Annotated in this window: 49 protein-coding genes, 2 tRNA genes, 2 pseudogenes and 1 other annotated feature (1 of these 54 running past the window's edge); of the genes and pseudogenes, 10 read left to right on the forward strand and 43 right to left on the reverse strand. The window is 32.9% G+C overall.

All coding sequences use genetic code 11. The features are described from left to right. On the reverse strand, positions 1-423 hold a 423-nt coding region (locus BJS11_RS07195), incomplete at its 3' end, for a YSIRK-type signal peptide-containing protein (protein ID WP_069995302.1). Between the two features lie 2,060 nt (positions 424-2,483). Next, positions 2,484-2,642: pseudogene (locus tag BJS11_RS13915) on the reverse strand (DUF5906 domain-containing protein); the annotation flags it as partial. Between the two features lie 83 nt (positions 2,643-2,725). Between BJS11_RS13915 and BJS11_RS13305 the strand changes: the two are divergent. Further along, positions 2,726-3,849, forward strand: a pseudogene (locus BJS11_RS13305) (IS3 family transposase). 67 nt (positions 3,850-3,916) lie between these two features. Here the strand turns inward: BJS11_RS13305 and BJS11_RS07205 are convergent. The 3 genes from BJS11_RS07205 to BJS11_RS07215 form a co-directional block, all read right to left on the reverse strand. Then, complete coding sequence (locus tag BJS11_RS07205) at positions 3,917-5,149, reverse strand: hypothetical protein (protein ID WP_069995303.1); 1,233 nt, start codon at positions 5,147-5,149, stop codon at positions 3,917-3,919. Continuing rightward, positions 5,149-6,009, reverse strand: coding sequence for an abortive infection system antitoxin AbiGi family protein (locus tag BJS11_RS07210; protein ID WP_069995304.1), 861 nt, complete (start codon positions 6,007-6,009; stop codon positions 5,149-5,151). The genes BJS11_RS07205 and BJS11_RS07210 overlap by 1 nt, the downstream gene beginning before the upstream one ends. Positions 6,010-6,331: 322 nt before the next feature. After that, complete coding sequence (locus BJS11_RS07215; protein WP_258953784.1) at positions 6,332-7,735, reverse strand: aminotransferase-like domain-containing protein; 1,404 nt, start codon at positions 7,733-7,735, stop codon at positions 6,332-6,334. 112 nt (positions 7,736-7,847) lie between these two features. Between BJS11_RS07215 and BJS11_RS07220 the strand changes: the two genes are divergently transcribed. From BJS11_RS07220 to BJS11_RS07230, 3 genes are all read left to right on the forward strand, one after another. Then, entirely contained in the window at positions 7,848-8,612 is a 765-nt protein-coding gene (locus tag BJS11_RS07220; protein WP_069995306.1) for a 2OG-Fe dioxygenase family protein, read from the forward strand. Beyond that, complete coding sequence (locus BJS11_RS07225; protein ID WP_069995307.1) at positions 8,605-9,498, forward strand: DMT family transporter; 894 nt, start codon at positions 8,605-8,607, stop codon at positions 9,496-9,498. The genes BJS11_RS07220 and BJS11_RS07225 overlap by 8 nt, the downstream gene beginning before the upstream one ends. 130 nt (positions 9,499-9,628) lie before the next feature. Then, on the forward strand, positions 9,629-9,820 hold the full coding sequence (locus tag BJS11_RS07230; protein ID WP_069995308.1) for a hypothetical protein: 192 nt from the start codon (positions 9,629-9,631) through the stop codon (positions 9,818-9,820). A 242-nt stretch (positions 9,821-10,062) separates the two neighbouring features. Here the strand turns inward: BJS11_RS07230 and BJS11_RS07235 are convergent, their stop codons facing one another. Both BJS11_RS07235 and BJS11_RS07240 read right to left on the reverse strand, forming a co-directional pair. Continuing rightward, the gene (locus BJS11_RS07235) at positions 10,063-11,040 is read right to left on the reverse strand and encodes a DUF1002 domain-containing protein (RefSeq protein WP_069995309.1); all 978 of its coding nucleotides are present in this window, start codon (positions 11,038-11,040) and stop codon (positions 10,063-10,065) included. 135 nt (positions 11,041-11,175) lie between these two features. Further along, complete coding sequence (locus BJS11_RS07240) at positions 11,176-12,267, reverse strand: hypothetical protein (RefSeq protein WP_069995310.1); 1,092 nt, start codon at positions 12,265-12,267, stop codon at positions 11,176-11,178. 257 nt (positions 12,268-12,524) lie between these two features. On the opposite strand from BJS11_RS07240, the gene BJS11_RS07245 reads away from it, so the two are divergent. The 3 genes from BJS11_RS07245 (at position 12,525) to BJS11_RS07255 (ending at position 18,182) form a co-directional block, all read left to right on the forward strand. Next, a complete protein-coding gene (locus tag BJS11_RS07245; protein ID WP_069995311.1) occupies positions 12,525-15,317 on the forward strand; it encodes a type I restriction endonuclease subunit R in 2,793 nt (930 codons plus the stop codon). Positions 15,318-15,433: 116 nt separating this feature from the next. Then, positions 15,434-16,990: a type I restriction-modification system subunit M gene (locus tag BJS11_RS07250; RefSeq protein WP_069995312.1), complete on the forward strand. Its 1,557-nt coding sequence runs from the start codon at positions 15,434-15,436 to the stop codon at positions 16,988-16,990. Then, positions 16,983-18,182 (forward strand): restriction endonuclease subunit S, encoded by a 1,200-nt coding sequence (locus BJS11_RS07255; RefSeq protein WP_081333079.1) that lies wholly within the window; start codon positions 16,983-16,985, stop codon positions 18,180-18,182. Before BJS11_RS07250 ends, BJS11_RS07255 begins: the two co-directional genes overlap by 8 nt. 146 nt (positions 18,183-18,328) lie before the next feature. Here BJS11_RS07255 and BJS11_RS07260 read toward each other — a convergent pair whose 3' ends face one another. The 15 genes from BJS11_RS07260 to BJS11_RS07330 all read right to left on the reverse strand — a co-directional run bounded on the left by BJS11_RS07260 (position 18,329) and on the right by BJS11_RS07330 (position 31,975). Next, positions 18,329-20,257: an Ig-like domain-containing protein gene (locus tag BJS11_RS07260; protein WP_069995313.1), complete on the reverse strand. Its 1,929-nt coding sequence runs from the start codon at positions 20,255-20,257 to the stop codon at positions 18,329-18,331. 21 nt (positions 20,258-20,278) lie between these two features. Continuing rightward, positions 20,279-20,815: a hypothetical protein gene (locus BJS11_RS13920; protein WP_245167104.1), complete on the reverse strand. Its 537-nt coding sequence runs from the start codon at positions 20,813-20,815 to the stop codon at positions 20,279-20,281. A 19-nt stretch (positions 20,816-20,834) separates the two neighbouring features. Continuing rightward, positions 20,835-21,419 carry a hypothetical protein gene (locus BJS11_RS07270; RefSeq protein ID WP_069995314.1) on the reverse strand — a complete coding sequence of 195 codons (585 nt, stop codon included), beginning with the start codon at positions 21,417-21,419 and terminating at the stop codon, positions 20,835-20,837. Positions 21,420-21,556: 137 nt separating this feature from the next. Then, positions 21,557-22,051 carry a hypothetical protein gene (locus BJS11_RS07275; RefSeq protein ID WP_069995315.1) on the reverse strand — a complete coding sequence of 165 codons (495 nt, stop codon included), beginning with the start codon at positions 22,049-22,051 and terminating at the stop codon, positions 21,557-21,559. A gap of 15 nt (positions 22,052-22,066) precedes the next feature. Then, positions 22,067-22,357 (reverse strand): hypothetical protein, encoded by a 291-nt coding sequence (locus tag BJS11_RS07280; protein ID WP_069995316.1) that lies wholly within the window; start codon positions 22,355-22,357, stop codon positions 22,067-22,069. 50 nt (positions 22,358-22,407) lie between these two features. Further along, on the reverse strand, positions 22,408-23,280 hold the full coding sequence (locus BJS11_RS07285; protein WP_069995317.1) for a WYL domain-containing transcriptional regulator: 873 nt from the start codon (positions 23,278-23,280) through the stop codon (positions 22,408-22,410). A gap of 170 nt (positions 23,281-23,450) precedes the next feature. Beyond that, the gene (locus BJS11_RS07290; RefSeq protein WP_069995318.1) at positions 23,451-23,897 is read right to left on the reverse strand and encodes a JAB domain-containing protein; all 447 of its coding nucleotides are present in this window, start codon (positions 23,895-23,897) and stop codon (positions 23,451-23,453) included. 20 nt (positions 23,898-23,917) lie between these two features. Beyond that, entirely contained in the window at positions 23,918-24,424 is a 507-nt protein-coding gene (locus BJS11_RS07295) for a DUF1643 domain-containing protein (protein WP_069995319.1), read from the reverse strand. Between the two features lie 15 nt (positions 24,425-24,439). Beyond that, positions 24,440-24,751, reverse strand: a complete 312-nt coding sequence (locus BJS11_RS07300) for a DUF960 family protein (RefSeq protein ID WP_069995320.1) — start codon at positions 24,749-24,751, stop codon at positions 24,440-24,442. Between the two features lie 95 nt (positions 24,752-24,846). Then, positions 24,847-25,185 (reverse strand): SAUGI family uracil-DNA glycosylase inhibitor, encoded by a 339-nt coding sequence (locus tag BJS11_RS07305; RefSeq protein WP_069995321.1) that lies wholly within the window; start codon positions 25,183-25,185, stop codon positions 24,847-24,849. A 104-nt stretch (positions 25,186-25,289) separates the two neighbouring features. After that, complete coding sequence (ccrC, locus tag BJS11_RS07310) at positions 25,290-26,966, reverse strand: cassette chromosome recombinase CcrC (protein WP_069995322.1); 1,677 nt, start codon at positions 26,964-26,966, stop codon at positions 25,290-25,292. A gap of 226 nt (positions 26,967-27,192) precedes the next feature. Next, on the reverse strand, positions 27,193-28,812 hold the full coding sequence (locus tag BJS11_RS07315; RefSeq protein ID WP_069995323.1) for a DUF5906 domain-containing protein: 1,620 nt from the start codon (positions 28,810-28,812) through the stop codon (positions 27,193-27,195). Continuing rightward, positions 28,812-29,180, reverse strand: a complete 369-nt coding sequence (locus tag BJS11_RS07320; RefSeq protein ID WP_069995407.1) for a hypothetical protein — start codon at positions 29,178-29,180, stop codon at positions 28,812-28,814. Before BJS11_RS07320 ends, BJS11_RS07315 begins: the two co-directional genes overlap by 1 nt. After that, a complete protein-coding gene (locus BJS11_RS07325) occupies positions 29,173-30,276 on the reverse strand; it encodes a DNA polymerase family A protein (protein WP_069995324.1) in 1,104 nt (367 codons plus the stop codon). Before BJS11_RS07325 ends, BJS11_RS07320 begins: the two co-directional genes overlap by 8 nt. A gap of 226 nt (positions 30,277-30,502) precedes the next feature. Continuing rightward, positions 30,503-31,975 carry a DUF6038 family protein gene (locus tag BJS11_RS07330; protein WP_069995325.1) on the reverse strand — a complete coding sequence of 491 codons (1,473 nt, stop codon included), beginning with the start codon at positions 31,973-31,975 and terminating at the stop codon, positions 30,503-30,505. Between the two features lie 482 nt (positions 31,976-32,457). Here BJS11_RS07330 and BJS11_RS07335 point away from each other — a divergent pair, with 482 nt between their 5' ends. Further along, positions 32,458-33,354 (forward strand): YdeJ family lipoprotein, encoded by an 897-nt coding sequence (locus BJS11_RS07335; protein ID WP_245167106.1) that lies wholly within the window; start codon positions 32,458-32,460, stop codon positions 33,352-33,354. A 46-nt stretch (positions 33,355-33,400) separates the two neighbouring features. Next, positions 33,401-34,264 (forward strand): trypsin-like serine peptidase, encoded by an 864-nt coding sequence (locus BJS11_RS07340; protein WP_069995326.1) that lies wholly within the window; start codon positions 33,401-33,403, stop codon positions 34,262-34,264. A 396-nt stretch (positions 34,265-34,660) separates the two neighbouring features. Here the strand turns inward: BJS11_RS07340 and BJS11_RS07345 are convergent, their stop codons facing one another. The 11 genes from BJS11_RS07345 to BJS11_RS07395 all read right to left on the reverse strand — a co-directional run bounded on the left by BJS11_RS07345 (position 34,661) and on the right by BJS11_RS07395 (position 44,029). Continuing rightward, a complete protein-coding gene (locus tag BJS11_RS07345; protein WP_069995327.1) occupies positions 34,661-35,194 on the reverse strand; it encodes a DUF3267 domain-containing protein in 534 nt (177 codons plus the stop codon). A gap of 526 nt (positions 35,195-35,720) precedes the next feature. Continuing rightward, positions 35,721-36,200, reverse strand: coding sequence for a 23S rRNA (pseudouridine(1915)-N(3))-methyltransferase RlmH (gene rlmH / locus BJS11_RS07350; RefSeq protein ID WP_069995328.1), 480 nt, complete (start codon positions 36,198-36,200; stop codon positions 35,721-35,723). Positions 36,201-36,793: 593 nt separating this feature from the next. After that, on the reverse strand, positions 36,794-37,594 hold the full coding sequence (locus tag BJS11_RS07355) for an MBL fold metallo-hydrolase (protein ID WP_142351572.1): 801 nt from the start codon (positions 37,592-37,594) through the stop codon (positions 36,794-36,796). 435 nt (positions 37,595-38,029) lie between these two features. Beyond that, the gene (locus tag BJS11_RS07365; protein WP_069995331.1) at positions 38,030-38,812 is read right to left on the reverse strand and encodes a two-component system regulatory protein YycI; all 783 of its coding nucleotides are present in this window, start codon (positions 38,810-38,812) and stop codon (positions 38,030-38,032) included. Beyond that, positions 38,813-40,153, reverse strand: coding sequence for a YycH family regulatory protein (locus tag BJS11_RS07370; protein WP_069995332.1), 1,341 nt, complete (start codon positions 40,151-40,153; stop codon positions 38,813-38,815). After that, on the reverse strand, positions 40,143-41,975 hold the full coding sequence (gene walK / locus BJS11_RS07375; protein ID WP_070014069.1) for a cell wall metabolism sensor histidine kinase WalK: 1,833 nt from the start codon (positions 41,973-41,975) through the stop codon (positions 40,143-40,145). The genes BJS11_RS07370 and walK overlap by 11 nt, the downstream gene beginning before the upstream one ends. Positions 41,976-41,987: 12 nt before the next feature. Further along, positions 41,988-42,689, reverse strand: coding sequence for a response regulator YycF (yycF, locus tag BJS11_RS07380; RefSeq protein WP_069995334.1), 702 nt, complete (start codon positions 42,687-42,689; stop codon positions 41,988-41,990). A gap of 320 nt (positions 42,690-43,009) precedes the next feature. Further along, positions 43,010-43,564 (reverse strand): MFS transporter, encoded by a 555-nt coding sequence (locus BJS11_RS07385; RefSeq protein WP_374699930.1) that lies wholly within the window; start codon positions 43,562-43,564, stop codon positions 43,010-43,012. Positions 43,565-43,593: 29 nt separating this feature from the next. Next, on the reverse strand, positions 43,594-43,734 hold the full coding sequence (locus BJS11_RS13700) for a hypothetical protein (protein WP_159427252.1): 141 nt from the start codon (positions 43,732-43,734) through the stop codon (positions 43,594-43,596). Positions 43,735-43,876: 142 nt separating this feature from the next. Continuing rightward, positions 43,877-43,949: transfer RNA gene (locus tag BJS11_RS07390), tRNA-Asp, on the reverse strand. A 5-nt stretch (positions 43,950-43,954) separates the two neighbouring features. Next, positions 43,955-44,029 (reverse strand) — tRNA-Glu (locus BJS11_RS07395). Positions 44,030-44,327: 298 nt separating this feature from the next. Here BJS11_RS07395 and BJS11_RS07400 point away from each other — a divergent pair. Beyond that, positions 44,328-45,536: a macrolide family glycosyltransferase gene (locus tag BJS11_RS07400; protein ID WP_069995335.1), complete on the forward strand. Its 1,209-nt coding sequence runs from the start codon at positions 44,328-44,330 to the stop codon at positions 45,534-45,536. Positions 45,537-45,633: 97 nt separating this feature from the next. Here BJS11_RS07400 and BJS11_RS07405 read toward each other — a convergent pair whose 3' ends face one another. From BJS11_RS07405 to hutH, 10 genes are all read right to left on the reverse strand, one after another. Further along, positions 45,634-46,917, reverse strand: a complete 1,284-nt coding sequence (locus tag BJS11_RS07405; RefSeq protein ID WP_069995336.1) for an adenylosuccinate synthase — start codon at positions 46,915-46,917, stop codon at positions 45,634-45,636. Positions 46,918-47,209: 292 nt separating this feature from the next. Then, the gene (gene dnaB / locus BJS11_RS07410) at positions 47,210-48,610 is read right to left on the reverse strand and encodes a replicative DNA helicase (RefSeq protein WP_069995337.1); all 1,401 of its coding nucleotides are present in this window, start codon (positions 48,608-48,610) and stop codon (positions 47,210-47,212) included. A 30-nt stretch (positions 48,611-48,640) separates the two neighbouring features. Beyond that, complete coding sequence (gene rplI, locus BJS11_RS07415) at positions 48,641-49,087, reverse strand: 50S ribosomal protein L9 (protein ID WP_069995338.1); 447 nt, start codon at positions 49,085-49,087, stop codon at positions 48,641-48,643. After that, on the reverse strand, positions 49,084-51,051 hold the full coding sequence (locus BJS11_RS07420) for a DHH family phosphoesterase (RefSeq protein WP_069995339.1): 1,968 nt from the start codon (positions 51,049-51,051) through the stop codon (positions 49,084-49,086). Before BJS11_RS07420 ends, rplI begins: the two co-directional genes overlap by 4 nt. Positions 51,052-51,065: 14 nt before the next feature. Next, positions 51,066-51,992 carry a YybS family protein gene (locus BJS11_RS07425; RefSeq protein ID WP_180365214.1) on the reverse strand — a complete coding sequence of 309 codons (927 nt, stop codon included), beginning with the start codon at positions 51,990-51,992 and terminating at the stop codon, positions 51,066-51,068. Positions 51,993-52,235: 243 nt separating this feature from the next. Further along, positions 52,236-53,204, reverse strand: a complete 969-nt coding sequence (gene metX, locus BJS11_RS07430) for a homoserine O-acetyltransferase MetX (RefSeq protein ID WP_069995341.1) — start codon at positions 53,202-53,204, stop codon at positions 52,236-52,238. Between the two features lie 117 nt (positions 53,205-53,321). After that, on the reverse strand, positions 53,322-53,651 hold the full coding sequence (locus tag BJS11_RS07435; protein WP_069995342.1) for a branched-chain amino acid transport AzlD family protein: 330 nt from the start codon (positions 53,649-53,651) through the stop codon (positions 53,322-53,324). Next, positions 53,648-54,349, reverse strand: coding sequence for an AzlC family ABC transporter permease (locus BJS11_RS07440; protein WP_069995343.1), 702 nt, complete (start codon positions 54,347-54,349; stop codon positions 53,648-53,650). The genes BJS11_RS07435 and BJS11_RS07440 overlap by 4 nt, the downstream gene beginning before the upstream one ends. Positions 54,350-54,664: 315 nt before the next feature. Continuing rightward, on the reverse strand, positions 54,665-55,948 hold the full coding sequence (serS, locus tag BJS11_RS07445; RefSeq protein WP_069995344.1) for a serine--tRNA ligase: 1,284 nt from the start codon (positions 55,946-55,948) through the stop codon (positions 54,665-54,667). A 66-nt stretch (positions 55,949-56,014) separates the two neighbouring features. Then, positions 56,015-56,208: a binding site (T-box leader), on the reverse strand. A gap of 66 nt (positions 56,209-56,274) precedes the next feature. Beyond that, positions 56,275-57,671, reverse strand: the 3' portion of a protein-coding gene (gene hutH / locus BJS11_RS07450; protein ID WP_069995345.1) for a histidine ammonia-lyase. The gene runs 112 nt beyond the window's last position; only the last 1,397 of its 1,509 coding nucleotides appear in the window; the start codon falls outside the window, past its right edge; its stop codon occupies positions 56,275-56,277.

Genomic DNA, 57,671 nt, shown 5'->3' on the forward strand with positions numbered 1-57,671 from the left:
TTCCTCAGTACTTGGTTGCTCTTCTTCTTTTGTTGCTTCCTCAGTACTTGGTTGCTCTTCTTCTTTTGTTGCTTCCTCAGTACTTGGTTGCTCTTCTTCTTTTGTTGCTTCCTCAGTACTTGATTGCTCTTCTTTTGTTGCTTCCTCAGTACTTGGTTGCTCTTCTTTTGTTACTTCCTCAGTACTTGTTGTATTTTCTAATTCAGTTGATTGCACAGAACTATCATATTTTGAATTATCTGAACTTTCTTCCCCTGAAGTTGCTTGACTATTCGTGTTTGACACTTCATCTGCCTTCGCTTCATTCCCAATGCCAAATACTAATGTAGCACCAATTAACAATGATGCTGTTCCAACTGTAAATTTACGTATTGAATACTTATTTTGCTTATTCGGCAAAAAATCTAACTTATTCTTTTTCATTTACATCCTCCTTATTTGCAAATCATAAAAAATGTGCACAATCAAGATACGCACAATTCAATTATATAATATTCGTAAGGTATGTCAATATAGTTATGTAACATTTAATTTACATTTACAAAACTTGTATAATTACTTAACAAAAAATAATTTTAAACATAAAAAATATTTTGACACTACCTAAATTGTTTGTTCTATTCTTTATAGAAGATTACGGTCCTTTTATTATCGAAATCACTATTTTTTGTTTCATATCAGCAAAAATTTACCATGGTATCAAGTGGAAGTTTTTAATTCTCACGTATATTTTCCACTTCATACTACTCTATGTTTTTTCACCATCAAACATTCTTTCTAATTACTTGATAACATTATTTTTATTAAATTTGTCTAAATAAAAAATATTTTTTCGATTTCGTATGCGGCATCGCTGGACCAATTAATAATATGGTTAAACGACACTTCATTTCTGAAATTAATGACTAATGAGATTGTTAACATACCTTTACTTCTAATCTTTCAATAATAAGTTTTAGTTATGAGATATCATGTATATTTCTTTAAGTTATATGATTATAAATAATAATGCATTTTTAACTACACATGTATATAGACTTTCAGTAATTTTTCTCGTTCACCTTATACATAGCAACCTGTTTTCTGAGTCAGTCGTACTAACCTTTTTAGTGTTGTATACCACATTAATTTTATTTAAGTCTCAAATTATGAATCAGGACTTAAATTGTATATTATTCCCTTTCCATCCTAAATCTGATTTCATGGATACTCTTACATTCCAAGAATGCTATTAAATTGGTTTTTATGCGCACATTTCTATAAATTCCATCTCATACCCTTGCCCTTATTATCAAAATTACGCCCTTTTTTCCTTAAATATCACAATGATTTTGATTTTATTTCATCACGTAATGTAATTAATTTATTAAAAATTAAAAAACCGCATCATTTAAGATACGGTAAAATGTAAATTTTAAATTGGGGTTGCTATGAAAGGGACTCTTTCATAATTGATGATGTTTAGTTACACGCATTTTATACGTGCATATTAATATGTAACATATAACTAGATTGTTTTGCAATGCAATTATTCATCCAGTAACATACTAGGTGACGGAAATGAGTATCAAGTGATTTTAATTACAAAGAAGAGTACGCATGTAATATAAGTCATATCATCCATTGAAATGAAAATAACAAAAGCACCTCATTAAGAGGTGCTTTAATTTGGATTTAAACGTTAGGTTTGCTAAGGAAAATAAACGTTAAAAGTTTGATTTCTAGTGCCACGCTTGGAAATTGTTACGTTAATGTTAAATTTTCACGAAAAGGAGTTAGTAAGCACGTATTTTCATTATATGTTTTGTTGTGTATGTAATTCAAGTTATATAAAAACACCTCGCTTAAGGTGCTTAAAGTGTATGTATAAGAACGGTGTCATGAATCTAAAAATGCATAGGAATAATAGTACCGTATGTTCATATTAAAATATTATTTTAATTTTTTCAACACTTTCTTGGGCACTTTTTAATACATTTGTACACTTTTATAAAATACAAAAAGCAACCACTGTAGTGGCTGCCTATTGGAACTGATAAGAAGACACTAAGGTACATTCTGAGCAATCCTAATCAAACTACATTTATAAGGATAAAATATACTATTTAATAATTCAATAATTTTGCTATAAAAAGGGGTGCAAAAATACCTACTCTTGAGCAATATGTTATAAATAGCTATTACATCTTAGAATAGCGACAATACGTGGTATGTTGACCACAATTATATATTTTTATTGTAAAAATAGCCACCCATAAAGGTGGCTTCAAAAGGTGTGAAGTTCTGGAGGAACTTCATGAATACAATTATATTACACACTATTAGATTGTTCAACACTATTTACGATATCTTAAAATTACCACTTGATTTAGCTTTACTGATTTTCTGAATAAATTAATCCACACACTTTTTTACAGATTATTGAAATTCATTCATCAAAAAAGACGACCAACATTTATTGGCTCTTTGTCAAAAAGCCTTTTTTTCAAAGTGCTCAGTGAAAGCTTATAATCTACGAACAATACTTGTATCATTTTAGATATCATGTCTTACAATTCATCTCTCTTTTGCCAACCTTTATTTTTGAAAATAAATAGTTCTAAATTAATGTGTTTGATATGAAAAAACACTATCATCATTTCTGAACTGACCCAAATAATGGGAATAAAATAAAAACACTTCCGTTGAATTCATTTAAAATGAAAAATACGGAGGTGTTTTTTCTATGAAAAGAGTGTCGTATTCATTAGAAACAAATTATAAAACTATTGAAATGAAAAGGCTGGTTATACTGTAAAAGAAATTATGAAAGCCTTAAATATCAAAAGCAGAACACAGGTAAAAACTTGATGGAGACGGTATCCAAATGGGGAAACTTACAGATTTTCTCAACAAGTCGGCAAGCAGTATACTTATGGTGAAGGGCTGGAAGAGCTCTCAGAAGTAGAACAATTAAAATTAGAGAATAAAAGAAAAGATATTGAATTAGATATTTTAAAAAGTACAAAGAGTTGGAAAGGAAGTGGTACCAACATTAATCGTAGAATTAGTTAATCAACTAAAGCATAGGTATTCAGTCAAAATGATACTTGATGTTTTAGAAATACCTAAATCGACATACTATAGATAGAAACACAAAAATGATAACTTGACACAAAAAGTCATTCAATTGTGTAAAGACAATCAATATACCTACGGTTATCGAAAAATTACAGCTTTAATTAATTGTCTTTAGTACCAGTTAATCATAAAAGAATTCAGAGAATCATGCAGGAGAATAATCTAAATTGTCGAGTTAGACCTACAAAGTCAAAAAGTATTGGTAAACCTTATTATAAAACAGATAATTTATTACAAAGACAATTTAAAGCAAGTCAACCAATGGAAATATTAACAACAGATATTACTTATTTACCTTTCGGTAACTCTATGTTGTACTTATCTTCAATTTTGGATGTTTATAACGGAGAAATTGTTGCGTATAAAATAGATAACAAGCAGGATCAAAGCTTAGTAAATGATACATTGAATCAAATTTCTATACTTAAAAATTGCATACTACATAGTGATCAAGTAAGTGTTTATACATCCTATGCTTACTATCAATTATGCGAAGAAAAAGGCATTATCAGAAGTATGTCCCGAAAGGGAACACCAGCTGATAACACCCCGATAGAAAGTTTCCATTCCTCGCTAAAGTGTGAAACTTTCTACATAAATAATGAGCTCAATAGCTCTAATCAAATTGTAATAGATATTGTCGAAAATTACATTAAAAACTATAATAATCTAATTCAACAAAAACTAGGCTACTTATCCCCTATAAAATTCAGAGAATTAGCAGCCTAGAACATAGTGTTTTTATTAAGTTCCACCTTACGGGTTAAGTACATTTTCAGTTAGTTTTTTCTATAATTTATCCAATTTCATTAGGAGTATATTTATCGATCAAAGTATTTAGTGTTTCTGCTTCTTCAAACGCAATTTCTTCTAAATTAAGTGGTTGAGTAGGATGATTATAAGATGCCTTATTGATAACTGTGATTGAATCCTCAGAGTTCAACTTTAATCTGATATCTGTTTCATTTAGTTGTTCATAGCTTGAAAAATTTATTTGATAATAACATTGATACAGAGTATATGAAATTTTTTGATTGAATATAGATGTTTCTAAATTTTCTTCTTGAATTAAAGAGAATTTTTTATCTTCTATATCTTTACCGTTGAAACTATCTGTTTTGATGAACAGTCCTTCTAAATGTTTTTCTTCTAAAATTAATTTTTGCTTATGCAATAGAAAATAGAGTTTAACACATTCTAAAATTGTTTCTAAGTTAAAAGGTGTAGATATTTCAAATTGCTTTATAAGAACTTTCTGGAAGTCATATATAATTTCAAATAACTTTAAATCTTTTTTTAAAGAAGTAACAATACTTTTATTTTTACTTGTTGAATCACTACTCAACTTATTCTTACTTGTTGTATAAATTTCACCACTCGCTAAAGCAATTAACATCCTATAAGTATTAATTACCGCTAGTATGTCAACCTGTTTTTTTGATTCATTAAAAAGATGTTTAAAACTCCATTTCATGTATTTAACTTCTTTTTCTACTAGCACTGAGACTTTTATAAAATCTCCTTCGAACAAATACTTCATTTCTTTTTTACTATCATTTGCTATCCTACTTAATTTTAATGGTTTAAATTCCTTTTCCACTTTTATCATTATATGTAGTTTATCGTTTTCACTAAATGGAGCAGCTTTCATTATAATTGAAGTTTCAGGCTTATCTTCATTTAAAAATGTTTTATAAACATCTGATTCTTCTAAAGGTATATCTTTAAACATTTGTTCGCTTTCATAATTTTCTATCTCAATTGGCTTCTGACTATTTTTTAAGTAAAACAAAAATTCTATAGAATCTTTGTAATCATCGATTTTAAACCTTATTTTACTATTTAATTCATTGCTAATTACTGCTGAATGTTTATTAAGAGGCTCATATTGAAGCTCATCAATTAATTCTTTTTTATTTGGATATCGTTCTTTTAACTTCTCTTGTAATTGACTACTTAATTCATCTACAACTAATGAGGGCATAGTATCATGTCTTAAGGTTTTTTTAATTTGTTCTTTTCTCAACATTACATAAAATCCTCTCTTAAATAATCTAAAACACTTATTTTTGAAATAAGTATGCTTTTTTCCTCTTCATTATAATTAGATTTATTAATATCTTTTATTAATTTGATTACGTCCTCTTCGTTTTTCACAATTAAATATCTAATATCTTCACACTTAAACTCTAATCTGTTATCATTTAGTTTTGTTAAAGCGTCATTGTAAATTACTTTTTTATAACCACTATCTTCATTAATATAAAAGTTTTCAAATGTTTCTATATCTTGGTCAAAAAATTTTATACTTCTCCATTCTTGTTCATCCATAAAAATTTTTTCTTCTAATTTATCAGTTTTTTCACAATATTGTTGTCCTTTAAAATGTTTCAAATAAAATAATGAATTAAATATAAATTCAAATGTTTCATCTTCAACATTTTGTTTACTAATTATATTATTAAATATATTTTGATACATTTTAATATAATCGCTAGTATTTATAACATAGTGCAAAGGTTGCAACTTTTTATCAATTCCCCATGACTTTTTCATACATATTGCATAGTCACCGTACCATTTATTATGATCGTTCAATTGATTTAACGGAATGTCGCAAAAGCATAGCATTGGAAATGTAATACTTTGAATAGATGTACCCTCATCACTAGCACTATATTCTTTTAAATTTAAATATCCTATTTCTTCAGTGACATATCTATATTGAAAATAACCGTTTACTATTATATCTTTTAACCAGTCATATTCTTTTACACACTTAATAAAGACATTAGCATTTTGAGCACTTAAAGGAGTTTCTCTTACCTCTTGAGTTTTATAATTTTCCATTTTCTCACCTACTACAGAAGAGCGTGGAACATTTTCCACGCTCTTACTCATAAATATTCATATTGTATATATTTATTATACACAGTGTTAAAAATGACAACAGTATCTACAATAACCGCAGTCATCACATAAATATGAAGATTGATCTCCACATTTATAACACCATCCACCTCTGAATCTCATGTCATACTTTTTTAACTTAAATTTTTTCATTAAAAATCCCTCCGCTTTTATATAATTAACTATATACTACTCGATATTTTTATAATTAGCTACTTAATTTTACTTACATAATATAGTAAACAACTTTCTAACCTAGAACTCTACATTAAAACCTTATACAATTTAATCTTAAACATTGTTATTCCTCTTTATTTAAGGCGTATTGAAGAATTTTTTCCAAAGCATACTTAATATTCTCTCTGCTTTCAAATGCATATGAGAGGCGTATCGTGTTTTCCTCACTTCCATAAATAAAGCCAGGATTTATTAATATTTTTTCTTTATCAATCAACTCTGAAAAGAGCTTTTTAACGTTTATATCTTCATTGATGCTAAGCCATATGAAAAACCCGCCTTCAGGTATTTCCCATTGGGCAATTTCTGAAAATCCTTCATCTAAAATTCTTAACATATAGTCCCGTTTTTCTTTTAATACATTTCTAAGTTTGGTCACATGTCTATCGTAGTCACCACTCTTCAATAATTCATAAACCACCATTTGAGAAAGTATGCTCGAACCATAGTCAATTTGCATTCTTATATCAGCTAATTGTTCAATCACTTTTTCAGAAGCGATAGCCCAACCAATTCTAATAGCGGGCGCAATTGATTTCGAAAAACTACTTATATGGATTACATTATTGTTTGCATCTAATGACTTAAGTGGTCTTATTGGTTGTTCATCAAACCATATATCCCTATAAATATCGTCTTCTATAATTGGCATATTATGCATTCTACTATAATCAACCATATCTTCTCTAATTTGTTCTGAAATTGATTGTCCAGTTGGATTATTGAATGAAGGTTCTATGTATAAAGCTTTTTCTTTATTACTGGTCAGCTTATTAATAATATTTTGAAAATCGTTCAGTTCATTATATGGAATCTTCACTTTTTTCATATTTAAGTAATCAAACACATGTGTAGAATCTATGTAAGATGGCGTATTTGAAAATATGACCGTATTCTGACTTAGAAACCCAGTCACGAGAAGTTGGATCGCATGTAAGGCTCCAGATGTTATTAATACATTTTCTTTATTAATGTTTATACCTTCTTTATTTAAACGCTCAGCTATTAGTTCTCTCAATTTTGTGTAGCCATACCCATTATTATATCCAAACGATAAATCCCCAATATAGTTTGAGACATTAGTCATTGCATTTTTTAATTCTAGATGTGGGATTAAGTCTTTACCTAGCTCTCCTTTACTTATATGTATATAGGTTGAATCTGTTTCTATTTTGTTAATAAGTTGTACAGTATACTGATTTCTCATTCTAAATGACCAATCCATCATCTCAGACCATTTATTTAAAATATAATCCTCATTTAAATAATCATTTACGTATGTTCCGCTTCCTTTTTTTGTATAGATAAAACCTTCTGATTCTAATAATTCTATACTTTTAATAATAGTAACTCTATTGACATTAAATTGGTTAGCTAATTTTCTATGAGAAGGAATTCTCATACCATAAAACCAATCTCCATCTATCACTTTATCTCTAATGTATGAAGCAATTTCTTTATATTTAATAAAAAATCATCCTTTTTTAAATTGGTTGGGTAAATTATCTGACAATTGGTTGTACTCATTATAAATCATATTACTTAATATGAAAATATAATATTAAAGGAGATGTTTTATAGTGAGTAGAATTAGAAAAAATGGTTATGCAAAATATGATTTGATGGAAGACTTAAATTATGAAGGCATACAACATGATTATCAAGAATTATTAGAATACTTTAGCAATTTACCGGAAGATGATTATGCACCAAACTTGAATAGATATAGAAGATACTCAAGAGCAATTATTTTACCTGAAACAGAAGATATTTATTGGCTACCAACAATAAACAAAAATAATGTAGAATATTCAGCGTACTTCCAAGGTAAATTCAATCCCGAACACCCAGGAGCATATAGAGAGTTTCATTCGATAGAAAAAAATATACGAAATAACAAGTTATTAAATGAAATTATCAAAGCCAATTATAAAGAAACATTCTGGAATGAAGAAGACAAAATTTTACCTATCCATGTAGGTGTACATTTCGTAAAACTTTACGTAGAAAAAGATGGTGACAAAGCAATTTCATCACCTGATTGCTTGCATCAAGATGGTGAACCTTTCACATTTGCACATTTAATTGAAAGAACAAATGTGACAGGGGGAACAAATGCTATAGCAGTTCCAGAGGCAGCTGGTAATAAACCAGAAGAAATCGACAATAATGATTTAATAGAGGTATTTGAAATCACACAACCTTTAGAATCCTATGGTGTTTATGATCCAGATGTAAGTCATTACGTAAGTCCAGTTGAAAAAGGAAATGATGATAATATTGGTGTACGTTCGGTAATTCTGATTGACTACCAACAAACAGTGGTAGCAGATGTTGATGAATAATCATAAGTATAGTAAGTCAATTTACTTCGCATTTGGAATCACCATTTTCCTTTGGGCATCCGCTTTTCCAGTAATTAAAATAGCACTGAATGATTTTAAAGCAGAACATCTGTCTGCATTAAGATTACTCATAGCTGCGATACTATTATGCATATTAGGAATTATAAAAAAAATACCACTTCCTCAAATAAAAGACATACCTTTTATTTTATTATTAGGTTTTTGCGGTTTTACAGTTTATCACACTGCATTAAGTATTGGAGAGTACTATGTAAGTGCTGGTATAGCAAGTTTAATTGTTTCAACAACACCCATTTTTTCGGCATTACTTGCCACTTATTTTTTAAAAGAAAGATTTTCAAAATTAGCTTGGCTTGGTTCACTTGTTGCATTTTTAGGTGTGGCCTTAATCTCACTAGGTAATGGAGATAAACTTAATGTCTTTATAGTGGGTATCATACTAGTTTTATTAGCCTCCTTTGGTGAAAGCGTTTATTTTGCATTCCAGAAAAAGTATTTAAATAAATATGGCTTTATTCCATTAACGATTTACACAATTATTGCAGGCGCATTATTTATGTTTATATTTTTACCCGGAAGTTTTAATGAATTACAGACGGCAAATATGACATCGATATTATCTGTCATTTATTTAGGTGCATTTCCAACGGTTATACCTTACATTGCCTTAGCTTATACAATACAAAAAGTAGGAGTAGCAGATGCGACGATTTCATTATACTTAACACCAGCAGTTTCACTTGTATTAGCATACTTTATGTTAGGTGAAGTACCTACTTTAGTCGCAATCATTGGCGGTATTATTACATTAATAGGAGTAACTATTACATCTGCAAATGCTGAAGAAAGTGTAGACTTGAAGTAATAATATTTATATTAAAATAGGCTCAACTAATATTATAAGTGAATTTTCTACTGATACGTTTCATTTTATATAATTTGGGAGATAATATATTAAAGGATTTATTTAATATAATTTGAAGGAGTATTGCTAGATGGATAAGAGCAAACTTTATGTCTTTATAGTAGTCGGTATATGTTTAATAGCTATGGCGATTTGTTTACCATTTTTGATAAAAAATGGTAGTTATTCAGCTATATTTTCTGCTTCTATTCCTATAGTAGTTTTAGTATTTTATTTTATCTTTAATAAACGACACGACAATAATGATAATAATAAGGATTGAAACTATCTTTTGTTGATACTTTTTTAGCTTTTTGTGGTGAAAATATGTAAAAAACTTTAAGCTTTAATTTATTAATTTTAATAATTGGTTTTATGTTTTGATTTCTAATATTAAGAAATACAGTAAGAATAATTTTTACTATAACAAGTTTAAGGTTTTCTAAATAAGAAAAAATGACAATTTCTAGTATACTTTAATAGAAATTGTCATTTTTGAAATTACATGTATTTAGAATTTTGCTTTTATAATCTATTTAACAGATTAGAGAAAAATTGAATGATCGACTGAATAATTCCCACAATACCGTCCCATATGCGTTGAAGGAGATTTCTATTTTCTTCTGTATTCAAATCTTTGGCTTTATCCTTCGCTTTATTCAATAAATCATCTGAGTTTTTTTCAATATTTTTTAATACATCTTTGGCATTTTGTTTAAATGCTTTAGGATCGGAAGTTAAGGCATTAGAGTTTGCTACATTGATCATGTTATTATTAATCATTTGAATTTGATTATTTGATAATATCTCTGATAAACCACGTTCGTCGAGGACTTTATTAACAGTGTCTTCAACTTGTTGTTGTGTGATTTGTTTATCTTGATTTTGTTTAATATCTGCAAGTTGTTCTTTAATATCTGCTATCGAAGCATTTAAAGCTTCATCTGAATACCCATCTTTACCTTTATTTTCTTCTGAAATTGTACCTAAGTCATTCATTTCTTGATTTGAATTTTGAATATCTTTACTATTTAGATCGTTACCTTTTTCTTCATACGCTTTATAAATACCTGCTAAAGCTCCTTCGCCTGTTACTTGATCGACAGAAGCTATATGTATTTCGGCATTTTTAATTCCTGCCGTAATTGCGGCGTTTTGATATTGTTCGGCTGTTACTTTTGTAATGTTATCTGGTGTATCAATTTTCACATCAACACCTTTACCCCATTTTTTATGTTCAATTGTAGCACTTGAATAAATATAACTTAGATTACTACTATTAGGGATATAGTTACTCACATCATTGACGTTAACACTATAAGTTTCATAGTTATCATCAACACCTAGATCGTTCTCAGTTTGTTGTAAATCTTGGCCTTCTAAGTCAGCGCCTTTAATAAAAACAGGTTCATCCCAATCTGCTTTATTATCAGCTGCTTTAACAATTCCTGAAGTTGATAACAATAATGTAGCTACTGCTAAACTAGTTACTGTTTTTTTCATTTTCAATACATCCTCCCTTAAAATATTTAATATATAGTTTATATGGACACTTCTGATTCTAATTATTTAACTTGTGAAAATCTTTGTGTAACACTAATCAATGACAAGCTAATTTTTATATTAATAGTTTTATAATTATGAAACGTTTGAAGTTTTTTTATCATTTTTTGAACTATTTGATTCTACATCTTGAGTATTATTTTGTGCTTGTTCTTCGCTCTCATTATTATTGTTATTAATATTTTCATCATTGTTTTGATTGTTATTTTCTTCTGCTGTATTGGAATTTTGCTCATCATCGTTGGATGGTTTTTCTATTTGCTGATTTGATTCGTCTTCACGCTCCTCATTTTGTGTATTTTCTTTATTGTTATTTTCTTGTTGTTCTTCATTATTTTGTTTGTGATTTGATTTATTATTATCTTCTTTAATGTTGTTTCCATTTTGTTCATTTTTTGTATTTTCATTCGTTGATTGTTTACTATCATTACCTGTTTGATTCTTCTCATTTTCGTTTTGAGACTGGTTGTTATTTGATGTTGATTGATTTGACTCATTGTCATATCCTTGTTCTTTTTGCCAATAATTACCTACGATGTTTGAAAGTTCTTTATATTTTTGTTTTGGAACATCAGAGTTGGCAGTTTCAAACTTAGGCATCCCTTTTTTATATACGTAAGTATTGTAAAAATCAGCAGTTGAATTATAGATATCTTTGTCTATATAACCATTTTTAGCTTTTATAGGCCCATCTGGAGAGGTGATGGCACCACCCGTTTTGATAATTTTTCCTGTATTTCTATCTATAATTGCGTGGTGCTTAACAGATTCGTTTATACCACCAAAAGGCGTTTCAATAAAAATTTTATCATCATTACTTTTATCTTTATTGTAAATCAGTTCATCTTTATTTTTAGTGAAATTAAGTATATCTTCGGAGTTAAAAGCGATAGATTTTGCTTCATCAATTGTTATAGGAGCACTATTTTGGTTATTTGCTTCATTTGTTGTTTCTGCAGCATTAGACTCACCTTGAGATTGATTCTTTGTATTTTGATTGTTTTCTGCTACTTCATCATTTGATTGCTTTTCAGTTTCATCTGATTTTTTATCCCTTTCCTGTGTTTGATCATTGTCTTTTTTATTATTACCGTCTGTATTTTGACCACAAGCACTTAAAATAATAAAAGAAGACAAACCTAACATCCCTAATTTTCTAAATTTCATTCATACATCTCCCTTATGTAAGTTTCACCTTCAATGCTATCAAAAAATAAAGCGTTATCAAATACAATAAAATAAAAATATACTATACTTAATAATATCAATATAAAAACATTGCAATAACAGATGATTCATATGTTTGTATTTCCATAACAATTTAAATGTTATAATTGTTTATGAGGCAACTGTTGAAATATAAATAAAATCACACGATATGATTATTAATTATCATAGGAATAAGTAAGTCTAGGGGGGATGTTATGGTATACCAAAGTGAGTTTGCTTTAGAAACTGAAATGATGGAACAGCTAAAATCCAACGGCTATGAAACGGTAACGATTAGGAATGAACAACAACTATTGAATAATTTCCGTTCGATATTAAATGAACGACACGCGGATAAATTAAATGGAGAGCCACTAACAGATAAAGAATTTCAACGCTTATTAACGATGATTAATGGTAAAGGGATCTTTGAAAGTGCACGTATACTACGCGATAAGTTACCTTTAAAACGTGATGATGAGTCTGAAGTGTATTTATCATTTTTAGATACGAGGAATTGGTGTCAAAATAAGTTTCAAATCACCAATCAAGTCTCTGTAGAAGACACATATAAAGCGAGATACGATGTCACAATTTTAATTAATGGCTTACCCTTGGTTCAAATTGAACTTAAACGTCGTGGCATTGATATCAATGAAGCATTTAACCAAGTCATGCGCTATCGCAAACAAAACTACACGGGCCTTTTCCGCTACATACAATTATTTATTATTAGTAATGGTATCGATACGCGTTATATCTCTAATAATGATGGCGAAATATATAAAAGTCATATGTTTTATTGGAGTGATAAAGAGAACAATCGTATCAATACATTAAATGAATTTATTGAAACATTTTTAAGACCGTGTCATATCGCTAAAATGATTTCACGCTATATGATTTTAAATGAAACAGACAATATCCTTATGGCCATGCGTCCATATCAAGTCCATGCAGTTGAAGCATTGATACATCAGGCAACGGAAACAAGTAATAATGGTTATATTTGGCATACGACGGGCAGCGGGAAAACATTAACTTCCTTTAAAGCGAGTCAAGTGTTGTCAAAACAAGATGACATCAAAAAAGTCATTTTCCTTGTCGACCGTAAGGATTTAGACAGCCAAACGGAAGAGGAGTTTAATAAATTCTCTAAAGGGTCCGTGGATAAGACGAATAATACGGCGCAGCTCGTTAAGCAATTAAAGGATAAAAGCTTACCACTAATCGTTACCACGATTCAAAAAATGTCTAAAGCGATTCAAAATAATGCTGAAGCATTAGATCAATATAAGACAGATAAAGTCGTATTCATCATCGATGAGTGTCATCGTAGTCAATTTGGAGATATGCATCGTATTGTCCGTCAACATTTTAATAATGCGCAATATTTTGGTTTTACGGGTACGCCGCGTTTTGAAGAAAATCAAAGCCAGGATGGTCGGAGTACTGCGGACATCTTTGGTCGATGCTTACATACTTATTTGATTAAAGATGCGATTCATGATGGTAATGTATTAGGCTTTTCCGTAGACTATATCAACACCATTAAAGCTCAAAATATAGATACGGGGACAGACGAATTGGTTGAAGGTATAAATACTGATGAGGTCTGGTTATCCGATCAACGCGTTGAACTTATTGCGCGACATATTACGGAAAATCATGATAAATATACAAGAAATAGACAGTATTCTGCCATTTTAACGGTACAGAGTATTCCAGCCCTTGTGAAATATTATGATACGTTTAAAAAGATCAGTAAGGACTATGAACATCCTTTAAAAGTCGCAAGCGTGTTCTCTTATGCCGCCAATGAAGAACGAAACGAAGGAGAAGTGGATGAGGCACATTCTAGAGAAAAATTGGAAGAAGTCATCAAAGACTATAATGATAACTTTGGCACAAATTTCTCGACGGATACTTTCCAAGAATACTTTAATCATATCTCTAAAAATGTCAAAAAAGGTGTCAAAGACAACAAAATTGATGTTTTAATCGTCGTTAATATGTTTTTAACAGGCTTTGATAGTAAAGTATTAAACACATTATATGTCGATAAAAATCTGAAATATCACGACTTAATCCAAGCCTATTCACGTACGAACCGCGTGGAAAAAGAAACCAAGCCATTTGGTAAAATCGTGAATTATCGTGATTTGAAACAAAATACAGATAATGCCTTAAAATTGTTCTCTCAAACGGAAGATACAGATCGCGTGTTAATGAGAGATTATGATGAATATAAAGCCGAGTTTGTTGACGCATTAGCTGAATTAAAAGCTGTCGCATTGAAGCCTCAAGATATGGATCAAGTTCAAGATGAAAATGAGAAAAAAGCGTTTGTCGAAGCTTTCCGTTTAGTTTCAAAACTTGTGCTGAGATTGAAGGCATTTGATGAGTTTGATTTTACAAAAGCAAATATCGGTATGGACGAACAAGAATTTGAAGACTATAAGAGTAAATACTTTGCGATATATGATGAAGTGAAACCTCAACGGGGTGAAGTTGAAAAAGTTTCTATTCTGAACGATATTGATTTTGAAATCGAAATCTTACGTAATGATCGCATTAATGTCTCTTATATCATGGATCTCGTCAGACAAATTGATTTAAAAGATAAGGCAGAACAACAACGTAATCGTGAACAAATCAGACGTATACTCGATAATGCGGATGATCCAACCTTACGTTTGAAACGTGATTTAATTCGTGAATTTATCGATGATGTTATACCGGAATTGTCTGAAGAAGACAATATTGATGAAGCTTATATTCTATTTGAAAAAGCGAAACGGGAATCGGAATTTAATCAATTTGCACGTCAACAATTGGTTGATGAACAGATACTTAAAGATATCACCGGTGAATATGAATATAGCGGTATTGTCAATCAAGATCACCTTAAGGATCTTGTAGGAAATAAAAAGTTACGCGAAAAACGTCAAACGAAAAAAGCCGTAACATCATTTGTCGAAGAAATGACAGAAAAATATAGTAGCTAGAAACTATATCAAACCTTTGTGATAATAAATATTGCAGAGGTTTTGATATGTTCTACAAACACATAAGATAATTATATAAGCAAAGCAAAAGCATTTTAATAAATGGAGGAAATAACATGTCAATTACAGAGAAACAACGTCAGCAACAGGCTGAATTACATAAACGTTTATGGTCCATTGCCAATGATTTAAGGGGGAATATGGATGCGAGTGAGTTCCGTAATTATATTCTAGGACTCATCTTCTATCGCTTTTTATCAGAAAAAGCTGAAACAGAAGTTGCAGAAGCATTATCAGGTGAAGATTTAACATATGAAGAAGCATGGGAAGATGAAGAATATCGTGAAGACTTAAAAGCTGAACTGATTGAAAATGTGGGTTACTTTATTGAACCTGAAGACTTATTCAGTAGTATGGTTAAAGAAATCGAAAACCAGCGTTTTGATATTGAACATTTAGCACAAGCCATTCGAAAAGTAGAGACGTCTACGCTTGGCCAAGACAGTGAAGAAGACTTCATTGGTTTGTTCAGCGATATGGATTTAAGCTCAACACGTCTGGGGAATACGGTCAAAGAACGTACTGCCCTTATAGGTAAAGTAATGGTTAACTTAGGCGACCTACCATTTGTGCATAGCGATATGGAAATTGATATGTTAGGTGATGCTTACGAATTTCTAATTGGGCGTTTTGCGGCCAATGCAGGTAAAAAAGCTGGGGAATTCTATACACCTCAGCAAGTGTCAAAAATATTAGCGAAAATCGTTACATTAGGTAAAGACAAATTAAGAAATGTCTATGACCCTACGTGTGGTTCAGGCTCATTATTACTGCGTGTCGGTAAAGAAACAACGGTTTACCTTTACAATGGTCAAGAACGTAACAATACCACATACAACTTGGCTCGAATGAACATGTTGTTACATGATGTGCGTTATGAAAACTTTGATATTCAAAATGGAGACACTCTGGAAAACCCCGCATTTTTAGATGAAAAATTCGATGCGGTTGTCGCTAACCCGCCTTACAGTGCGAAATGGTCGGCGGACAGCAAGTTCAATGATGATGAACGCTTTAGCAATTACGGGAAGTTAGCGCCTAAATCAAAAGCAGACTTCGCATTTATCCAACATATGGTGCACTATTTAGACGATGAAGGAACAATGGCGGTCGTCTTACCGCATGGTGTGTTATTCCGTGGAGCAGCTGAAGGCACGATACGTAAATATCTTATTGAAGAGAAAAACTATTTAGATGCAGTTATTGGTTTACCAGCCAATATTTTCTACGGCACTTCTATTCCAACATGTGTCCTTGTATTTAAAAAGTGTCGTGAAGAAGATCAAGATGTGTTATTTATTGATGCGTCTAATGAATTTGAAAAAGGTAAAAATCAAAACCATTTAACAGATGAGCAAGTTGAAAAAATCATTGATACGTATAAAAACAGAGAAACAGTTGATAAATATAGCTATGTGGCAAGTATCAAAGAAATTGAAGAAAATGATTATAACTTAAATATTCCTAGATATGTCGACACATTTGAAGAAGAAGAACCGATTGATTTAAACCAAGTGCAACAAGACTTAAATCAAATCGATGATGAAATCGCAGACGTAGAACAAGAAATTAACGAGTATTTAAAAGAATTAGGAGTGTATAAACATGACTAATGAAATGAAGAATGAGCCAGAGTTGAGATTTCCAGGATTTAAAGATGGATGGGAAGAGAATTTTATTAGTGAAGTAGTGGATTTTTACTCGGGGTTAACTTATTCACCTGATGATATTACAAACGAAAAGGGAACCTTTGTAATTCGATCTTCAAATATAAAAAATAACAGACTAATCAATGCTGATAATGTTTATGTGAATTTAAAAAACTTAAAAGTAGAAAAGGTGGACAAAGGAGATATTATTGTAGTAGTAAGGAATGGCTCTAGAAAATTGATAGGAAAGCATGCTTTAGTCTCTACATATTTAAATAATACTGTTATAGGAGCATTTATGACAGGAATACGCTCTGATTATAATTTGTTTATTAACGCGTTACTAGATACAGAAAATTTCAAGAGAAATATTCATATGAATTTAGGAGCAACAATAAATCAAATAACTACTGGGATGTTCAAAAAGATGAAATTTTACTTCCCTAAAAACCAAGAACAACAAATAATAGGTGACTTCTTTAGCAAACTTGACCGTCAAATTGAACTTGAAGAACAGAAATTGGAGAAGTTAGAAGAACAGAAGAAGGGATATATGCAACAAATTTTCTCTCAAAAACTTCGCTTTAAAGATGAAAGTGGAAAAATATATCCAGATTGGGAAAAACGTAAGCTAAACGAAATAGCAGATTTTCAAAATGGGAAAGCTCATGAAAGTTATGTTTCTGAAACAGGAAATTATATATTAGTAAATTCAAAATTTATATCTACTGAAGCCCAGGTAAAAAAATATGTTTCTCAACAATTAACTCCTTTAAACCAACAAGATATTGCTATAGTAATGAGTGATATACCTAATGGGAAAGCTTTAGCAAAATGTTTTTTAGTAGAAGAAAATAATAAATATTCTTTAAATCAAAGAATCGGAAGATTATACAATATATTAGGTGATTCAAGATTTGTTTATGCAATTTTAAATAGAAATAAGCAGCTACTTAAATATGACAGTGGTGTTGGACAAACTAATTTAAAAAAATCAGAAATAACTGAAATAATGATTAATTGGCCTGTTCAAGATGAACAACAGAAGATCGGGAATTTATTTAGAAGATTTGATGATTTCATTGAGGGACAATCACAAAAAATCGAATTATTAAAAGATCGTAAGAAAGGATTTTTACAGAAGATGTTTGTGTAGTTCTGATAAAGCCCTATTATGTAAACAATAAAGATGAGTACCAAAAAAATATAAAAAACGCGGTTAGAGAAATATTTCAATTCTCTAACCGCATTTTTAGTACACACATTCTATTATTTATTCTATAGCCCTATTAAGAGTATGTTTTAAGATACCTTTACATACAGCTTTTTACTTTTATTTTTAGCTTTATCTACACTATATATTGTTAATTTAGCACCTTTTTTCTGTGGTTTAATATTGAGTTTATAATTACCCTTTGCATTTACAGTTGCTTGTCCAATTTTGCTTGAACCTCTATAGATATAGACAATTGAATTTTTTTCACCTTTACCACTAACAACTTTAGATTTTGGTGTTATTTTGCTTATTGTTGGTGTCTTAGGTGCTGTTCTATCTATAACTTTCTTTGTAATAATCTTACTCTTTTTATTATATTTATTAATTGTAAATATTTGAATATTTGTACCTGCTTTTTGTTTTGGAATACTCATAAAATATTTACCATCAGTAACTTTTGCTTTTCCTATTTGCTTATTATTTACATATGCATAAACCATCATATTAGATGTAGCTTTTCCTCTTATTTCTTTTGAAAAATCTGCGATTGTATCAACTGTGAATGAAGCTATATTTTCAGTTCGTTCAACTTTAAATAATTTTTTATCAAAATCATAATCAAGTTCATTATCATTACCCAACTTATCAGAAGCTACAATATCATCAAGTATTATATCACCTGTTTTAATGTAAGATGGTATTTTGAATTCAAGAATAGCTTGCCAGTTTCCATTACTCATTTGTTTAATATCTCTTGTGAAATTCGCAAAGGTCATCGGAATATATTTTTGAGAGCCATCTTTATATACATCGGGTTCTAATGTATTTAGTTTAGCTTGGACATAAGCGATATCATTCTTGTCTTGCATTTCAATTGTCATTTTTACTGTATCATTTGGATTATAAATTTTTTTATCTGTGTAGTATTTAATGATTTTTGGACCATTAAATTCTTGTTTGGGTTTAGTTGATTCATCAAACGCTTCTACTTTATATTCTCCTAAACCGGATGTATTGTTATTTAACACTTTTATAAGTAAACCATTGGAATTACTATATGATCTCGTATATTCTGACTCAATGTCATTCCAGCTGTTAACTGTAATATCAAAAGCATCATCTACCATTTTCTCAGGTAATTGAATAGTTATGATAGATTCCCAATTGCCATTCGCTTTCTTATAAAATGATGTCGTTCTACCAACCAATGAAGTTTTATCAAAACGATATGGTGGATCGCCTATATACCATCCACTAGATCTATGTGCGTATAATATCGCTTCGCTGTATATAGGTTTAGTGAAGGTCTTGTTATGCTCAGTATATATTTTAACTGTTTCACCAGGTTTGTAATTAATACGGTCTGTTTCGATACTTAAAATACCCTCATATTTCTTATCATAATAAGTATTTTTATAAATACTGTTGCCTTTGATGTTTTTTAATCTATCAGCATTGAATTGTTGCTGTTTCTGTATAGCTAATGTTTCATTATCAATTTGGCTAGATTTGTCTTGAGCATTATATAATGTCTGTTGATTTGGTGAACTTATTTGTTGTGTAGTTCTCGATTTGAGATTTTTAACTTGTGCTATATTTTTAGAATTAGCAGCACTTTCGTGGATATCCCCTGTATCTTTAATTACTTCATTATTATCTAAAGTATTATTGTTTTTGACTACTTCTTGAACCCCTTGATTATTATTTGTTAAAGGATAATGATTTTGATTATTATCAACTTTGGGATTTTCATTTTGGGGTTCTGTCAATGTGCTTTGTGTATTGGTCTTTACACCTTTGTTTTGAACATTTTCTGTTTTAATATCGTTGCTCTTTATACTTGTATTTGTCTCTTGATTAATTATATTTTCTGCTTGTTCTTGCGTGATTTCAGATGCATTAGCACTATGTTTATTCAACAAGAAAAACGTCATACATATTAAAATAATACTTTGAGTTAAAATGCTTTTTCTTTTAGTAAATATTTGGATAAAATTTTTATAGTTTTCTTTCATTTACTTTCCCCATTTTAAAATTTATTCTATTGTAACTTTTTGTTCTTCAATTTTTTCATTCATCAAGCCGTCCCAAATTTGAACAGTTCCATCTTGATCTACAATAAAGGTGTATGAACCGTGGCCACTCTTATTATTTGCTGCTATTCTCCATATGCCATCATCTTGTGCTGAAAATTCAGGTTGTTGAAATTTGATTAAAGAAGCATCTCCACCTTCAGTTTGATTAACAGCTGCTATAACGTAATCAAATACATTATCTCTATTCACTTTCAAATCAGAAAATTCATCTTTATCTGCAGTTCTTTCACTACTTCCTTCGTGGACTTTTACTGTTTGACCACCATCATTGTCTTGCTCTTGACTATTATTTTGACTCTCATCATTAACTGTTTTACTATCACTTTGTGAATTATTGTCTTCATTAATTTTTTGTTGAGCTTGTAATTTATTTTTCTCTAACTCGACTTCTTGATATTTGTTGTATCCAAAAAATCCAACAGCTGCTAATATCCCTAAAATAGCAATTATTGTTATTGTGCTTAATAATTTTTTCATCATTTATTCATCCTTAATTTTAATAATTGCCACCTTGACCATTGGAGCGTGCTTCTACTTGACCTCTTAAATAACCAACATAATCTCCAGAACCTTCAGCTCTACTATCAACAGCGGCAGCTTCTTCTTCACTCATGCCTTCTTTATATGCATCTAAGAATTCATCATCAGACATGTTTTTAGCATCTTCAGCTGTATATTTTGCTGAACTTTCTTCTGTATTTTCTCCATTTGTAGCTCCACCGCCAGATTGGGCCATTACACCTTTTTCAAACTCTTCCTCTTCTTCAGGAGAATCAAATTCACCAGTATAATCTATGCCATTCTTAGTTTTTTTAATTTCTTCACCATCTTCTGTCGTTCGAACTTCATCAGCATTATTATTTGTGTTTGTTGATTCTTGAATTTCTGTTTGGTTTGTAGTTTGATTTTGTTGTTCTTTTTTTGAAGTTTTGTTTTTACTATCTTTGTGCTTGTTTTCAGTTACTTTAGTTTCTTCTTTTTTTAGTTCTAAATCTTTATAACTCCCATATGCAAATACAACTGCAACTCCCAATACTGCAACTAATAAAATAACGCCTAAACTAGCGAAAATTTTCTTCACATCATTATCCCCATTCTGTAATTATTTTAATTTTATATTAATCTATTTTGCTACGCGTTTCTATATTTATTGTTAAAATAATTTAAAAAAGAACACATTTTGAAATCAATGTGCCTTTAAAAATAGTTACTTCTGTATTATGCTTTAATTTCTACAGGTTCACCCAAGTGATTTTCTATAATTCTTGCTACTTCTTTACCGAGTGGCCCTTTAATTGTGAATGTTCTTTTAAAATAAGATCCTAAAATCCCAAGACCTGCTGCTGCAAATAGAAGACTACCTCCAGACATAGCAGTTAATCCTATTAAGGTTCCTAATGCAGCTTTACCCATTTGTTTAAAAGGTTTTTTATCAAATATAACTGTTAGACCTATGACATTAGGTATATTTGTTTCTCCAATAATAATTAAATAATTGCTTTTATGATTTTTTAAATGATAGGTTGTTATCTTGGCATTATTTTTAAATACTTTTAATAGTTCACGTTCATGGCTACTCGATTTCTCTAGAATTTCATCCTCTTTAAGGACTTCAATATCCTTACTGAATGTATACTTTTTATTTAAAGCAAGTGTTTTCAGTTCATTTTCAAAATCATTTAATGATTTCGTTTCATAATATGCAAATTCCATATATTTCACTCCTTATTATTTTTCCCAATTATTTGTTTCGTGATTATAAGTGAAGCCTCTTTCTTGTAATAAAGACTTAGCCGCAATGTAAGTATCATAATCCCCATCATCTTTCTCGTGTGTCTCATATACTTCTATTAAATACTGGTTTGAACTATCACTTAAAGCGTCTCTCATAATACCTCTATCGCCTGTTGTTTCCCAAATCGCACCGATGGCCGCGCCAACAGTCGCAACTGAATAATATGCTGCTGCACCGACACCTTTCCCAATGCCTTTGCCTATCGTTTTTATAATGTTACTCATGATTCTCATTCCTTTCATTTTTGTTAATTATTAAATATTGTGTGCTATGTCTATTCTTGAACCTGTTGTTTTAAATAGGTTGATTGTAATAAAAGTAATTCATCAATCACTTGTTCTTTCAAATCAGGGGGTGAAATGATACGTATATTGGATCGATACATAAAACAGAGTTGAATCGCTTCGAGTCTTGTCATCTTGAAAGTGACAATAAGATAATGTGCATCATATTTTTCTATCACATGAATTTGATAATATCGATGCATTTTTAACCATACATCTTTAGAAATTTCAAACGTAATATAGATTTGTACCTTTGATTTTTCATGTGTATCCATAGATTTTTCAGACAAACTCAGATTCATTTGATTAATATCATCGATATAAATTTCATCGTCCATTCGATATACTAAGTGAAAAGCATGCATTTGATAGTACATCGATAAAGGTAATAATAGTTTTTGATTGTATTGAAGATATTTATTTTCGTTCATTGCTTGAACAGCTAATGATGATGTCGAAATACCTGCTTGATTTTTATCAATTTCAAAGCGGTCAAGATGTTTTAATAGTATAGTGCGGTGATTTGAATGATGTTTGATGATTAATAATTTAAGATATTGATAAAAGTAATGGCTTAATTTTGGTGTAGTCAGGTACAAAGCAGTCAAAATGTCATACATAAAATACATATTTTCACTCTTATCTTGTTCGAGCTTATAACTTTCTGACTTATAATCATACGTGATTTCTTTAGGTGCACTGATCCATGATTTGCTTTCGTATAAGAAATTTCTGATATCGTCGATATCTCTTTGTATCGTCCTAGGGCTTGTCTCAAGTTCTAATGTAAGTGATTGTTTGTTGACGGATTTATTCTGTAGTAAACGATGGTATATCGTAAGTATTCGAAATGCACGATCCAATATGTCACCTCCTTTAAGTTATATATTACAAAATAGGTTTGTCACAATAAGTCAATACTCCGTATATTTTATAAAAGTTGTGAAAAATATTTTTTTAGATGAAGACATTGATATAAAGGGATTTTATAAACATTGGAAAGTCACGAAATAATGGTAGTGACAAAATACGGCTATATCTCTACTTTTAAATTATGTTTTCTAATGGAATACGTGTTACTATCTGAGAAAATAATATGGTCATAAAATAAAATGCCCATCATTTCACTGATGAGCATTAACCGTTCGGTTACATTAATATCTTCAGGAGAGGGTGTTATATCTCCACTTGGATGGTTATGACCGAGCATAATACTGTTTGCGTTACTGAGTATCGCTGTTTTGAATATTTCTCTAGGATGAATCACTGTCTGGTTAATAGATCCAATCGATAGTGTTTGAATGTGTGTAGGTTCGTTTTTACTATTCATACATATAAGTATGAGGTGTTCTCGGTCACTGTTTCCAATGAATGAACGCATGATTTCTGCCGCATCCTCAGGGTTTGAAATACGATCTTTTAGATAAGTTAATGTATCTATTTTTATCATTTGTAGTGAAATGATATTGATTTCCTTCATATTTTACCTCCATATTTGGGTCATGCTTTCAAAGTCCATTTCTGTCTTGCCTTTGGATTAAGGGGATGCATGATTTCATTAGTTGCGGGGTTCATGAGTTGTTTCACTTTCTTCTTATGTGGTTTCAACATTTCTAATACTTCATTCACACGTGCTTCGACGACGGGTTTTTTAGCGTAAGCACCCCAAGCTAATATCACTTCATCTGATTCTTTCACAGCCTTCATAATTTGAATATCTGTATGCTTATCATAGGCATTTTCTAAATGTTTGAGATTGATAGGTGTTGTAATATTAGAGTATAGATTCACAAAGTTGATTGAACCAAATGCATCCATTTCTGAAACTTTGTTCATAATGAGTTGGGTAGTTAGGTCGATATTGAGAATACCATCATAATGCGGATACATCGTGATGATTGTGATTGTTTGTTTTTCACTATCCCATGTTTTCTTAAGTAGATAGCGATGTTGTTGGTCATCACTAAACATGGCTTCGGTTTCTAATATGTTTTTGATTGTTTTCATATAATTTTCACTCCTCTAGTATTCTTCTGGTAGTAACATGACGTAATAAGAAAGGTCTACATCGTCTTCTCGGATAATGTAGACCTTATTGATATTGATAGGTTGTTTGATATTTGCCTTATGCGTTTTCACGTACGCTGGTCGTTCTTGTTTGTGTTTGATATATAGTTGGTTATTGTGCATATTGAACTGGAAGATATGAAAGTAATCTATTGCTTCTAATTCTTTTGATTGTTCTTGTTCTCGCTCAGATACGAGTTGCCATAATTGTTTTTGTAAGGTGATAGGTAAGCTATTGGCAATACCACGAGTGATATATCTATTCATAAGAGGTCTCCTTTCGTTCTGATTCTTTCATCCATGTAATGATTTCACTTAAGATTGTGATGACGAGTTGTGTAATTTTGATATATTTATGCATATTATTGTCCTCCTGTTAGTAAGTATCGTTGATCCAAAAGGGGCATGATGGTGTTGTGTAGATATAAGAAATCCATATCGTGATTTTCGTCGATATAGCCGATAGCTATGAGTTGTTTCTGATGATAGAGGATGAAAGGATAGATATTACTTTCATGAAGTGTGTCAGAGTAGTAGGTATTAGTCTGAAGTATTTTATTACTGAGTGGGCCAAGTCTTACGTATTGATCAGGTAGAATATCATCAGCGACTTCCTCGATGGATTCACATTCCCATTTTTCTTCCTTTGCCAGCTTGAATAAGTTGGTTATATAGTGCTTGAGTTGTTGTTCTAGTGTCATGTTATGACCTCCTAATGTATTTGGTTGATGTATGCATGTGATACATCATTTAGATAATATATATTTGATTTTTATTTCATTTCTCTCACTTTTGTCACTAAGAACTAAGTGGTAAAAGTGGTAATTTGGTCGATGAAATAATTCTTTCGACCGTCTATTTCGAATTGGAATTTGGGCATAAAAAAAGACCCCCAATCTTTTTTCAAAGATTGAGGGATAAGACTTTCATCAATTTTATATCGTACCAATTTCACTTGTTTATCTTTGGTAATTTCAATCGAGTCAATTAACATTTTCATAAGTTGATTTTTAGCTTCGGGTGTAGCTTTTCTTAAGTACACACTGAATCGTGTTATCATCAAAATGAGTCGTCCTTTTAACTTATCAAAATTGAGTATATCATCTTGGGATTGATTTGCTTGTTTCGCTTCTTTAATCTGTTGATCTAATACTTCTAACTGCTCGTTCATTCGACTTTGTTTCTCCTTCAACATGTCGCTATCTATTTCCTCATCCAAATACAAATCTAATAACCGTTCTTGTTGTGTTTTAAGCTTAGCTTTTTGTTTTTCTAAGCTATCAGTGTCATATTTTATTTCTGCTTGATTATTATGCTTTTGTTTCAGTTCTTCTATCACATTTGACGCAATCTGCTTAATCACATCTGGTTGAGACAGAATACGATTCAAATGAACATTAATTACACGCTCGACGACTTCTGCATTGATGGAATTACTGTGACATGCAGAACTCCCTGAACGATTGAATAAGGAGCAAATGTAATAGCGCTTGATTGTCCGTTCTTTGGACTTTTTCGTTTTATAATAGGTCCGTCGACATACCATATTATTGCCGCATTCTGGACATTTAATGAGCCCGCGAAGGTAGAAATCTCCACCAATAGGTCTGCCTGGTTTAAAACTTTTAGAGGCTAATTTCTCATGAACTTGATCAAATACATCTTCACTTATAATGGCTTCATGCTTACCTTTTACCAATATCACATCATTTTTATCACTTTTACCACTTCTTCGCTGAACAGCCCAATTTTGATGGTTATTGAATCTGACATAGCCTTTATAGACTGGATTATTCAAAATATATTTAACCCCATACACTGAAAATGGCTTTTGATTAATGGTACGATACCCCTTTTGATTTAGTACGGTTGTAATGGCTTTGAGTCCTTTATTATGATTCAAGTATAAATCGAAGATTTCACGTACGATATTAGCTTCATTTTCATTAATAACTAAATCATTTTTCTGTGTCAGTGGGTTAAGTGATAACTTATATCCAAGTACTCGACCTGTAATAGCTTCTCCACTACGTGCTTTGGCATTCATCGACATCTTGACGTTACTGATAAGTGTTGAACGCTCGATGGATCCTATTAGTCCAAACATTGTAACGAGTACTTCTCCAGAGGCATTGGATGTATCAATATTCTCAGAAATCGATTTATACCCTACGCCATGTTCTTTGAATTCATGAATGATATTAAACACGTCTCTCATTGATCGTGAGATACGATTCAATTTCCAACTTAACACCATTTCGATCTTATTATCCTTAACATCTTGTAATAGGCGTTTCATTGCTGGTCGACCTTCAATATTTTTACCTGATATACCAGAATCGATATAAGTTTCATAGTCATAACCTGGATAGTTTTTCACAACTTCTTTGATGAGCACTTGTTCTTGTTCATGGATTGAATAACCACGTTCAGATTGCTCAGATGTACTTACGCGTGAATACAGTGCAATTTTCTTCTTCATAAAGTTTATCGCCCCTTTTATTAGATTATTGTTACAGACCATCGGTCTTATAACATCACATGGATAATATATATTTATAATTTCGTTTCATTTTTATCACTTTTGCCACTTAATAATATGAGTACTACAGGCATTGGCCTGTAGTACATAATTAGCTTACTTATTTTTATTCATACGCTCTTCTATAAGGGGTACAAGCACTTCTACAAATGCTTCAATTTGTTCATTATTCATAGTCAAAGTCCTCCCAATCTAAGTCCAAATCATCTTCGTATAATAACTTATCGTCTGTTACATTTTCGCTTTTATCTAATGAAATCATAGTATCTTTTTCATCAATTTCTTTCCAATCTATATCAACCCAATAATCGTAACCATTATTTAATTTGGTTTGAGTATCAAAATTTGCTTGAATTAGCTGTTTAATAACCTGAGAGCTTATACTAATATCTTTTTTGATGATATTATTGAGCTCAGACGCGCTGACACGAGATCCTGACTTACTAATTATTATTTTCTTGAGTAAATTAATACATGCTTTCTGATTTGCAATACTTGCGGACCTGCTAGAAACAAATTCATATCCAAAATTTAACCAATCGTGAGTAATTTCAGTGACACGACTATTTTCTAGATACTCGATATCTGCTTTTACAATTTTTTGATACACATACATCAAGTAAAGAAAGATTTCTTTCTTCTCACTGTGGAGCTTATCAATTAATGAAGTGTCCGCTTTTTCAACATAATATTCACACGGAATAATATTAATTCGACGCTCCAATGCTTTCGCATGTTCAGGAGGAAAATTAAGTACCGCATTAGTACTAAAAACAAGTTTCAAATCCAAAGTGACTTCAACTTGGGTTTTACCTTTACGATCAACATGAATGGGTTCAACAGATAATAATTTTTTGAAGTCATTTACAATCTTTTCTTGAACTCTAGATTGACCAATTTCATCACTTGCCATTAGACTTTTACCAACCAAACTTTCTTTGTCAAAACGGCCTTGAAGATCATCAAGCGGTTTAGACACAATGTCATTGCCATAGAAAAATGATTTAATTAGTTTAATATATACAGATTTACCATTCTTAGCGCCACCATATAATATGATGCCCCTACGATATTTAGTATCAGCCGTAAGTAACACTGCTGTATGCTGGAAAAGAAAATACTGTAAATCTTCATCGTAATTCGAAAGTTGTAACATATATTGGTTAAAATAAGGCGGTATCTTATCAGTAATTACATCATTTGTACTTAATGATAGATTCAATCGTGTTTTTGGAAAAATATCGATTGAATTTTTAACGACTTTGAATGTATTAAGACCGAACATGTTTTCACCACAACCAATATAGTGCTCGTTCTCGACAAGTTCTTCTACATCTGTTGATTTTTGCAGACCTTCAACCACATTTTTCAGTGCACTTTGCGTAGGCGTATAACCGATTAACAGTACTTGTATCATTTTTGATACAAATCCTTTTAATTCATCTTCACTTAGCTTTTGCCAACCGTTAACTTTGAATATATACAGTTCCGAATTGAAGCGTTTGATATGAAAAACTTTTATCATCATGTCTATTAATATTGTGTCACTTGGTTTCTTCTTAATACCAAAATAGCTATAGATGTTAGGTCGATAATCCTTATCTTTAGGGATATTAAGTTGTAATTGATTGATAAGTTCGTTATACACTGTTTCACCTTGTACCGTTTCTTCTATCTCATCGTCATTGCCTATACTCATGGTTAGGATAGCAATCAGACCTTGACGGTCGATTGCCTCCTTAGCCACGCTTATCAGCTTAGTTAACATTTGTAATATATAATTCATTATAATAGTCCTCCAGTCAGATTTAATGGTGCTACATCGTGTACATAATAATTACCGTTATATTGACCAATAAAGATTAAATGCTTTCGGTCAATGTAAGGTTCATACGTTTTGTTCCCCATGCTATAGTTGCTATGACGCTTTAGCCAATCATGAATTGACAACTGATTAGCGCACGGGTTTTTTGGAATATTACGATTCGTATATACAATCTGGTTGTTCACTTCGATTTCATATGTGAATTGGTGTTTTACTTCACCTGAGAAATTGGTTTGACTCACAGAATGTAACGTAGCTACATATATATTATTTTCTTTGAGTGGAGTACTACTTGGGATGTGTAGGCTTTGCCCTCGATCATTATTCATCATGGTCTTCACCTCCCATTTCTTCCACTGACACATGCGCAAATTCACCATTGAACAACTGGTTAGCCGTACGTTTCATTAACTGAGCAACATCCTGTGCAGTCTCTTTATCATCACATTCAATCATAATCGCGTCGTGTATAGGCACAATAATTTTGAACGTTTTTTGTTCGCACTGTGCTTTGTACACTTCCAACAGAATGTGCTTGAAAATATAACTCGCTACCGTTTGTACATAGATTGCCATGATACTGCTACCTTGAAATGCGCTCATATCATGTTCAATGCCGTAGGGCATAGGCATGGTTTTATGTTCTTCGACTTGTTTCTTAAGTTCGATGACCTTTGTAAATTGGCTGACCGCATCCAACCAATGCACTTCACTTACATATTGTTTCAACTTGAATTTAGGGCTATCGAAGTTGCCTCCAAATAGAAATGCACCAATAAATGCTCGCTTAACGAACTTTTTCTCCTTTTTGGACAGTGATAAATCTTCTAGTAATGCGTCATATAAACCTTCTTCATGATTCAAATAGTCAATCAGTTTAGAATCTTTCGTCATGTATCCAACAACCGAAGGGTCAAATGACTTGAAATCGATTGTATATACCTTTTTGAATTGTGAAGGTAAAATCATACGTTGGACTAATTTTGGTAAGCCTTGGATATTAAAATTTTTAGTTGTGATTCGATGTGTTCGTGTACCAATCAACGATAATTGCGTATATAATCGATTCGTACCATTCAATGCCTTTTCTAATCTACCAAATATCTTTTCGAGCTTATCAGATTGTTCATCGTTCTTGGCCCTTTCAAGCATTGTTGCTTTGATATCCGGTAATTTATCGATACTAAGCGTAATAGGTTCTGATTCAATCTCTTCCTTTAATGCTTCCAACCCTTGATGTACTTCCACGTATTGGTCTAATTTAGCTTGATCATCAGCTAAAAGTGCATTATATTGTTGGTCTAACTGCTGGCTTAATTGTTGTTGTAATTGTTGAACGTCATCTTGGTTAGATGATTTGTCCATTAACCATTGTTGTGCTTTATTACTTTGAATCAACGACATTAGTTTATGACTTGTCTTCATTTGAATATGCTCCTTTATGGTTAAAAGTGGCGCGCTCACTTTCACTGAAATTTATTTGTCTTGGCCTCGACAATGTATAATCTACCAGACCCTTTTAAAAAAATATTTGGGTATGTGAAAAAAACAGAAAAAAAATAAACCCAATAAACGCGTTATAACAACGTTTATTGGGTTTAAAAATTACTTTGGTTTTCTCTTATCCGCAACTCCAATATAAATAAGACTATTATGTTTTCTTACCATATCTGCGATTTTTAATTGCTCTTCTAAAATTTTCCACTAGAGGATCTACTATAAAATTACCAAAGTGAAAATCAGATCCTTCTACCTTTGACAATGCATTCAATTTTTGTGTTACGAAATAACTACCTTGCTCCATTATTTCATTTCTTACGACCATTTGGATATTTGAATAATTTAACTTCACTTCATCAGTGCTTATATATCTGTCGATTTTAATAATTGCATTATGTACATCTTCGATAGCATACCTTATAAAATCATCATTAATCTTATTTATATATGTTGGGTTTATGCTGTATTTCATCAATTCACTTTCTAGTCTCTCTAAATCAAATTTGGCTTGTAAAAAGTAGTTTAAATAGTTCGGTTGTTTATTAGCATCTTCTAAATTCGCCTCGATCGTTTTGATTTTCTTAATAATGTTGCTTTGATTTTCAATATTTAAAGTATCATTTTTGTAATATAAAGCATTGTATTTTGGGGTATCTCGATTCATTTTGGCATTATTCCAAAACTGATGTCTTTTATATGCAGATGATATATCCCATTTACGGTTACTTTTTACCAGTTCATGATCAATCAATTTAGATATATTTTTAATAGAATCTTTATGTATATTTTTTCTCAATTTGTTTTTCTTATCTAGACTTTCTATAAAATAAGCGTCCGCTTGTTGTGAACGTTTCAACATATCTGCAATTAACCAATCAAGCTCTATATGCCCTGTTTCATCATAGTCCCATACATCTTTAATTAAGCTATCTAATGGTATTTCATTTTTCTTGTATAATAGGTGGTTTAATTCGTAATCCTTATTGGGATATTTACCTTCTTTTATTGCATTTGTGTATTCTTCTAATTCATTATTTTCTTTTATTTGGGTGTTTCTATGTTCTTTTGCCATAAATTGAAAAATCGTTTCATCTATAGATTTTACTACCTCATTTTGTAGTTCAATTCTTTTATGTAATGATAACGTTGACATATATTGGTATAGCTCTTGTTCTTTTTTATTAATGGATTCACCTACACTTAGCCATGCTTTAGTATTTTGATACACATCTTTCATATGTATATGTGAAACTAATCTCTTGTATTGAATTTCATTAATTGATTTCATTAATTGATGAATATACATCATATAACTAGAGGTATCAATATTATCGATTATTTCTTTTTTAGTTTTTCCATTTTGTTTAAAACCTTTGGATGCGATATCTACTGGATAATAATCAACACTTTTTAATAGTACTTTTATTAACTCTTTTGCGACACCATTAAATGTATATTGATTGTTCTTATCTTGACCTTTATAGTCATGAAATTTTTTCATATCAATTTTAAATAATTTTATAATCATATTCATATTTTTATTAAATTTATATGAAGTGAATCCTAATTCTGTACGTATATCTTCTTTTGAGTAAAGTGTTTTTACAATATCATCTGATGACATAAATATTGGCTCCTTTTTTAAATTTAATAAATTATAGGTGTACGGCATTAGTTTTTCATTCTTCAAATCATTTGCAAACCTTTAACTTTTGGTTGTAGCTCCCTATAGTTATTGTTTAAACCAATAATCCAAAATTCAACTACATTTGCCCTTTTAAAACTATACTTTGATTATAGCATCATGAATTATACATTTCTTTTCATTTGTAGGTTCCTAGGTGTGAAACTTATTTTTAGGAAAAGCATTTTCTATAGTTTTTATTTCCAACTCATACCATAAGATACTTGGTTAATATTCAAACATATTTCACTATTTCCGTTATCAATTCTATCAAAATAATATTTCCCGTTAGCCCTAACCAAATACGTAACTCACAACTATTTATTAATTTTTATTTTGTTGAATTGAAAATAAATATGATGCTCCGCAATTTTTTATGTATAATAATTAATAGAATTTATTATTTCCAAAGGAGGATTTTTGTGAAATTAAAATATGTGGTTGGTAGTGCACTCTTAGCAACAATGTTTTTATCGGCATGTGATATTAATATTAATACTGGATCAAACGATGATTCCAAAGAATCAAAAGAAAGTGCTCAATCTAACGATAATAAGAAAAAGAATGACAACCAGACGTCAAGTAATGACTCATCTTCTTCATCCAATAGTGATAATAATAGCAATAATAATGAAAGTACAAGTTCTAAAGAACATTATGCTAAAGTTTGGGTTTCTGTCATCGAAGACAACGGAGGTTCTGTAGACCCTTCAAATACAGAAATCAATCACGAAGATGTTTCTGGTAAGGCTCTAAATCCATATAATAAAAGTGCTTCAGCCAAATTTCCAAACGGTACTCAAATATTATCAGGCACACCAACAGCGGCTGGACAAGTAGTATACCAAGATAATAACGATGGTACTGTGACTGTTTATAACGTTCCAAGTCATTTCCAAGATAAAGGTTGGATCGAAGATGATTATACAGAACGTGAATCTAATCGTATTCTCAATCATCCTAAAACAGTTAAACTTCAAGACCTTTCACAAAGCCAAATAAGTGATTGGGAAAATGTTATTTCAGAAACAAGTGGGTATGGAGAGATGGGGACGGACGATAGTGACGATAACACCGATGATAATGATAGTGACGATAGCAGTGAGAAAGTAACAAGAGATAATGTTATAGATAAAGTGGAAGACTATGAAGGACATACTTTAGATACTTCAAAATATAATTATAAAGAACCTGAACAAAGTGATAACGGAGAATGGGGATTCTCTTTCACTGATAAAAATGGAGATCTTGCAGGATCCTATATTATAGACAAAAACGGTAATGTAACAAAATATGATGAAAATGGTGATCCTGAATAAAATATTAAACACCAATAAGCAAGGCATATAATTTTTAAATTTCAACATGCAAAGGGGTATTAATTTGAATAATATAATAAAAGGCATTATTTGTTTTATTACAGTTATTGTCTTAAGTGTAGTAGTTAGCGGTGAATCACAAGCAGTTGGAAATTACTATTACAACGGTTTACATTCTCCAAATGATAGTAATGCCTTAAAAAAAGCAAAACAAATTAATAATAAAGACGTTACTATTCAAAGATATAATTATGCAAATAAAACAAAGTATAAAGCGGTCGGCCGTATTCGAAATAATGATGGATGGAAAGGCTACGGTAAAGACAGTATGGGGACTGGATTTGTGATTGATGACTATACTGTATTGACAAATGCTCATGTAATTGATCGAAGTAATGGACATAGTGCTTCACCAAAAGATATCGTTTTTCATATGAATCGTGATGGTAGAAAAATCCCTTACACTTTCCATGCATCAAAAATAATAAAAGTCCCTTCTTCAGATATTGCCATTATACACACGAAAGAAAAAATGTCTAAATATACGCAACCGTTAAACTTGGCCTCAGAGTCACAAATTAAAAATTTGAAGTTTAAAGACAACTTATATTCTTTAGGTTATCCATGGCAATTCAATGGCACACGTGATGATAATACATTAGCTTATAGAAATAAATTGAAATTTTTACAATTTTCTTCCAATAAAACTGAAATTCAAACAAAAGATAAATTCCGTTCAGGTGCCTCTGGTTCACCAATGATAAATGGAAATTATCAAGTATATGGATTAAGAACCTATGGTTACAATCTTAGAGGCAGTTCAACTGATTCATATGCGAAACAAGAGGTCGCCGGGGGAGAAGCATTAATTGGTTACGCAAGAAATTATGTATTATCTCATGCTAAATAACGAAATCATTATATTTAGCATGTAACAAAACCGGATGTAATCTCTATAGAAGATTTCATCCGGTTTTCTTTATATATATAAGACCTTGGTTAATCTTCGTAATAAATAATTTTGTATATAAAATATTATTTTCGTTTAAGAAACTAATGTACGTTGTTCACAACTTATTTTTTTAAATTTAAATTTTGCTACGGTTTCTATAATTTGAATTTTACATCATTTTTCTTAGGATAAGTTTGACTTAATTTCTGGAATAAATTTTTTCAATCTGTTTATTTTTTGTCACAGATGCGATTACCTATTTACTTCCATTTCTTCTTTCATATGTAAATTTCAATTAAGTTTTATAATTTATGGAAAAGTTTATAAACGACACATGACTACTTTGCGAATAAATCAAACTTTTTCAGTTATTACTATCCCAGTATGTGTCGTTTCAATTTTCGATGATTTAGGTATTTGTGTCATTTTAACTACCCAGTAAAAATCTCCAACACAAGACATTCCATGCATCGTAGCCATCGTTACAAAAAACACTTTTGGTAAAATTCCTATGTAGAGAGTGATAATAAATATTGTAGTAATAATCATAAATGGCGCTATTGCACTTATAGCAAAAGTTAATGGCGTAAAGGTTCCACCTGGTATTGCACAATATATCATTCCTTTAGCAACTCCAAAATGCACCTTGTTTTCTGGAGAAAATAATTTGAAAAATAAACCGTGAATCAATTCATGCAAAATAAACATCCCTATTAGCACACCCACACCAACAATTATATTTTTTATCGTAGAATCAAAAACATCAATGGTGTTACTCATCTTTACCATAATGAAAAACAAGCTACCAAATATTATAAATAAAGCGATTTGATATTTAGATAATGATTTCATTAAATCATCATTTCCAATTATATCAATTTTTCTCATAATAATTCCTCCCTATTTTTCATAAAAGATCACCTTTAATATATATTATATATCATTTTGACATTTATGTTTGTCAAAGTATTATAACTAGACACTATTTGCCAAAAGTGCAGGTATCTCAAAACAAACTGTTTCCTTAATAGATCGAAGAAATTTTATTTCTTCCACCAGTTCGATATGTTGTTTAGGTTTAAAACTTTTCTTTAATTTATATTTTTCAAATAAGGGTCTTGATATTCTTGATTTAAATTTTTAAATAAATCTTGATAAACTCTCTCAAAAATTCCTTCTTGTTTAAAAAGTCCTTCGTGCCCTCCTATCATTTTCTTAACTGAAGTAAAGAATTCAGTATAAATGGATAAAGTTCTTCTTAATCTATCTTTGTACTAAGAACTCTGGTATCAACATATATAATCTAATTCATTTTTTAGAGCCATATAAAACTACTCCAGATATCAAGGCTATCAATAAATTATTTTCGATCAATCCACTTCATATTATATTTTTCACAATCTATTTTTTAGTTTTATTTGTGATACGCTTCCCCTCGCATAATCTTAAATGCACGGTATACTTGCTCAATCAAAATGACGCGCATCATTTGGTGTGGGAAGGTCATCTTGCTGAATGATAGTGCATAGTCACTGCGATCTAGTACGGTTTGATGCAATCCATTAGACCCACCAATAATAAATGTGAAGTCGCTCTGGCCACGGGTCATGCGGCTTTCTATTTCTTTCGCCAAACCTTCTGACGTAAGCATATTGCCCTTAATTTCTAACGTGATTACTGTGGACTGTGGTTTCACTTTTGCTAACAAACGTTTTCCTTCTTTTTCTTTTACTTGTTCAACTTCTTTATCACTCATATTTTCGGGTGCTTTTTCGTCAGGAACTTCGATGATTTCCATTTTCGCGTATGCACCTAAGCGTTTTTCATATTCTGCAATTGCTTGTTTCCAGTATTTTTCTTTTAATTTACCTACTGTAAGTATCGTAATCTTCATATCTATCCTCCAAAAGTATAAAAAATCCTAGTTATTAGACTTATCCACAGGTTATACACTTGTTCACACTATTCCCTCTTATTATAACAGTAATGTATACGACTATTTAATAATATTTACGTTTTATCAACAAAAAAGAAGAAATAACTTGTGTATTTGTGGATAACTCTGTGTATAATGTGGGTATTTCTCTGTGAATTGTGCACATCTCTGGATAACTATGAATAAAACAGTGGATAACTTGCCGGTCGTCTTACATACTTATTCACAAAATTAATCATTTCTTCATACAAAATTGACTTATACCTTACAATAAGCGCGGTTAGCAACTACTTATATTTATTCGAATACTGTATATTCGTGTATTTCTAAGACATAAGGCAGTATGACCGGGTATGTGTTGGCTACAATCTCCATATCAAAAATTAAAAAACCTATACCTCATATTGAGATATAGGCTAAGCCTGAAATTCAAATATTGTATATTATGCTACTTGATTAAGTAATCGCTAAAATTGTCTAGTCAATTCTCCTCATACTAATTACTTTTAATATAATAAAAAATTAGATTTCTGTCCCATTCCCAAGACCGCTTATAACGTATATATCGGGGTTGCATTGGCTTTGTCAGTGTCGCACAGCAATACTTCTTTTTCTGTATCAATATCGTGCTCATTTAACACTTGTCCAACGCTCATTCGTGCTAAATCTTTCATATTGTTGTCTTGCGATAAGTGAGACAGATAAATGCGTTTAGTGCTACCTGTGATAACGTCTGTCATAGCGTGACCAGCATCTTCATTTGAAACGTGACCCATATCACTTAAGATACGTTGTTTCGTCTTCCATGGATAACCGCACATGCGCAACATATCCACATCGTGGTTGCTTTCAAAGACAAATGCATCGCTGCCTTGAATCATACCTTTCATACGGTTTGAGACGTAGCCTGTATCGGTTAAAATTGTAAATTTCTTATAGTTGTTATGGAAAATGTAAAATTGTGGATCAATGGCATCGTGAGACACGTTAAATGATTCAATATCGAAACCGGCAATTGATTTTGTTTCATATGGATTAAAAATGAATTTCTGTTCCATAGGAATCTTGCTGTCTTTCTTTTCAATGGCTGTCCACGTTTTCTCATTAGCATAAATTGGCAATTTGTATTTACGTGCTAAGACGCCAAGGCCTTTAATATGATCTGAATGTTCATGTGTCACTAAGATACCATTCAAATTTTGAATTTGTTTGTCTATTTGTCCAAATAGTTCTTCCATTTTTTTACCTGTCAAACCTGCGTCGACAAGGATACTGCCTTTATCACTTTCCACATAAGTGGCGTTTCCTGTACTACCACTCGCTAATACACTCATTCGTATCAAGCGATTCACCCTTTCTAATCTATAAACACTGTTTAAATTTAATTTATTTGGGGTCAGACTACGGTTTATGTGCCGTCAACATGCCCTCTGTCTAATCTATGTACTATAAAAGCCCTTGATTCGTATCAATTGCCCCAATATCATTCTTGTAGTAATACCACTTTTCGAAAATGAGGCTCTTCTTAACCACCGTTTCCCAACAATAGTCACTCAAGGCTTTCATACGTTAGCGCGCCATTTCTTAATTTTATCCAACGCCTATTAACAGTATTTAATTTTAACATACTTTGGCGCTGACTTACGTGCATATTGTTTAATTTTAATAGAATCATTTTCCAAAAATACATAATTTGTCCGAACCCGAATCCAAAACCAATCTCACCACTACCACACATCCACACAAAAAAGCACACCCTCGACTCGAAGGTGTGCTAATAATCCACGTTATTCTGCAATAATTTTCGGGCTATCTGAAACAGCTTCGACATAATATGTCTTAATCTTGTCCGCGTGTTTCACTTTAATTTCCCAATTGGCTTCTAATACTTGTACATTAGGCTCTTTAACAACGGTATAGTAGCCGAGACGCGCATTCGTGACTTCGTCGTTCCGCTTCAAGTAACGATTATAGTACAAGGCCTCTATCGCACTTCTAGCTGAATTCACTTGTTTCTTGTCATTATTAGCGCCGTCAGAGGGTGCGATGGATTTCATGGCCGTCTGTTTATAGCTCGTCGCTTTGCCATCACCGTTAATACTAAATTCCAACCTCGCTTTATTATTGTTCATAATTGGATATTCGTTGTATGTTTGTTCAAATGTCACTTTGTCGTTATTGATATTGCTCATTTCATAATCTTTGCCTTTATAGACGTTGTCTTTCACGTATGATTTCAAATCTGTGTATTGATCATTGCTGACATCGACGGGACTTGAAATGTCTCTTTTTGCTGTAGCACCAGAGTCTTCACTTGAAACCTCGGAATGTGTCTTTGCAAAAGATGAGAAATCATAAGATCTGGCAGTCAATAATTGCATTTTCAAATCTTTCACGCTTGGGAGGTTGTCTGGAATCTTAATTTCTTCTTGTTTAAAATTCACAGCATTTTCATCTTCACTATCATTGATGTGTGATTTATTCACTTTATCAATGTAGATAATGACTAAACTTAAATTTACTAGAATAAATACGAAAATAAATAATGTTTTTGCACGTTTCCAGTTCATTTATTCTAGCCCCCCATCGTTGTATGCGCGCCACTCACCATTGTATTGCACATACCATTGCGGTTTAAATTCGCTGTTGCGTTGAATTTCAATATCACTTTTATCTGGTTGATTTTCCATTTTATAACCAATAGTCATGTTGGTCACTTCTTCAAAATTAATCTCTGGATTGTTGGCAAGTTCTGAACGAACGGTTTCAGCACCAGGTAATTTCGTTTCGTCTTCACCACTGTCAATCGTCACATTTGCTTTCAACAATGCACGTGCATAACTGAAGACGCCTTTATCGCCCCATGAAACTTTGATGTTGTTGAGATCTTCTTCATTAAAAGTTGGACGACCATTTAAGAATAATTGATATGTGAGTTCACCGCTCTTGTTATCAACATTAAATAGTCTAAAATCGTCCGTAAAGCCGCCGTGATTATTAATATAATCAAAGGTACTTGGAATGCTGTCTTGCATATTGGTTGAGCGATTTTCATCTTCTGGCAGATTTGTATAACGATATTTTTCACTATCATCATAATAATTCGCTACACCTGTATTATTGTTATAGGTTGTGGTACCGCTCTTCGTACTACGCACAACGACAGAGTCATTGAACAGGATTGAATTCATCGTGTCGACACCAATGCGGTTGTAAATCGTATGATATGATTTCATACCTTTAGGTGATTTCGGCGCAAAAATGTGTGTCGCTCTGTCAATCGTATCTTTGTTGGTAATGATTTCTGTATATGGTTTCATGATTTTTTGTTGTTGCTTCATAACCTTTTTTAATTTAGTTAGTTTGGCAGACGTCGTCATGCGGACCACGTTGTGTCTATCTTTACTAATCGCGTAGAGTTTCACGTAACCGTCTTTATTATTGTCGACGATGAGTCTGTCGAATTTAAAGTTATTCGGCACTTTGGCATCGATATTGAGTGCTTGACCTAAGTATGTCGCTAACGGCATGTCATAGGTAAAATCGAGCACAAGAAACTCGTCGGTTAAATCTGGAATGATTAAATTGTGATTACTGTGCATTTGTTCTGAACGAATAACACGATGATCTTTTAACGGTTCGAGTGTTGCTTCAACATTCTGTTTCGTTGCTTCCATACCTTCTGTATCTTCACCTTCAGAGTGCACGATTTGATATGGGGTAACAACTTTACCCATGCCTTCGTTTAATGGCTTACCAATCACGTTGGTTTCTGAAGCTTTGCTGCTACTCACTTGATTGTCAATATTGGCCAAATCTGGTGAAAAGTTCCACGTCATATAGGTTAAAACGACACTCATTAGGACTAGGAGACCAAGGATAATGGATTTGATTAGCTCTTTACTCCGCATCCCAATCACCGTCTTCTAAGACTTCACATGGCAACGTGATAAAGATGGATGTACCTTGTCCTTCAACACTGTTTGCCCATATGCGTCCATTATGTGCTTCTACAATTTCTTTAGAGATTGCTAGACCAAGTCCTGTACCCCCCATTTTACGTGTACGTGCTTTATCGACACGATAGAAGCGATCAAAGATTTTATCTACTTTATTAATCGGAATGCCGATACCATTATCTTTGACGCGAATGGTCATACGGTTGTATAAAGTATTCTGTTTCACGTGAAACTCGACGCGTTTATCACCACGAGAATACTTCATTGCATTGGTAATAACGTTATCGAACACTTGCGTCATTTTGTCTGGATCAATTTCTGTGAAAATCGTTTGTTGTGGAATTTCACGGATGAACGTCGTATCTTTGGCAGACATTTCGTGTCGATTAATAATTTTGTTTGCAAACATATTAAAGTCGACAATTTCTTTGGTAATTTGGTCGGATTCATTATCCATTTTAGATAATTGTAATAAGTCATTAACAAGTCGAATCATACGTTCTGTTTCTTCACGTGTTACAGATAGGAATTGTGGTGCTAATTCGCCATCTTTCCATGCGCCACCTTCAAGTGCCTCTATGTAACTATTCATTGAAGTTAATGGTGTGCGCAATTCATGTGACACGTTGGCAACGAATTCGCGACGTTCGCGCTCGACTTGTTGTTGCTCAGTAACGTCGTGTAGTACGGCAATGTAACCTGTGACGAAACCTGTTTCTTGCACAATAGTACTAAAGTTTACGCGGGCAATAATGCCTTCTGACTCGTTGATATCTAGCAAGAAGCTATCGTTATTCTCTTGGATTTCGTCCAATGAAAAGTCTTCTTCTAGTTTAAGTACATTGAGCATATATTCGCCGATAATATCTTCTTTCATTGTGCCCATCATTGTTAATGCCATATCGTTGACGATACGGATACGGCCACGACGATCGGTCGCAATAATACCATCACTCATATGCGTGATAACGGAGTCTAGACGCCGCTTCTCACTTTCGGTATTGGCTTGTGCTTCTTGTACACGTTTAGACAGGTTATTAAATGCCAGTGCCAGTTCACCAATCTCGTCATTACCGTAAATCTTCACACGTTGTGTATAGTTTCCTTTAGACATTTCGACGGTTTGGTTACGCATGTCTGTAATCGGTTTGGTAATTGTACGTGCAATAAAGAAACCGAGAATTACGGTAATCAATAATGAAATACCCGTACCAACGATGAAGATTTGATTGATACTGCTAAGCTGGTTATACACATCATTGATATCCGCTTCGATGTAGACATCCCCGATAGTCCCATCATCCGATGTCTTAACGGGTAAATTGTATACCCAAACGCGTTGTTTACCATTACCGTAGTCTTTTAAAACAGTGTGACTATTAATTTCACCTAATGATAATGCTTTTTGGATAGAGCTATCATTTGCTTTTTGATTTATTAGACTACGCGTAGACTGCTTGGAGGTAGCCATGATAATCTGATCTTTATCAATAAAACGAATTTCTTCTATTTCTTGTCTATTGGCATACTCATTTAATAAGTTTTGAACTTCTTTTTGAGCATTGACCGAATCATCTTCGTCATAGACTTTTTCTATATTTATTTCTATTTGTTTCGCATATTGCGAAATATTATTTTTAAATGTTTGTGTTAGTTCTTTTTCAAGACTATTTGTAAAATATAAACCGATAATTTGCATACCGATGATAATGAGCAAGACATAGACAATAACTAATTTCGTGTGTAAGGACTGAAAATGTTTAAGCCATTTCATGAATACGTGCCTCTAATCATGTTGTTGGAGGAAGTATCCAACACCACGACGTGTCACGATATACTCTGGATGCGATGGATCATCTTCAATTTTTTCACGTAAGCGTCGAATTGTTACGTCTACAGTACGCACATCACCAAAATAGTCATAACCCCAAACAGTTTGTAATAAATGTTCACGTGTCATTACTTGACCCATATGTTTAGATAAGTAATGGAAGAGTTCGAATTCACGGTGTGTTAATTCGATATCTGAACCACGTTTTTTAATAGAGTATGCATCTGGATAGATGACGATGTCTTTAATAGATATTTCATTAGATGCATCGTTCACTTCTTGTGCTGGCTGTGAATAATGACGACGTAAGTTTGCTTTCACACGTGCGATTAATTCACGCGTGCTAAATGGTTTCGTTACGTAGTCGTCTGCGCCAAGTTCAAGACCTAATACTTTGTCGATTTCTGAGTCTTTTGCAGTTAACATGATAATCGGCATTTCGTATTTTTTACGGACTTCACGACAGACTTCCATACCGTCACGACCTGGTAACATAATATCTAATAAGACTATATCTGGTTCTTCATCGTAGATTAAATCTACTGCATCGTTACCGTCGTAGGCACAGAATACTTCGTAGCCTTCTTTTTTCAAATTAAATTCTAAAATATCAGCAATTGGTTTTTCATCATCGACTACAACTACTTTTCTAGCCATATTTATAAACCTCATTTCTATATTGTAGTACATTTACATTAAATTCTACGCATTTCCCTATAATATAATTTACCATTTATAGCAGTCTAATTCTATTTTTCTAAATAAAAAATTAAAATTGTATATTGCAAAATTATAACATTGTTATGAACAAATAGATATTTTCCGCCTATTCATAGGTAAATACAGTCTATAGAATTATCAAGCGTCCTTCGAGTTTATTGCTTATAACCAAAAATAAGGGCGTGAATACACAGTATTTAACGCAGTCGTCGTTACTGTATATTCATACCCTTAAAACTGAGTCATTTTCAAAAAAATTAAGTTTGTGGTGACTTGCTTACAAACAGTGAAAGTAGCCAGCCAATCACGGTCAATATTATAATGAAGATAAAGGTAAATTGGACGCCGTGTGCTAATACTACTTCTTGGCTTGCACTTGGATGTGCTGCTCCAAATGATTTCATTGCAGTTGTATAGATTGTAATGGCAATCGCTGTTCCCGCTGAACCACCTACTTGAATCAATGTCGTAATCGTTGCTGAACCGTCTGCATATAAATCATGTGGTAACTGGTTTAACTCATTCGTTTGTGCAGGCATCATCACCATCGTTATTCCAAAAAATAGAACCATAAATAGTAAGATAATCAGCCAAACGTGTGTATGCGCAGTAATCGTTAATGCAAACGTGAGCGCCGCTATAAACATCAACAGGTAGCCTATAATACCAAAATAGCGTGCACCAAAGCGGTCAAATAGTGATCCTACGATTGGCGAAAGTACTAAATTCACCGCGTTGACTGGCAATAAAATTAATCCTGCAATTACAGCGCTAAAGAGTAATGCGCCCTTCAAATAGAGAGGAAGTAAAATCCCTGTTTATAATATACATAAGGTAGTAATCAATACCATTCTGAACTGCTAAAATGGATTTCAGGAAATTGTTGTGCCATCAGATATTCAACCTTTTGTCGAAGCTCATTGTGTCGATCACTAATGAGATTAATCAAATCTGTATCTGTTGATTGTTTATGCTGATTCATATGTACACACCTTTCCCTCATCTTTAGCTTATAGCATTACTAATCTATTCTCTCATCATATTATGGATTTTCTCGTTTAAGTTCAAATCAAATTCTATGATTATACATAAAAAATGCCCATCCTACTGGATGGGCATTTATACGGTCTCGACGGGAATCGAACCCGCGATCTCCTGCGTGACAGGCAGGCGTGTTAACCGCTACACTACGAGACCTAAAATGGTGACTCCTACGGGACTCGAACCCGTGTTACCGCCGTGAAAGGGCGGTGTCTTAACCGCTTGACCAAGGAGCCTGTCTTAAGCACAAGATAAATTATATCAACTCTTAACAGGGATGACAAGCTATTTTTTTAATTTTGTTAGTATAATTTTCTATATTTAATGTATAAAGTGAAAATACGACCTTAAAATCTTAAAAACATTATCATAATGCTACTTATAGGTGTTTGTTTTTTCTCATATATTTAATAAATATTCTAAAATTTTGAATTTCTTCTTAATTTTAACCAATTCCTTAAGTCTTTAAATACTTTTGTTCTCAATTCTTTTTGATACACTAAATATATTGTATTAGTTTAAGGAGGATTTATATTGGCAAAGGTTTTATTTATCAATTTAGGTTCTACAGGACATATCAATCCAACAATCGCTGTGTGCCAAGAACTCGTAGCAAGAGGCGAGGAAGTCGTGTATTATGCCAGCGATTACTACCAAGATAAATTGGAAGATACAGGTGTCGAAGTACGCACACTTCCTGCTGAAGCAATTGTCGAACGCTTTACTACATATGGTTCTGGCAATTTGTACCACGTTATTAACGGTTTATTAAATACTGTGGATATTATTCTGCCAAAAATTTTATCCGAAATCGCAAACGAACATTATGATTATCTGATATACGATTCGATGTTTAGCTGTGGTGCTTTAATCGCTCAAAAATTGAAAATCCCTACTATTTCATCTATCACTACGTTCGCACATACCAAAGCAAGCTTTGAAGCGGTGCTCAATTATCAAGCACAAAAACTTACAACTGCTGAACGAGATGAGGCCAATCAAATCTTCCACCACTTGCAACAACAGATCAAAGCACGTTATGACGTTGATGTTGCCTCACGCTATGAAACAATGACGAATCCAGGTGACTTCAATGTTTCTTATGTGATGAAGCGATTCCAAATCGATCCTTCAAAGTTTGATTCTGAGCGTTATTGTTTTGCAGGGCCTTCTATCATAACACCTAAGCCTTCTAGTTTTATGGAGGAGGTGGATCAGACACGTCCAATTATTTATATTTCACTGGGAACTGTGTTTAATCAAAATATTGATTTCTTCAATAAATGTTTTGCAGCTTTATCAGATATTGATGCCTCGATTGTTGTGTCTATTGGCGACGTTAATGATCCAACAGACTTTGAACAAATTCCATCAAATGTATTACTGAAATCATATGTACCACAAACAGAATTATTGCAGTATACATCGCTATTTCTGACTCATGCTGGCATGAATAGTACAAATGAAGCGATGTTAATGAATGTACCTATGCTCGCTTTTCCACAGAGTGCGGATCAACCCATTGTTGCACAGCAAATCGAAAAATTAAAAATTGGACAACAAGCTGACGCGAACACCATCACACCTGATGCGTTAAAAGCAAAAGTAATTGAAATGTTGCAACAACGTGAAGACTACCAAGCAAATATTGAAAAAGTTAAACATGTGCAATCACATGATTTCCCGGGTTATATTTATGCTGTGGATCAAATACTAGCTTTTCGTGACAAACATCTACACTAAAAAACTAAATCTAAAAACACAAAAACACCTTGTAAACGAGTAACAAGATTATTGTTACTGATGTCTACAAGGTATTTTTAGTATCTATTTCAATGATTTACCATAATGATTTTAATAAGTTTGTTTGATTACGGTCTGGACCAACTGAGAATATTGAAATTTCAACATCACATAATTCAGAAATACGTTCTAAATATCTACGTGCGTTATTAGGTAATTCCTCTAATGAACGACAGCCTGTTACGTCTTCAGTCCAACCAGGTAATGTTTCGAAGATTGGTTTACAACGTTGCAAGTCATTTAAGTTTGCTGGGTATTCAGTGATTTCTTCACCATCTAATTCATATGCTGTACAGATTTTAACTTCTTTAAGACCTGTTAGTACATCAATTGAGTTAATTGATAAATCTGTAATACCACTTGCACGACGAGAATGGCGTAAGACTACTGAGTCAAACCAACCAACACGACGTGGACGACCTGTTGTTGTACCGTATTCACGGCCTACTTCACGAATGTGGTGACCATCATCATCGAACAATTCAGTTGGGAATGGACCATCACCAACACGTGATGTATATGCTTTACAAACACCGATCACTTTAGAAACGAATGTTGGACCAACGCCACCACCAACAGTCACGTTACCTGCGACTGGGTTACTAGATGTAACAAATGGGTATGTACCGTGATCAATATCTAACATTACGCCTTGTGCACCTTCAAATAATACTTTTTCTTCTGCAACAAATGCATCGTCTAATACTTTTGCAGTGTCTGTTACAAATGGTGCTAAACGTTGACCTGCAGCGTAATAAGTTTCAAAAATTTCATCAAATGTTGGACAATCTTTTCCAAACATGCCTTGGAAGTATGCACCTTTATATTCAATATTATCTTTTAATAATTTTTCAAATGTTTCTTTATCTAATAAATCAGCTACGCGGATACCGATACGTTGTGCTTTATCCACATAAGCCGGGCCGATACCTTTTTTCGTAGTACCGATTTTATTATCTCCACGACGCTCTTCTTCATACTCATCTTGTTTGATGTGATATGGTAAGATCACTTGCGCACGGTTTGAAATACGTAAGTTATCTGTTGATATACCGCGTTCATTTAAAGCGTCTAATTCTTTTAATAGTGCTACTGGATCGACAACGACACCATTACCAATCACTGCTAATTTTTCTTTATAGAAAATACCAGATGGTACTAAGTGCAATTTATACGTTTCTCCACCAAATTTAATTGTGTGGCCCGCATTGTTACCGCCTGAAAAACGTGCAATAACGTCTGCTTGTTCTGCTAAGAAATCTGTAATTTTACCTTTACCTTCGTCTCCCCATTGTGTCCCAACGACTACTATTGATGACATATGAGCACCTCCAAGTTTTCTCGATTAACCATTACGTATTTTACCAATACCCAAAACATATTGCAAACCAAAAATCGAACATTGATTTTATGCTATTTTCAAAAAACAGTAAAACTTTAAAATCACTTTCAATGTACTGTTAAGTCAATAACACCATGCTTTTCAACAGATTTTTATATAATAAAAGACACATACTTACAAATATTTAATATCTCTAAACACAAACAAAAACCGTACAATAAAACGTTTGACGTAAAAATTGTACGGAAATAATCATAAAAATATTTTTTTCTTAGCCAAAATCGGCATGTGCATAATCAATATCTGTAAATTTATTGTATTGTTTCATGAAGTGTAACTTCACGGTACCTGTAGGGCCGTTACGTTGCTTCGCGATAATAATTTCTATTTCACCATTATCATCGTTTGTTTGTGGTTCATAGTTTGAATCGTCATCATCATCTTCGTCTTCACCACGATTGTAGTAATCATCACGGTACAAGAATGCTACGATATCCGCATCTTGCTCGATAGAACCCGACTCACGAATATCACTCATCATCGGACGCTTATCTTGACGTTGCTCAACACCACGAGACAACTGACTCAGTGCAATAACCGGACATTCAAGTTCTCTGGCAATCGCTTTTAATGTACGCGAAATTTCAGATACCTCTTGTTGTCTATTATCTGAAAATCGAGAACCGCTTCCTGAAATTAATTGTAAATAGTCAATCACTACCATATCTAAACCGTGCTCTTGTTTTAAACGACGGCATTTTGAACGGATATCTGTAATTCGAATACCAGGTGTATCATCAATGAATATCTTAGTTCGTGATAATTTTCCGACTGCAATGGTAAAGCGATTCCAGTCTTCTTCAGTCATTGTACCTGTTCTTAAACGGTTTGAATCTACATTTCCAGAACTACAAATCATACGTGTTGCCAACTGATCGGCACCCATCTCAAGTGAAAAGATACCTACTGAAAAATGGTCTTCATGTGTCGCTACCTTCTGCGCAATATTAAGTGCGAAGGCAGTCTTACCTACTGAAGGACGTGCTGCTAAAATGATTAAATCATTACGGTTGAAACCAGCTGTCATCTGGTCCAAATCGCGATACCCTGTTGGTATACCTGGCGTTTGACCGCTGTTTTGATCTAATAATTCTGCATTTTCATATACTTCACCAAGAACGTCACGAATATCTTTAAATCCATCACTTTCTCGTGACGACGATAGCTCTAATATGCGACGTTCGGCATCATTAAGTATTGTATCGAGCTCTAACTCGTCATTATAGCCGTCATTGGCAATACTATCAGCAGTTTGAATTAATTTACGTTTGGTCGCGTGTTTAAAGACAATCTCTGTATAATATTGAATATTTCTTGTCGTTGGTACATTACTTGATAACTCTGCAAGATATTGTGGACCACCTGCTTCATTTAAGCGACCTTCTTGGGATAGCTGGTCCATAATTGTAACAACATCAATATCTTTGTTGTCTTCATTGAGGTTCATCATTGCTCTAAAGATATGTTGATGCGCACCTCTATAAAATGACTCAGGAAGTAATACTTCCTGAGTAGTGTTAATTAATTCTGGATCTATGATAATGGCACCTAAGACAGACTGTTCAGCCTCGTTACTGTGTGGCATTTGATTTTGTTCATACATTCCATCCATTGTGATTACACCTCATATCTCAATCCGTTATTATTGTTCCACTGTGTGCACACGAATCGTACCTTCAACTTCTTTGTCTAATTTGACTGGTACATTCGTATAACCTAATGCATGGATACCATTTGGTAAGTCCATTTTACGTTTATCGATTTTAATATTGTGTTGGTCTTGTAAAGCTTGTGTGATTTGTTTTGTACTTACTGAACCAAACAACTTACCGCCTTCACCTGTTTTCGCAGATACTTCAACTTCAATTTCGCTTAATTGTGCTTTTAATTTTTTAGCATCTTCAATTTCTTGTTGACGTTCTGCTTCAATCGCTTTATTTCTTTGTTCTAATTGTTTTAAATTACCTGGCGTTGCTTCAACTGCCATATTTTTCTTTAATAAAAAGTTATTTGCGTAACCTACTGGCACGTCTTTAACTTCGCCTTTTTTACCTTTACCTTTAACATCTTGTGTGAATATTACTTTCATGCATTTTCACTCCTACTCATTTGTTCTGTTATAGCTTGTTGTAATTGTTCGATTGCTTCATCGACTGTGACGCCTTTTAATTGTGTGGCTGCATTTGTTAAATGACCACCACCACCAAGTGCTTCCATCGTCAATTGAACGTTGACTGCACCAAGTGAGCGGGCAGACATACCTACCACATTATCTTCTCTTCTTGCTACGACATAAGAAGCTTCTACACCATCTAAACTTAACAGTTCATCCGCTGCTTGTGCAACTGTAACAGGATGGTAAATTTTATCGTCTTTACCATGAGCAATCGCCACACCATTTCCTTGAAGTTTCACTGTTTGAATCAATTCTGTACGATTGATATACGTATCAAGGTCATCTTTTAAGAAATGTTGTGTCAATATCGTATCTGCACCGTGCGCACGTAAATAACTTGCAGCATCAAAGGTTCTTGATCCTGTACGCAATGTGAAGTTACGTGTATCGACAATAATACCAGCAAACATTACCGTTGATTCTAATCGAGTCAGACGTTGTTCTGTTGGTTGGTATTCTAATAACTCTGTCACTAATTCTGCGGTAGAGCTTGCGTATGGTTCCATATAGACAAGTAAAGGACTCGAAATGAAACTTTCTCCACGTCTATGGTGATCAATTACCACTTTACGATTCGCTTTATTTAAAATATTTTCATCGATAACCATCTCAGGTTTATGCGTATCTACAACGACTAGTGTTGTCTTAGATGTCATAATATCCCAAGCTTCATCTGATGTGATAAAGCGTTCTTTCAGCTCAGGTTTTTCATTTACGGCATCCATAACACGGCGAAGCGTTGGATCGATATCAGAGTCGTTTAAGACGATGTAAGCATCTAAATTATTCATCATAGCAAAACGAGACACACCAATTGCAGCGCCTATCGCATCCAAGTCTGGGCGTTTATGTCCCATGATAATGACTTTGTCGCCTTCCATTAAAATATCTTTAAGCGCGTGAGAGATAACACGTGCTCTTACACGTGTACGTTTTTCCATCGGGTCAGTCTTACCGCCATAGAAACGTACATTACCGTTCATGTGTTTAATCGCTACTTGGTCACCACCACGACCGAGTGCTAAATCTAGGCCGGATTGCGATAGCTCACCAAGATCGATGAGATTTTCAGATCCTTCACCCACACCAATACTCAATGTTAATTGTGCGCGATAACCCACACTTTTCTCACGAAGTTGACTTAAAATACTAAAGTTTGTTGCTTCTATTTCATTTAAAATATTTTGATTTAAATAAGCTACAAATTGGTCGGAACTATAACGTTTGAAGTAAATGTTATGTTCGCTCGCCCATCTACTGATAACACGCGTTACCATTGAATTAATTTCTGATTTTTGCGTATCATTCATGTTTTGCGTAATTTCATCATAGTTATCTAAGAATAACGTGGCAATAATCGGTTTTGATGATTCATACAATTCGTTCGTATGTATTTCTTCAGTAATATCGAAGAAATAGAGTACGTGTTCTTTTTCTGAATAACGTACGCGATAATAGTATTCATTTTCTTGTATTTCTATTTCTTGTGTTTTTTCTAATTGTTTTAAGATGTTAGGATATACTTCGTTTACCGGATCGGAAATCACATTGCGATTTAATCGTTCCGACATAAATTTGTTCATCCACTCTATGTTTTCATTTTCATCGAGGATAATCATCCCAATTGGCAGATTTTTAATTGCAATATTGCTACCTTGAGAGATATGTCCACTTAAATTATCAACATAGCTGTCTAATTTCTGTAAAGCCTGCCTTACCATAAAAGCTGTCCCTATAATAATAATCACTAACACAATTGTTGCGATGCCTGCTACGAGCTGGTTAAAAACAAACCAAACTACTACAAGTGCAATTGCTGTAAGCGCCATAATAACAAATGGTAAAATCAACGCTTTTTTAGTGGATTGACGGTTCATTTTTCCACCTCAAATCATTTTTTAATGATGTTTTTTAAGTTAAAACATAAGTCTATCACACCCAGGAGGCTTACAATATGTGTCAATGGCATTAATATTGTCCCTATAACCATTAGTAACACGGTAAGCGCGAGTGGCATCGATTTTGCCTTTCCGAAAAAGTGAATCACACTTAACCCCTGAATATACATACACAATGATAACATAATTTCGAAATTTAAAACGATACTTTGAAAAGTACTCGGTTGACTCGTAAACATAACACAGAACAAGACAATGATGTACATCCATAATAACGAACGACTCATTTGCCATGCGTACAGTGGTTTAAATATGGGTGTAGCAATTTTAAATTTACGTAGAATTGGGAAAGTAACAATTAAATTGATTAAAATAAGTAGAAATACTGTAATAATTACATAACTAGGTAACTGCACTGATATTTGGCGGAAACCTTCTTCAAGCATTTGCTTATAATCATTGCGAACTGATGCGCCAGAGATAACATCGTGCATTTGATCTTTAATTGGTTTCATTAATGCTGCAGAACTTGGAATTTTATCAAATGTTTGCAATCCCATAAATGCAATTAATGACACCATACTTACATATGTAGTTGTGATATACAGAATACGTTCTTTTGAAGTACGTTCTTTTAATAATTGGCCTACTACGAAACTTACTAATAGTATGAGGACCATCATACTTAATACAAATATATTACCCAATAACGTTGTTAATACAACTGTCGCGACTACTGTCACTGCGAACGATTCCATAGATTTATGCCATAAGATAATGCCAGGAATTGTCGCAAACACACTCAACACTATGCCGAATGGTGGTAATATATGTAATGCTAAAGCGACTACGATTAGCGTAACAATACTAAGCACAGTTGCTTTAGGTGATATTTTAGAAAACAAATTCGCCACTCCTATACTATTTTTGACTATGTCTTCTATTTTAACCTCTTTAAACCTTTTATACAATTATTGGCAACCATTCTCATAAAACTTCAATTTCAAAATTTTTGAGCAACCACTTCACAGAGTAACTATTTAATTAAATGCTTTAAAAGCATCTTATTTTTCAAAATAAACAGGACAATTGCTTATTGCCTAAACTCAAAATTATGAGTCAGATTCATCAAGCAATCATCCTTACAACAATTTATCTGTTTTTTATTTCCGCTTTGTCTTATAAACTTTTAAAAAGTGATATAAATTAGGTGCCCAATCATTAAAATTAAGCAAGAAACCATCATGCCCCACATTATCTGGCACAAAAAAGTGTTTATGATATTTAAATCTTCTGCCTACAGCACGTACAAGGTCATCTGGATATAGTAAGTCATCAGTAAAACCTAACGTCATGACTTTCGTATCTAAACTTTTAAATACGTCATCTACATCATCACGACCTCTATCAATATCGTGACTATCTAAGACGTCCAGCAGTGTTAAATAACATGACGCATCAAAATACTTCATAAATTTGTTACCCTGATGTTTCTGATAAGCGACGACTTGGTCAGGTGAAAAACGCTTATCATAACTTTTAGACGACCGATAAGTTAAAAAACCTAGCTGTCTCGCGATACTCATGCCTTCATTGTAATCTAATTGAATCGCTTGTCTTGCAATTTCATTAAAAGCTCGACTGTATGAGGACGTCTTATCTGTAGCAGCAAGAATAACTGCCTTATCAACCTCAAATTTCCGATTATATAAGATTTCTAATGTTTGCATGCCACCAAGTGATCCCCCGATAAGAATATGAATCCGTTCAAAGCCAAGCGTTTCAATGCCTAATTCTATAGCACGCACAATATCTCTTAATGTTAGTGATTTGGGGAAGTCTTTATCATTTAGTGCCGAACTCGAACCATAAGGGCTACCGATGACATTAAATGTTAAAAATTGATAATCATGAATTGGCATATAACCACCATCAATAATCTCTCTCCACCAACCTGGTTGTTCGTCTGTACCATATGTTAAATGATTGCCTGTTAAAGCGTGACATACGACGACCAGTGGCTGCCCTTTTAAACCTACGTGTTCATATCTTAATTTCAAATTGGAAATATACTCTCCGGATTCTGTCGTAAACGATCCCAGTTCTAAAGTATCCACGGTATAATTTGTCATGCTTCCCCTCCTTACTTAATTAATGTTGAACTTAGACCTGCACAAATATCTGAAATATCATAATTTTCTAATTATTTTTATTCTAGCGGATACATTTTATTTCATCAATGTCATCCTTTAGAAAATCCATCTCAGTGTAGCCATGATAATAATACCACTTACAATAGTCACCGTTAGGCTGCGTGATATCACGGCAATTACAATCGTCGGAAGCATAGTAACTAAAAATGGAATATTGATGCGATAACCCATCATACCCTCTTCTTGAATAATGATGCCGTCAATGATTAAAGCTGTGAATAGCGTAATTGGAATAAACGATAGCCATTTGATAACTCGTTCTGATAATTGCACTTTTGAAATCATCACAAACGGTATGATACGCGTTAGCCACGTTACAATTCCACATAAAATTATAATCGTCAGCATATGTATTGTTGTTGTCATTGGTCCATCACCACCCCAAGTATCGCCGTCAATGTCGATGCTATAATAATCGCCAAATAAGATGGCATAAATAAACTCAGTAGTAACATCATTACGATGACACAAACGATAAGCACGACATATATTTTAAACTTCGAACGCTTAATTGATTCAAACTGAGAAATTGCAAGAAATATAAACATTGCAGTAATGGCAAAATCTAATCCTAAAGCATCTGGGTTATGTATATATTTTCCAAAAATCGCTCCTACGATACAGGCAAATGTCCAGAATAAATATGCTGTTATATTTAAACCGTGCAACCATCGATCATTTATCTTTTCCCCTTTTAAGTGAGGTGTTACAGCAACTCCAAATGTTTCATCTGTCACAAGCGTTGCTAATCCTACCCTGTTTAGCAAACTATAAGACTTATAACTCGGCGCCAGTGTCATACTTAAAAGAAACATTCTTGAATTCACTATAAAGGCAGTAAGTACAATTGCAGAAATAGGTGTTCCCGCAATGACAAGTGCACAAATAATAAATTGTGCTGCACCTGCATACACGAGTAAGCATAACAAGATGATTTCTAATAAACTAAAGCCCGAGGCAACGGCAACAATTCCAAATGATAAACCAACACCTGCGTACCCTAATAACGTGGGAATACACGCTTTGACACCTTGTTTAAAAGTCACATGTGCCTCATTTTCCATATGCTCACCCTTCCTGTTCTTTTAATAAAATAGTAGATTAATTCTAATATAAGGCGTACAAAATAATCAATATAGTCAGACAAACGTTTGTCTGAGGTTAGACTTACAGTAGTTTAAAAACATTTGTATAACAGTGTTTATAAGTTTCAGAATTTTTTAACATTAATTTAGACAATCCTTAAATTTTATAGATTTTTTTAATATCAATTGAGATTAATATCCAAAGATTTACACCTCCCCTACCCTCCCCCAAGACATCAAAAAACGCGTAGAAAGCAAACGTCTCTACGCGTTGTTAATATAGTATTTTAGTTGTTATTTAGTTGGACGTATAACTGTTTTACCACCCATAAATGGAACTAATGCTTCTGGTATTGTTACTGAGCCATCTTCATTTTGATAGTTCTCAACAATAGCAGCAAACGTACGACCTACTGCTAGTCCACTACCATTTAAAGTATGCGCAAGTTCTGGTTTTGCATTTTTATCACGTTTAAAGCGAATATTTGAACGACGTGCTTGGAAATCTGTAATATTTGAACAAGAGCTAATTTCTTTATAATCATTATAGCTTGGTAACCAAACTTCTAAATCATACGTTTTACTTGAACCAAATCCAATATCTCCTGTACATAAAATAACACGACGATACGGTAAACCAAGCTCTTCTAATATTGCTTCTGCATGCTCAGTCATATCTTCAAGCGCTTGCCAAGAATCTTCAGGTTTCTCAATACGTACCATCTCTACTTTATCGAATTGGTGTAAGCGGATAAGACCTCTCGTATCACGACCGGCTGAACCCGCTTCACTACGATAACATGCTGACTGTGCAGTGAACTTCGCTGGTAAGACATCCGGTGCGATAATTTCATTACGGTAATAATTTGTTAAAGGTACTTCTGCTGTAGGAATTGTGTATAAACCTTCTTTTTCAACTTTGAATAAGTCTTCTTCAAATTTAGGTAATTGTCCCGTACCGTACATTGAATCCGCATTGACTAATTGAGGTACCATCATTTCAGTATAGCCATGTTGTGTTGTATGTTTGGTAATCATATAGTTCATTAGTGCTCTTTCTAATTGTGCGCCTTCACCAGTTAAGAATACGAATCTTGCACCAGATACTTTCGCTGCACGTTCAAAATCAACCATTTTAAGATCTTCAACGATATCCCAATGTGCTTTATCTTCAAATTCAAATGTTCTTGGTGTACCCCAACGTTTTACTTCAACATTATCTTCATCTGTCGCACCTTCAGGTACATCTTCATGAATAATATTTGGAATGCGAGACAATTTATCATTCAGTGACACATCCACTTGATTTAATGTGTCATCTAATACTTTAATTTCATCGCCAAGGCTACGCATCGCTGCGATCGCATCGTCTGCATCTTCTTTGTTACGTTTCTTCTGAGCAATTTCACCACTTACTTTATTACGCTCTGCTTTCATTTCTTCAGCTTTGCTAATAAGTTGACGACGTTGTTCATCTAACTCTAACACTTCATCTACAACGTTTGAATCCATACCACGCTTCGCTATTTTTTCTTTGAGGAACTCTGGGTCATTACGGAATAATTTAATGTCTAACATGTGATTCATCCTTTCAAATAATTATATTTTTATTGGATAATAACGCAAAAAAGACCACATCCCTGTACAAGGGACGTGGTCTACGCGTTGCCACCCTATTTAACAGTCTAAAATTCAGACTGCGCTCTCACTAAAATAACGGTTATCACCGATTGCTCTCATATAGTAGGTAGATTCGCACTGTAATGATTACTTGTTCACACTAACCACAAGCTCTCTGAAATCAACACACAATGTTACTTATCCCACGAACAATATCTTAATTAAGTTATTTTAAATATAGCAAATTACATGTTTGATTTCAAGCAAGACTATATTTATCTCAATTATATTTCATCCAAATAAGCAATATCTCGTAAATATTGTGATACAGCTTCTATATCTTTATGAAACTGTCGATCTTCCGTAATAGACGGTACGATATGGCGAAGTTCTTGATATTTTTCATATGTTTTTGGTGATAATTTATCAATATCTTTATATTCTACTGCTTGTAGGGCGATAATTGTTTCAATAGCTAATACACGTCGTGCATTTTCAATCATTTGATAGCCGTGTCGCGCCCCAATTGTACCCATCGATACATGATCTTCTTGATTAGCTGAAGATGGTATGGAATCAACACTAGCTGGATGTGCGAGTGTTTTATTTTCAGAGACAAGACTTGCAGCAGCATATTGCATAATCATTGCACCACTTTGTAGGCCCGGTTGTGGACTTAAAAATGCAGGCAAACCATTATTTAACTGTGGGTTAACCAAGCGTTCTAGACGTCTTTCAGATACATTAGCTAACTCACTAACGCCTAACTTTAAGAAATCTAGGGCGAAAGCAATCGGTTGCCCATGGAAATTACCACCTGAAATGACTAGCGTTTCATCACCTTCATCAAATATTAATGGGTTATCATTGGCAGCATTCATTTCAAATTCTAATTTTTCTTTAACATAATTAAATACTTGGAAGCTAGCGCCATGAATTTGTGGAATACAGCGCAACGTATAGGCGTCTTGTACACGGACTTCACCTTGCGTTGTGGTTAATTCTGAATCCTCAAGCCAATCACGCATTCTAGCTGCGACATCAATTTGCTCTTGGAAATTACGCGCTTTATGTACTTTTTCATTATATGCATCTGTAATACCATTCAACGCTTGATGAGTCAGTGAAGCAATCCATTCTGCTTGATAGCCTAAATTCTCTGCTTCAATATAGTTAATTACACCTTGGGCAGTCATCGCCTGCGTACCGTTAATTAAGGCAAGCCCTTCTTTCGCTTGAAGTTGCAATGCTTCTCTATTTAATTGATTTAAGACATATTGACTATCTACTTCTTCACCTTTGTAGAATACATTGCCTTCACCAATTAGAGCTAATGCTAGATGTGAAAGTGGTGCTAAATCACCTGAAGCACCCAATGAACCTTGTTGAGGTATAACTGGAATGATACGTTGATTAATATAATAAACGAGTTGTTCAACAAGTGCGACCGTTGCACCGGAGTGACCTTTAAGTAAAGTGTTCAAACGTAAGACCATCATAATTAATGCCACTTCTTCTGAAAATGGTCGTCCCACACCACATGCATGTGAACGGATTAAATTGACTTGCAGTTGATTATATTCACCTTCATCTATACGTACATCACTAAATAATCCGAAGCCGGTTGTAATGCCATAAACCGTTTCTTTGTTCTCAATAATTTGTTCGACTGTTCGACGAC

The sequence above is a fragment of the Staphylococcus caeli genome, from assembly GCF_900097965.1.
GTDB lineage: Bacteria > Bacillota > Bacilli > Staphylococcales > Staphylococcaceae > Staphylococcus > Staphylococcus caeli.

Bases quoted from the DNA above. Each gene is read 5' to 3' on its own strand.
- BJS11_RS07205 (WP_069995303.1), bottom strand. From the start codon at position 5,149: ATGTTGAGAAAAGAACAAATTAAAAAAACCTTAAGACATGATACTATG.
- BJS11_RS07225 (WP_069995307.1), top strand. From the start codon at position 8,605: ATGAATAATCATAAGTATAGTAAGTCAATTTACTTCGCATTTGGAATC.
- BJS11_RS07230 (WP_069995308.1), top strand. From the start codon at position 9,629: ATGGATAAGAGCAAACTTTATGTCTTTATAGTAGTCGGTATATGTTTA.
- BJS11_RS07235 (WP_069995309.1), bottom strand. From the start codon at position 11,040: ATGAAAAAAACAGTAACTAGTTTAGCAGTAGCTACATTATTGTTATCA.
- BJS11_RS07240 (WP_069995310.1), bottom strand. From the start codon at position 12,267: ATGAAATTTAGAAAATTAGGGATGTTAGGTTTGTCTTCTTTTATTATT.
- BJS11_RS07245 (WP_069995311.1), top strand. From the start codon at position 12,525: ATGGTATACCAAAGTGAGTTTGCTTTAGAAACTGAAATGATGGAACAG.
- BJS11_RS07250 (WP_069995312.1), top strand. From the start codon at position 15,434: ATGTCAATTACAGAGAAACAACGTCAGCAACAGGCTGAATTACATAAA.
- BJS11_RS07255 (WP_081333079.1), top strand. From the start codon at position 16,983: ATGACTAATGAAATGAAGAATGAGCCAGAGTTGAGATTTCCAGGATTT.
- BJS11_RS07260 (WP_069995313.1), bottom strand. From the start codon at position 20,257: ATGAAAGAAAACTATAAAAATTTTATCCAAATATTTACTAAAAGAAAA.
- BJS11_RS13920 (WP_245167104.1), bottom strand. From the start codon at position 20,815: ATGAAAAAATTATTAAGCACAATAACAATAATTGCTATTTTAGGGATA.
- BJS11_RS07275 (WP_069995315.1), bottom strand. From the start codon at position 22,051: ATGGAATTTGCATATTATGAAACGAAATCATTAAATGATTTTGAAAAT.
- BJS11_RS07280 (WP_069995316.1), bottom strand. From the start codon at position 22,357: ATGAGTAACATTATAAAAACGATAGGCAAAGGCATTGGGAAAGGTGTC.
- BJS11_RS07290 (WP_069995318.1), bottom strand. From the start codon at position 23,897: ATGAAGGAAATCAATATCATTTCACTACAAATGATAAAAATAGATACA.
- BJS11_RS07295 (WP_069995319.1), bottom strand. From the start codon at position 24,424: ATGAAAACAATCAAAAACATATTAGAAACCGAAGCCATGTTTAGTGAT.
- BJS11_RS07300 (WP_069995320.1), bottom strand. From the start codon at position 24,751: ATGAATAGATATATCACTCGTGGTATTGCCAATAGCTTACCTATCACC.
- BJS11_RS07305 (WP_069995321.1), bottom strand. From the start codon at position 25,185: ATGACACTAGAACAACAACTCAAGCACTATATAACCAACTTATTCAAG.
- ccrC (WP_069995322.1), bottom strand. From the start codon at position 26,966: ATGAAGAAGAAAATTGCACTGTATTCACGCGTAAGTACATCTGAGCAA.
- BJS11_RS07315 (WP_069995323.1), bottom strand. From the start codon at position 28,812: ATGAATTATATATTACAAATGTTAACTAAGCTGATAAGCGTGGCTAAG.
- BJS11_RS07320 (WP_069995407.1), bottom strand. From the start codon at position 29,180: ATGAATAATGATCGAGGGCAAAGCCTACACATCCCAAGTAGTACTCCA.
- BJS11_RS07325 (WP_069995324.1), bottom strand. From the start codon at position 30,276: ATGAAGACAAGTCATAAACTAATGTCGTTGATTCAAAGTAATAAAGCA.
- BJS11_RS07330 (WP_069995325.1), bottom strand. From the start codon at position 31,975: ATGTCATCAGATGATATTGTAAAAACACTTTACTCAAAAGAAGATATA.
- BJS11_RS07340 (WP_069995326.1), top strand. From the start codon at position 33,401: ATGCAAAGGGGTATTAATTTGAATAATATAATAAAAGGCATTATTTGT.
- BJS11_RS07345 (WP_069995327.1), bottom strand. From the start codon at position 35,194: ATGAGAAAAATTGATATAATTGGAAATGATGATTTAATGAAATCATTA.
- rlmH (WP_069995328.1), bottom strand. From the start codon at position 36,200: ATGAAGATTACGATACTTACAGTAGGTAAATTAAAAGAAAAATACTGG.
- BJS11_RS07365 (WP_069995331.1), bottom strand. From the start codon at position 38,812: ATGAACTGGAAACGTGCAAAAACATTATTTATTTTCGTATTTATTCTA.
- BJS11_RS07370 (WP_069995332.1), bottom strand. From the start codon at position 40,153: ATGCGGAGTAAAGAGCTAATCAAATCCATTATCCTTGGTCTCCTAGTC.
- walK (WP_070014069.1), bottom strand. From the start codon at position 41,975: ATGAAATGGCTTAAACATTTTCAGTCCTTACACACGAAATTAGTTATT.
- yycF (WP_069995334.1), bottom strand. From the start codon at position 42,689: ATGGCTAGAAAAGTAGTTGTAGTCGATGATGAAAAACCAATTGCTGAT.
- BJS11_RS13700 (WP_159427252.1), bottom strand. From the start codon at position 43,734: ATGAATCAGCATAAACAATCAACAGATACAGATTTGATTAATCTCATT.
- BJS11_RS07405 (WP_069995336.1), bottom strand. From the start codon at position 46,917: ATGTCATCAATAGTAGTCGTTGGGACACAATGGGGAGACGAAGGTAAA.
- dnaB (WP_069995337.1), bottom strand. From the start codon at position 48,610: ATGGATGGAATGTATGAACAAAATCAAATGCCACACAGTAACGAGGCT.
- rplI (WP_069995338.1), bottom strand. From the start codon at position 49,087: ATGAAAGTAATATTCACACAAGATGTTAAAGGTAAAGGTAAAAAAGGC.
- BJS11_RS07420 (WP_069995339.1), bottom strand. From the start codon at position 51,051: ATGAACCGTCAATCCACTAAAAAAGCGTTGATTTTACCATTTGTTATT.
- metX (WP_069995341.1), bottom strand. From the start codon at position 53,204: ATGACAAATTATACCGTGGATACTTTAGAACTGGGATCGTTTACGACA.
- BJS11_RS07435 (WP_069995342.1), bottom strand. From the start codon at position 53,651: ATGACAACAACAATACATATGCTGACGATTATAATTTTATGTGGAATT.
- BJS11_RS07440 (WP_069995343.1), bottom strand. From the start codon at position 54,349: ATGGAAAATGAGGCACATGTGACTTTTAAACAAGGTGTCAAAGCGTGT.
- serS (WP_069995344.1), bottom strand. From the start codon at position 55,948: ATGTTAGACATTAAATTATTCCGTAATGACCCAGAGTTCCTCAAAGAA.